General features: G+C 70.8%; 57 protein-coding genes and 1 pseudogene (2 of these 58 only partly in view). 28 read left to right on the forward strand and 30 right to left on the reverse strand.

Features of this window, described 5'->3' with window-relative positions:
* The 3 genes in view from LWP59_RS27930 to LWP59_RS27940 are tightly spaced (each overlapping or abutting the next) and all read right to left on the reverse strand, a layout consistent with a single transcriptional unit that may run on beyond the window.
* Positions 1–1,597 carry the 5' portion of a xanthine dehydrogenase family protein molybdopterin-binding subunit gene (locus LWP59_RS27930; RefSeq protein ID WP_144642975.1) on the reverse strand. Its footprint begins 719 nt before the window's first position, so only the first 1,597 of its 2,316 coding nucleotides appear in the window; its start codon is at positions 1,595–1,597; its stop codon lies off the left edge, out of view.
* Complete coding sequence (locus tag LWP59_RS27935) at positions 1,560–2,438, reverse strand: FAD binding domain-containing protein (protein WP_144642974.1); 879 nt, start codon at positions 2,436–2,438, stop codon at positions 1,560–1,562. Before LWP59_RS27935 ends, LWP59_RS27930 begins: the two co-directional genes overlap by 38 nt.
* Complete coding sequence (locus LWP59_RS27940; RefSeq protein ID WP_144642973.1) at positions 2,438–3,043, reverse strand: CoxG family protein; 606 nt, start codon at positions 3,041–3,043, stop codon at positions 2,438–2,440. The genes LWP59_RS27935 and LWP59_RS27940 overlap by 1 nt, the downstream gene beginning before the upstream one ends.
* 137 nt (positions 3,044–3,180) lie before the next feature.
* On the opposite strand from LWP59_RS27940, the gene LWP59_RS27945 reads away from it, so the two are divergent.
* From LWP59_RS27945 to LWP59_RS27955, 3 genes are all read left to right on the forward strand, one after another.
* Entirely contained in the window at positions 3,181–3,954 is a 774-nt protein-coding gene (locus LWP59_RS27945; protein ID WP_144642972.1) for an IclR family transcriptional regulator, read from the forward strand.
* Between the two features lie 158 nt (positions 3,955–4,112).
* A complete protein-coding gene (locus LWP59_RS27950; protein ID WP_229857619.1) occupies positions 4,113–5,438 on the forward strand; it encodes an MFS transporter in 1,326 nt (441 codons plus the stop codon).
* 32 nt (positions 5,439–5,470) lie between these two features.
* A complete protein-coding gene (locus tag LWP59_RS27955) occupies positions 5,471–6,775 on the forward strand; it encodes an MFS transporter (RefSeq protein WP_144642970.1) in 1,305 nt (434 codons plus the stop codon).
* A 228-nt stretch (positions 6,776–7,003) separates the two neighbouring features.
* On the opposite strand, the gene LWP59_RS27960 is transcribed toward LWP59_RS27955, so the two are convergent.
* The 7 genes from LWP59_RS27960 to paaZ form a co-directional block, all read right to left on the reverse strand.
* Positions 7,004–8,011 carry a hypothetical protein gene (locus tag LWP59_RS27960; protein WP_144642969.1) on the reverse strand — a complete coding sequence of 336 codons (1,008 nt, stop codon included), beginning with the start codon at positions 8,009–8,011 and terminating at the stop codon, positions 7,004–7,006.
* A gap of 67 nt (positions 8,012–8,078) precedes the next feature.
* On the reverse strand, positions 8,079–9,149 hold the full coding sequence (gene paaE, locus LWP59_RS27965) for a 1,2-phenylacetyl-CoA epoxidase subunit PaaE (protein WP_229857618.1): 1,071 nt from the start codon (positions 9,147–9,149) through the stop codon (positions 8,079–8,081).
* A complete protein-coding gene (gene paaD / locus LWP59_RS27970; protein WP_144642968.1) occupies positions 9,150–9,632 on the reverse strand; it encodes a 1,2-phenylacetyl-CoA epoxidase subunit PaaD in 483 nt (160 codons plus the stop codon).
* On the reverse strand, positions 9,626–10,495 hold the full coding sequence (gene paaC / locus LWP59_RS27975) for a 1,2-phenylacetyl-CoA epoxidase subunit PaaC (RefSeq protein WP_144642967.1): 870 nt from the start codon (positions 10,493–10,495) through the stop codon (positions 9,626–9,628). The genes paaD and paaC overlap by 7 nt, the downstream gene beginning before the upstream one ends.
* A gap of 7 nt (positions 10,496–10,502) precedes the next feature.
* Entirely contained in the window at positions 10,503–10,784 is a 282-nt protein-coding gene (gene paaB, locus LWP59_RS27980; RefSeq protein ID WP_144642966.1) for a 1,2-phenylacetyl-CoA epoxidase subunit PaaB, read from the reverse strand.
* Complete coding sequence (gene paaA, locus LWP59_RS27985) at positions 10,781–11,731, reverse strand: 1,2-phenylacetyl-CoA epoxidase subunit PaaA (RefSeq protein ID WP_144642965.1); 951 nt, start codon at positions 11,729–11,731, stop codon at positions 10,781–10,783. The genes paaB and paaA overlap by 4 nt, the downstream gene beginning before the upstream one ends.
* A complete protein-coding gene (gene paaZ, locus LWP59_RS27990) occupies positions 11,728–13,755 on the reverse strand; it encodes a phenylacetic acid degradation bifunctional protein PaaZ (RefSeq protein ID WP_144642964.1) in 2,028 nt (675 codons plus the stop codon). Before paaZ ends, paaA begins: the two co-directional genes overlap by 4 nt.
* Before the next feature lie 246 nt (positions 13,756–14,001).
* Here paaZ and paaI point away from each other — a divergent pair, with 246 nt between their 5' ends.
* The 3 genes from paaI to LWP59_RS28005 are packed head-to-tail and all read left to right on the forward strand — an operon-like array spanning position 14,002 to position 16,363.
* The gene (gene paaI / locus LWP59_RS27995; protein WP_144642993.1) at positions 14,002–14,370 is read left to right on the forward strand and encodes a hydroxyphenylacetyl-CoA thioesterase PaaI; all 369 of its coding nucleotides are present in this window, start codon (positions 14,002–14,004) and stop codon (positions 14,368–14,370) included.
* Positions 14,371–14,378: 8 nt separating this feature from the next.
* The gene (gene paaK / locus LWP59_RS28000; RefSeq protein ID WP_144642963.1) at positions 14,379–15,725 is read left to right on the forward strand and encodes a phenylacetate--CoA ligase PaaK; all 1,347 of its coding nucleotides are present in this window, start codon (positions 14,379–14,381) and stop codon (positions 15,723–15,725) included.
* Between the two features lie 23 nt (positions 15,726–15,748).
* Positions 15,749–16,363 carry a TetR/AcrR family transcriptional regulator gene (locus tag LWP59_RS28005; protein WP_144642962.1) on the forward strand — a complete coding sequence of 205 codons (615 nt, stop codon included), beginning with the start codon at positions 15,749–15,751 and terminating at the stop codon, positions 16,361–16,363.
* A gap of 61 nt (positions 16,364–16,424) precedes the next feature.
* Here LWP59_RS28005 and LWP59_RS28010 read toward each other — a convergent pair whose 3' ends face one another.
* From LWP59_RS28010 to LWP59_RS28025, 4 genes are all read right to left on the reverse strand, one after another.
* The gene (locus LWP59_RS28010) at positions 16,425–16,610 is read right to left on the reverse strand and encodes a CsbD family protein (protein ID WP_144642961.1); all 186 of its coding nucleotides are present in this window, start codon (positions 16,608–16,610) and stop codon (positions 16,425–16,427) included.
* Between the two features lie 74 nt (positions 16,611–16,684).
* A complete protein-coding gene (locus tag LWP59_RS28015) occupies positions 16,685–17,380 on the reverse strand; it encodes a DUF4190 domain-containing protein (protein ID WP_144642960.1) in 696 nt (231 codons plus the stop codon).
* 81 nt (positions 17,381–17,461) lie between these two features.
* On the reverse strand, positions 17,462–19,279 hold the full coding sequence (locus LWP59_RS28020; RefSeq protein WP_144642992.1) for an ABC transporter ATP-binding protein: 1,818 nt from the start codon (positions 19,277–19,279) through the stop codon (positions 17,462–17,464).
* Positions 19,280–19,323: 44 nt separating this feature from the next.
* A complete protein-coding gene (locus LWP59_RS28025) occupies positions 19,324–21,057 on the reverse strand; it encodes an ABC transporter ATP-binding protein (RefSeq protein WP_144642959.1) in 1,734 nt (577 codons plus the stop codon).
* Between the two features lie 85 nt (positions 21,058–21,142).
* Here LWP59_RS28025 and LWP59_RS28030 point away from each other — a divergent pair, with 85 nt between their 5' ends.
* Together LWP59_RS28030 and LWP59_RS28035 are read left to right on the forward strand one after the other, a co-directional pair.
* Positions 21,143–21,736, forward strand: coding sequence for a TetR/AcrR family transcriptional regulator (locus LWP59_RS28030; protein ID WP_144642958.1), 594 nt, complete (start codon positions 21,143–21,145; stop codon positions 21,734–21,736).
* 184 nt (positions 21,737–21,920) lie between these two features.
* On the forward strand, positions 21,921–22,481 hold the full coding sequence (locus tag LWP59_RS28035; protein ID WP_144642957.1) for a dihydrofolate reductase family protein: 561 nt from the start codon (positions 21,921–21,923) through the stop codon (positions 22,479–22,481).
* Here LWP59_RS28035 and LWP59_RS28040 read toward each other — a convergent pair.
* A complete protein-coding gene (locus LWP59_RS28040) occupies positions 22,463–25,837 on the reverse strand; it encodes a TM0106 family RecB-like putative nuclease (RefSeq protein WP_144642956.1) in 3,375 nt (1,124 codons plus the stop codon). The genes LWP59_RS28035 and LWP59_RS28040 overlap by 19 nt on opposite strands.
* A 266-nt stretch (positions 25,838–26,103) precedes the next feature.
* On the opposite strand from LWP59_RS28040, the gene LWP59_RS28045 reads away from it, so the two are divergent.
* Positions 26,104–26,490 carry a DUF427 domain-containing protein gene (locus LWP59_RS28045; protein ID WP_144642955.1) on the forward strand — a complete coding sequence of 129 codons (387 nt, stop codon included), beginning with the start codon at positions 26,104–26,106 and terminating at the stop codon, positions 26,488–26,490.
* A 394-nt stretch (positions 26,491–26,884) separates the two neighbouring features.
* Here the strand turns inward: LWP59_RS28045 and LWP59_RS28050 are convergent, their stop codons facing one another.
* From LWP59_RS28050 to LWP59_RS28065, 4 genes are all read right to left on the reverse strand, one after another.
* Complete coding sequence (locus LWP59_RS28050; protein WP_191334822.1) at positions 26,885–27,265, reverse strand: VOC family protein; 381 nt, start codon at positions 27,263–27,265, stop codon at positions 26,885–26,887.
* A gap of 151 nt (positions 27,266–27,416) precedes the next feature.
* On the reverse strand, positions 27,417–28,499 hold the full coding sequence (locus tag LWP59_RS28055; RefSeq protein ID WP_191334821.1) for an NAD(P)-dependent oxidoreductase: 1,083 nt from the start codon (positions 28,497–28,499) through the stop codon (positions 27,417–27,419).
* Positions 28,500–28,549: 50 nt separating this feature from the next.
* On the reverse strand, positions 28,550–29,395 hold the full coding sequence (locus LWP59_RS28060) for a formate/nitrite transporter family protein (RefSeq protein WP_144638391.1): 846 nt from the start codon (positions 29,393–29,395) through the stop codon (positions 28,550–28,552).
* Positions 29,396–29,554: 159 nt separating this feature from the next.
* The gene (locus LWP59_RS28065) at positions 29,555–30,148 is read right to left on the reverse strand and encodes an NUDIX hydrolase (RefSeq protein ID WP_229857617.1); all 594 of its coding nucleotides are present in this window, start codon (positions 30,146–30,148) and stop codon (positions 29,555–29,557) included.
* Between the two features lie 65 nt (positions 30,149–30,213).
* Here LWP59_RS28065 and LWP59_RS28070 point away from each other — a divergent pair, with 65 nt between their 5' ends.
* Entirely contained in the window at positions 30,214–30,966 is a 753-nt protein-coding gene (locus LWP59_RS28070) for a MerR family transcriptional regulator (RefSeq protein WP_144638387.1), read from the forward strand.
* Between the two features lie 119 nt (positions 30,967–31,085).
* Positions 31,086–31,670 carry a hypothetical protein gene (locus LWP59_RS28075; RefSeq protein WP_229857647.1) on the forward strand — a complete coding sequence of 195 codons (585 nt, stop codon included), beginning with the start codon at positions 31,086–31,088 and terminating at the stop codon, positions 31,668–31,670.
* 53 nt (positions 31,671–31,723) lie between these two features.
* On the opposite strand, the pseudogene LWP59_RS28080 reads toward LWP59_RS28075, so the two are convergent.
* Together LWP59_RS28080 and LWP59_RS28085 are read right to left on the reverse strand one after the other, a co-directional pair.
* A pseudogene (locus tag LWP59_RS28080) lies at positions 31,724–32,203 on the reverse strand (alpha/beta hydrolase); the annotation flags it as partial.
* A 36-nt stretch (positions 32,204–32,239) separates the two neighbouring features.
* Positions 32,240–33,925 carry a sulfatase-like hydrolase/transferase gene (locus LWP59_RS28085; protein WP_373299533.1) on the reverse strand — a complete coding sequence of 562 codons (1,686 nt, stop codon included), beginning with the start codon at positions 33,923–33,925 and terminating at the stop codon, positions 32,240–32,242.
* Positions 33,926–34,207: 282 nt separating this feature from the next.
* On the opposite strand from LWP59_RS28085, the gene LWP59_RS28090 reads away from it, so the two are divergent.
* Positions 34,208–34,417, forward strand: coding sequence for a hypothetical protein (locus tag LWP59_RS28090; protein WP_144638385.1), 210 nt, complete (start codon positions 34,208–34,210; stop codon positions 34,415–34,417).
* 145 nt (positions 34,418–34,562) lie between these two features.
* Here the strand turns inward: LWP59_RS28090 and LWP59_RS28095 are convergent, their stop codons facing one another.
* A complete protein-coding gene (locus LWP59_RS28095) occupies positions 34,563–34,877 on the reverse strand; it encodes an alpha/beta hydrolase (protein ID WP_229857616.1) in 315 nt (104 codons plus the stop codon).
* Positions 34,878–34,891: 14 nt separating this feature from the next.
* Here LWP59_RS28095 and LWP59_RS28100 point away from each other — a divergent pair, with 14 nt between their 5' ends.
* Both LWP59_RS28100 and LWP59_RS28105 read left to right on the forward strand, forming a co-directional pair.
* Entirely contained in the window at positions 34,892–35,494 is a 603-nt protein-coding gene (locus LWP59_RS28100; RefSeq protein ID WP_144638383.1) for a trypsin-like serine protease, read from the forward strand.
* A 14-nt stretch (positions 35,495–35,508) separates the two neighbouring features.
* Complete coding sequence (locus LWP59_RS28105) at positions 35,509–35,736, forward strand: PLD nuclease N-terminal domain-containing protein (RefSeq protein ID WP_229857615.1); 228 nt, start codon at positions 35,509–35,511, stop codon at positions 35,734–35,736.
* 53 nt (positions 35,737–35,789) lie between these two features.
* Here the strand turns inward: LWP59_RS28105 and LWP59_RS28110 are convergent, their stop codons facing one another.
* Positions 35,790–35,945, reverse strand: a complete 156-nt coding sequence (locus LWP59_RS28110; RefSeq protein ID WP_186383233.1) for a DUF6131 family protein — start codon at positions 35,943–35,945, stop codon at positions 35,790–35,792.
* Between the two features lie 645 nt (positions 35,946–36,590).
* Here LWP59_RS28110 and LWP59_RS28115 point away from each other — a divergent pair.
* The 3 genes from LWP59_RS28115 to LWP59_RS28125 all read left to right on the forward strand — a co-directional run bounded on the left by LWP59_RS28115 (position 36,591) and on the right by LWP59_RS28125 (position 38,371).
* The gene (locus LWP59_RS28115) at positions 36,591–36,734 is read left to right on the forward strand and encodes a glycosyltransferase family 4 protein (protein WP_144638381.1); all 144 of its coding nucleotides are present in this window, start codon (positions 36,591–36,593) and stop codon (positions 36,732–36,734) included.
* A gap of 38 nt (positions 36,735–36,772) precedes the next feature.
* Positions 36,773–37,147, forward strand: a complete 375-nt coding sequence (locus tag LWP59_RS28120; RefSeq protein WP_144638378.1) for a hypothetical protein — start codon at positions 36,773–36,775, stop codon at positions 37,145–37,147.
* Positions 37,148–37,345: 198 nt separating this feature from the next.
* The gene (locus LWP59_RS28125; RefSeq protein ID WP_144638377.1) at positions 37,346–38,371 is read left to right on the forward strand and encodes a 3-isopropylmalate dehydrogenase; all 1,026 of its coding nucleotides are present in this window, start codon (positions 37,346–37,348) and stop codon (positions 38,369–38,371) included.
* A gap of 891 nt (positions 38,372–39,262) precedes the next feature.
* Here the strand turns inward: LWP59_RS28125 and LWP59_RS28130 are convergent.
* Positions 39,263–40,336: an NADH:flavin oxidoreductase/NADH oxidase gene (locus LWP59_RS28130; protein ID WP_308431722.1), complete on the reverse strand. Its 1,074-nt coding sequence runs from the start codon at positions 40,334–40,336 to the stop codon at positions 39,263–39,265.
* Positions 40,337–40,540: 204 nt separating this feature from the next.
* Here LWP59_RS28130 and ilvA point away from each other — a divergent pair, with 204 nt between their 5' ends.
* Positions 40,541–41,785 carry a threonine ammonia-lyase IlvA gene (ilvA, locus tag LWP59_RS28135; RefSeq protein WP_144638373.1) on the forward strand — a complete coding sequence of 415 codons (1,245 nt, stop codon included), beginning with the start codon at positions 40,541–40,543 and terminating at the stop codon, positions 41,783–41,785.
* Here ilvA and LWP59_RS28140 read toward each other — a convergent pair whose 3' ends face one another.
* Entirely contained in the window at positions 41,786–42,235 is a 450-nt protein-coding gene (locus LWP59_RS28140; protein ID WP_144638370.1) for a group II truncated hemoglobin, read from the reverse strand.
* 62 nt (positions 42,236–42,297) lie between these two features.
* Positions 42,298–43,644, reverse strand: a complete 1,347-nt coding sequence (locus LWP59_RS28145; RefSeq protein ID WP_229857613.1) for an MFS transporter — start codon at positions 43,642–43,644, stop codon at positions 42,298–42,300.
* Positions 43,645–43,939: 295 nt separating this feature from the next.
* On the opposite strand from LWP59_RS28145, the gene LWP59_RS28150 reads away from it, so the two are divergent.
* A complete protein-coding gene (locus tag LWP59_RS28150) occupies positions 43,940–44,980 on the forward strand; it encodes a DUF2235 domain-containing protein (RefSeq protein WP_144638367.1) in 1,041 nt (346 codons plus the stop codon).
* A gap of 6 nt (positions 44,981–44,986) precedes the next feature.
* Here LWP59_RS28150 and LWP59_RS28155 read toward each other — a convergent pair whose 3' ends face one another.
* Positions 44,987–46,009, reverse strand: a complete 1,023-nt coding sequence (locus LWP59_RS28155) for an NADPH:quinone reductase (protein WP_144638365.1) — start codon at positions 46,007–46,009, stop codon at positions 44,987–44,989.
* 64 nt (positions 46,010–46,073) lie between these two features.
* On the opposite strand from LWP59_RS28155, the gene LWP59_RS28160 reads away from it, so the two are divergent.
* Both LWP59_RS28160 and LWP59_RS28165 read left to right on the forward strand, forming a co-directional pair.
* The gene (locus LWP59_RS28160; RefSeq protein WP_144638363.1) at positions 46,074–46,598 is read left to right on the forward strand and encodes a MarR family transcriptional regulator; all 525 of its coding nucleotides are present in this window, start codon (positions 46,074–46,076) and stop codon (positions 46,596–46,598) included.
* A 2-nt stretch (positions 46,599–46,600) separates the two neighbouring features.
* Positions 46,601–47,245, forward strand: a complete 645-nt coding sequence (locus LWP59_RS28165) for an EamA family transporter (RefSeq protein WP_144638361.1) — start codon at positions 46,601–46,603, stop codon at positions 47,243–47,245.
* A gap of 431 nt (positions 47,246–47,676) precedes the next feature.
* Here the strand turns inward: LWP59_RS28165 and LWP59_RS28170 are convergent, their stop codons facing one another.
* Complete coding sequence (locus LWP59_RS28170; RefSeq protein ID WP_144638359.1) at positions 47,677–48,429, reverse strand: IclR family transcriptional regulator; 753 nt, start codon at positions 48,427–48,429, stop codon at positions 47,677–47,679.
* Positions 48,430–48,564: 135 nt separating this feature from the next.
* Here LWP59_RS28170 and LWP59_RS28175 point away from each other — a divergent pair, with 135 nt between their 5' ends.
* The 6 genes from LWP59_RS28175 to LWP59_RS28200 all read left to right on the forward strand — a co-directional run bounded on the left by LWP59_RS28175 (position 48,565) and on the right by LWP59_RS28200 (position 53,780).
* A complete protein-coding gene (locus LWP59_RS28175) occupies positions 48,565–49,281 on the forward strand; it encodes a CoA transferase subunit A (protein ID WP_144638357.1) in 717 nt (238 codons plus the stop codon).
* Between the two features lies 1 nt (position 49,282).
* The gene (locus tag LWP59_RS28180; protein WP_144638355.1) at positions 49,283–49,924 is read left to right on the forward strand and encodes a CoA transferase subunit B; all 642 of its coding nucleotides are present in this window, start codon (positions 49,283–49,285) and stop codon (positions 49,922–49,924) included.
* Between the two features lie 57 nt (positions 49,925–49,981).
* On the forward strand, positions 49,982–50,374 hold the full coding sequence (locus tag LWP59_RS28185) for a TIGR03618 family F420-dependent PPOX class oxidoreductase (RefSeq protein ID WP_144638352.1): 393 nt from the start codon (positions 49,982–49,984) through the stop codon (positions 50,372–50,374).
* Positions 50,375–50,782: 408 nt separating this feature from the next.
* The gene (locus LWP59_RS28190) at positions 50,783–52,339 is read left to right on the forward strand and encodes a PP2C family protein-serine/threonine phosphatase (RefSeq protein WP_229857612.1); all 1,557 of its coding nucleotides are present in this window, start codon (positions 50,783–50,785) and stop codon (positions 52,337–52,339) included.
* Entirely contained in the window at positions 52,336–53,421 is a 1,086-nt protein-coding gene (locus LWP59_RS28195; protein WP_144638348.1) for a cobalamin B12-binding domain-containing protein, read from the forward strand. Before LWP59_RS28190 ends, LWP59_RS28195 begins: the two co-directional genes overlap by 4 nt.
* Positions 53,418–53,780 carry an STAS domain-containing protein gene (locus LWP59_RS28200; RefSeq protein WP_144638346.1) on the forward strand — a complete coding sequence of 121 codons (363 nt, stop codon included), beginning with the start codon at positions 53,418–53,420 and terminating at the stop codon, positions 53,778–53,780. The genes LWP59_RS28195 and LWP59_RS28200 overlap by 4 nt, the downstream gene beginning before the upstream one ends.
* On the opposite strand, the gene LWP59_RS40790 is transcribed toward LWP59_RS28200, so the two are convergent.
* Positions 53,777–53,950 (reverse strand): hypothetical protein, encoded by a 174-nt coding sequence (locus LWP59_RS40790; RefSeq protein WP_308431721.1) that lies wholly within the window; start codon positions 53,948–53,950, stop codon positions 53,777–53,779. The two genes, LWP59_RS28200 and LWP59_RS40790, sit on opposite strands and share 4 nt — an antisense overlap.
* 17 nt (positions 53,951–53,967) lie before the next feature.
* On the reverse strand, positions 53,968–54,225 hold the full coding sequence (locus tag LWP59_RS40795; RefSeq protein WP_308431720.1) for a MarR family transcriptional regulator: 258 nt from the start codon (positions 54,223–54,225) through the stop codon (positions 53,968–53,970).
* 186 nt (positions 54,226–54,411) lie between these two features.
* Between LWP59_RS40795 and LWP59_RS40800 the strand changes: the two genes are divergently transcribed.
* Positions 54,412–55,268 carry the 5' portion of a zinc-binding dehydrogenase gene (locus LWP59_RS40800; RefSeq protein ID WP_308431719.1) on the forward strand. Its footprint extends 130 nt past the window's final position, so the window shows 857 of its 987 coding nt (coding positions 1–857); it begins with the start codon at positions 54,412–54,414; the stop codon falls past the right edge of the window.

Below are 55,268 nucleotides of genomic sequence, written 5' to 3' on the forward strand. Positions count from 1 at the left end.
GGTAGGTCGACCGGCTGCCCGCGGTGATCGTGTCGTACGGAGTGACGTCGGTGTCGGCGTCCACCACCCGCACCTGGCCCTCGCCGAGGCAGAGCACCTCGGCCGCGATCTGGGCCATGATCGTGTCGCTGCCCTGGCCCATGTCGACCGTGCTGATCAGCAGCGTCGCCGAGCCGTCCTGGTTGAGCTGGAGCGACGCATTCGAGATCGTCGGGGTGAGCACGGCCTTGATGCCGACCGCGACGCCGCGCCCGCGCAGCAGCCGTCCCTCCTGCCGCTCGAACGGCGAGTCCCAGTCGATCGCCTCGGTGACCGCATCGAGGCTGCCGAGGAAGTCGGCGCTGTGCATGGGGGTGCCGACCGGAGCGACATCGCCTTCCAGCAAGAGGTTCCGCCGCCGGAACTCGGCCGGGTCCGCGCCCACTTTGCGCGCGAGCTCGTCCACCAGCGACTCGTGCGCCCAGGTCACCTGCGGCACACCGAAGCCGCGGAACGGGCCCGCGGACGGCTTGTTCGTGTAGATGCACCGCGAGCGGACCCACGCGTTGTCCACTTTGTACGGACCGGTGGCGACCATGCCCGACTTCGCGGTGATCCGCGGGCCGACGTCGGCGTAGGCGCCGGTGTCGTAGCGGACGTCCGCGGTGGCCGAGACGATCCGGCCGTTCTCGTCGGCGCTCATGCTGCCGGTCACCGCGGCGCCGTGCCGCGTGGTGAGCAGGAAGGCCTCTTCACGGGTGGCGGCGACGCGCACCGCCGTGCCCTGGGTCCACGCCAGCGCGGCCGCGAGCGGCTCGAGCCGGTCGTACATCTTCGCGCCGAAGCTGCCGCCCAGCGGGGCGGTCCGCACCCGCACCCGGTTCAGCGGCAGGTCGAGCAGGTCGGCCACGCTCTGCCGGACGTAGGACGGGGTCTGCGTGGTGGCCAGCAGCTCGAGCCGGTCGCTCTCGACCCACGCCGCCGCGTACGGCAGCTCGATCGGGACGTGGTGGGTCGGCGGCGCCCAGAACTCGGCCTCGACCTTGGTCGTCCCCTCTTCGCTCACGTCCCCGCGGCGGAGGTTGAACTCGTAGTTGACGTTGGTGTCGCGCTTGCCCCGCAGGTGCTTGAGGTCGCCGAACACGATCGACGGGCGCAGTTCGTCGTGCACGTAGGACGTTCCGGTGACCGCCGCGTCGACGTCGTGCACGGGGTCGAGCTCGTCGTAGGAGACCTCGATCTCCTCGGCCGCCTTCCGCGCCGTCGCGAGGTCGTGCGCGAGGACCGCGGCGACGGGCTCGCCGACGTAGCGGACCTTGTCCACCGCGAGGCACGGCTGGTCGGAGAACGCGGGGCCGGTGAAGATGCGGTCGCCCAGCTTGCCGTACAGGTCCGCGCCGGTCACGACGGCGACGACGCCGTCCATCGCGAGCGCGCGCTCGGTGTCGATCGCCGTGATGCGGGCGTGCGGGCGGGTGCTGCGGTGCACGGCGACGTCGAGGCACGGCCGGACCGGCTGGTCGGCCGCGTATCGCAGCTCACCGCGGACCTTCGCGCGCCCGTCGGTCCGGGCCCAGCGCTCACCGACGGCGACGCCAGAACGGGGTTCGCCCGCCATCGTGCCCCTCCTTCCAGGAAAACCGGACGGCTTCTTCGACGGCCACCAGGCCGAGCCGCTTCTTGTACTCGGAGCCGCCGCGCACGTCGGGGATCGGGTCGATCAGCGGCGTCGCGGCCTCCTTCGCCGCGCTCACCACGTCCTCGACCGGGCTGTCGGCGGCCACCTCGAACTGCGTGAACAGCGGGATGTGCGACAGCGCGCCCAGCCCGAGCCGGACCTGACGCCGGTTGCGGGAGCCGTCGACGATCAGCGCCGCGGCGGACGCGGCCGGCCAGTCGTTGGCGGAAAGGCTGCTGTACTTGGCGAAATGCGCCCCCGCGGACTCCGGCTGGCGCGGGATCTCGATCGCGGTGATGACCTCACCGGGCTCGACCGCGGTCTTCTGGAAGTCCACGAAGAACTCCCGGACCGGCACGGAACGCTTCCCGCGCGAGGAGGTCAGCTCCACCGTCGCGGCCAGCACCAGCAGCGCCGTCGGCGGGTCGAGCCGGTAGTCGCCGTGGGCGATGTTGCCGCCGACGCTCGCGGTGTTGCGCACCCGCGGGTTGGCGACGTGCCCGTAGACCTCGGCCGCGAGCGGCGCGACCTCGCGCACGAGCGGGCTGGTCTCCATCTGCCGCAGCGTGACCAGCGGGCCGACCCGCAGGCCGGCGGAGGTGCGCTCGATCTCGCCGAGCCCCGGGATCCGGCCGATGTCGACCAGGTCCGAGGCGAACAGCACGCCCTGCTTGACGAGGATCTGCACGGCGGTGCCGCCGCCGTAGACCATCGCGTCCTCCCCGGACGCGAGGATCGTGCACGCCTCGTCGAGCGTGTCGGGGTAGTGGTAGGCGGGCATCAGCTCTTCCCCCCGCCGAACAGCTTGGCGAACAGGCGCCGCCACCAGGACTGCTTCGCGGGCACGCCGGGAGCCGCGGCGGGCTTCTCCTTCTTCGCCGCACCGCCGTCGCGCTTGTCCAGCACGGACTGCAGACCGGGGTTGCCCGGCCCGGGCGGACCGCTGCTGCAGATCTCGCTGAAGGCCGCGACGAACTCGCGCTCGACCTCCTGGGAGCGCCGCCGCACGATCGACTCGCCGAGGCGGCCGATCTTGCCCCAGATCGCGACGTCGAGGCTGTAGTCCACTTTGGACGAGCCGGCGCCGTCGGGCTGGACCGCGAGCACGGCGTCGATCTTGATCGAGCTGCCGAGCTTGTGGTCCTCCCCCTTGAGCAGCGCCCGCACCTCGGACGGCTCGGTCAGCTGTGTGATCTCCGCGGAGAACCCGGCGCTGAACCGGACGTGTGCGATCTCGTTGACCAGCCTCCCGCGGTAGTGCGTGTCGTCGGACTTCGTCAGCTCCGCACACCCCGGAATACTGACCCGCATCGTGTCGGTGTCGAGAAAATGCGCGAACACCCGATCTTGGCCCGCCGGAACGACGAACGAGGAACCCAGCTTCATATGACCACCATAGAGGACTTCGTGTCTGCTATAGAGGACGTTAACATGGTTTCGTTTCCGCGCAAATAGGCTTGGCGGCAACTCGCACGGAATGTGGTCGGCTACCGTGCGCAGAAACGCGATGGCGAGAGGTGAGCATGGCGAGCGACGTACCAGCGGTGAGCAACGCGGTGCGACTACTGGAGCGGATCGCCCGCGACTGGCCCGAACCGGTCGCGTCCGGGGTGCTGATCGACGAGCTCGAGCTCAACCGCAGTACCTGTTACAACATCCTCGGCACGCTGCAGCGCGCCGGCTGGACCGCGAGCCGCGGCGACCGCGGCGGCTGGTCACTGGGCCCCCGGCTGCTGGCGATGGCGCGGGTCTCCGAGGACTGGATGTCCGAGATCGTGCAGCAGGAGCTGGACGCGCTGAGCCAGCGCATCGGCTTCATCGCCTTCGCGGTGCAACGGCACGGCCAGATGGCGTACTCGGTGCTGGCGAAGGGGGATCGCGGCAAGGGCGTGCGGATCACCGTCGGCATCGGCGACACCTTCCCCTTCTCCGCGCCGGCGATCATGCGGGCGTTCCACGCCTGGTCGGACCCGGCGGAGGTGGACCGCCTGGTCACCCGTTACGGCGTGGAGAAGTTCACCGAGGAGACGGTGACCAGCGTCGGCGACCTGCACGACGTCCTGAAGGCGACGCGGGAGCGCGGCTACAGCAAGAGCATCCGCGAGTACGACCCCGGCCAGTCGGGGGTCGCCGCGCCGGTGTTCGACGCGCAGGGCCGGGTCTCGATGGTCGTCTGCTCGCTCGCGTTCGCCTCGGAACTGAACGAGTCCAATGTAGAACACTACGGTGACCTGATCCGCGAATGCGGCATGCGCATCACCGAACGCACCGGAGGTGCGGCGAAATTCGTGGAATAGTTCCGTAATTGCGGAACTGAGCTGATCACGGGCGCACGATCCTTTCTTGACCACGCCCACCGGCTCGCTTAATGTGCCGCATGCAGGACTGGATGTCTTGCATACGAGACACTTACACTTCCGATCCGGCCCATGGCGGCCCGGAAGGGAGAACATCCGTGAACGAGGTCGCCGTAGCCAGGACTTCCTGGACCAAGACCCTGGACCGGACCCAGTGGCGTTCCCTGCTGGCCGCGAACCTGGGCTGGCTGTTCGACGGGTTCGAGACCTACGCACTCATCCTCACCGCAGGCGTCGTGCTGCGGCAGCTGGACCCGTCCGCCCCCGCGGGACAGGTCTCGTTCCTCACCGGCGCGACCATCGCGGTCACCCTGCTCGGCTGGGGCTTCGGCGGCATCCTCGGCGGCGTGTTCGCCGACTACTTCGGCCGCCGCCGTGCCCTGCTCACCTCGATGGTCCTCTACGCGGCGTTCACCGGCCTCACCGCCGTGTCCTGGTCGTGGACCTCGTTCCTGGTGCTGCGGTTCATCACCGGGTTCGCGCTCGGGTCGGAATGGGGCACCGGGACGTCGCTGGTCGCCGAGACCTGGCCGGACCACGCGCGGGCGAAGGCCGCCGGCTTCATGCAGTGCGGGCTGGGCCTGGGCTTCTTCATCGCCTCGGCCTGCTGGTACTTCATCGCCCCGCTGGGCCCTGGCTCGTGGCGCTACATGTTCCTCATCGGCGTGCTGCCCGCGCTGTTCGCGTTGTGGCTGCGGCGGAAGGTGCCGGAGTCGGAGCAGTGGACCGGCGCGAACCGGCAGCGGAAGCAGCTGCGTGCCCGCGCCGAGTCCGAGCTGACGGCGCACGAGAAGTCCTACACGCGGCTCACCCTGCGCCAGATCATGGTCGACCCCAAGCTGCGCAAGCTGACCATCCTCGGGTCGCTCATGTCACTGGTCACCACGCTCGGCTGGTGGGGCATCTCGACCTGGGTGCCCTCCTACGTCGCGTCGCGGGCCGCGGCGTCGGGGCACTCGGCGGTGTCGTGGGCGAGCTGGGCCGGGATGATCTACAACGCCGGTGCGATCGCCGGCTACGTCGGGTTCGGCTTCCTCGCGGACAAGATCGGCCGCAAACCCGCGGTGCTGCTCTACTTCGGACTGTCGCTCGTGCTCACGCCGGTGCTGTTCCTGTGGACCCACAGCCTCGGCCTGATCGTCGTCGTGCTCGTGATCAACGGGTTCTTCACGCTCGGCCAGTACACCTGGATGCCGGTGTGGCTGCCCGAGTTCTACCCGACGCACCTGCGCGCGACCGGGGCGGCGTTCGTGTTCAACGCCGCGCGGTTCGTCGCGTTCCTCGGCCCGCTCACCTCCGGGGCCATCATCTCCCGGTTCGGCGGCTACGGCGTCGCGGCGACCGCGGTCGGGCTGATCTACATCCTCGGCCTCGTGGTCGCCCCGTTCTGCCCGGAGACCCGCGGGCAGCAACTGCCCGAGTAAGCCCTTCCTCCCGCCCCGTGAAAGGGACCCGAATGTCGACCGTCCGAATCACCGCCCCCGTGGGTGGTGGCGTGCGCCCGGCCACCGCGCGCATCCTGATCTTCGCCTTCCTCGGCACCCTCTTCGACGGCGCGGAGCTCAACCTCGTCGGCTACCCGCTGGCGTACCTGTCCGACAGCCTGCACGTCAGCACCATCCAGCTCGTCCAGGTGTCGACGCTGCAGGGCTTCGCGTCGATCGCGGGCGGGATCCTGTGCGGCTGGCTCGGCGACCTCTACGGCCGCCGCTGGACCTACACCGGCTCGGTCGTCATGTTCGGACTGGCCGCGCTGCTCGGCGGCCTCGCGCCGAACTACCTGCTCTTCCTGCTGACCCGGCTGCTCGCCGGGGTCGGCATGGGCGGGCTGTTCGGGCTGTCGTACTCGATGTTCGCCGAGGCGTGGAAGACGCGGAAGCGCGGCCTGATGGGTGGCTCGATCCAGTCGATGTACATGGTCGGCCAGATCGTCACCGAGGGCATCATCTACTTCTGCATCGTCGGGTTCGGCACCGGCGCGGGGTGGCGCGCGGGCTACATCCTGATCGGCATCGTGACGCTGCTCATCGGGGTGGCCTCGGCGGTGCTGCTGCCCGAGTCCGAGCAGTGGCGGACCTACCAGAAGGAGCTCAAGGAAGGCCGGGTGCCGGAGAACATGCGGCGCACCAAGGTCCCCATCCTCGACCTGTTCCGCGGCGGGTACGCGGGCGGCACGATCCTGTTCATGGCGATCGCCACCGCGCTGTTCCTCACCACGAACTCGATGATCTCCTACCTCTCGACGTTCCTGATCAAGGTGGAGAAGGTGCCGCTGGGCACGGCCAGCCTGATCGTGCTGCTGAACCTGATCGTCACCGCGGTCACCTACCCGCTCGCCGGGATGCTCTCGGACGCGATCAGGCGGAAGTGGGCGATGTTCGTCGCCGGCGCGTTCGGCATCATCGGGTTCGCCTGGTTCCTCGTCCTGGTGCTCACGCACAGCGCGAAGATCGGACCGAACTTCTGGGTCTCGCCGACGTTCTGGGCGCTGATGATGTGCGCCGCCGCGGCCAGCGGGTTCGGGGTGCTCGGCATCTGGATGGCCGAGTTCTTCCCGACGCGCGTACGTTCCAGCGGCTCGAACCTCGCCTACTACGCCGGGCGCGGGTTCGGCGCCGGGCTGTTCCCGCTCGTCGCGCTGTCGATCGCGGGCACGGTGCCGCTCGCGCTCGCGTTCGGCATCGTGGGCCCGGTGGCCGCCGCGGTCCTCGCCCTGGCCGCGCCCGACCGCACGGGCCGCAAGATCGAGGCGATCGAGTAGCGCACCCCTTGACGCGCGGTCGGCACGGAAGGTCCACATGTTCGTGCCGACCGCGAAACCATTTCCGGCCTCACCCGAAGCCCGTTGTGGCTGAGCCTCCAGCAGGTCCACGTGATGGCCTCGCCGGTCAGGTCGACGAACCACGGCGGGCGGCAACTCCGTCTGCCGGACGATTTCCCTGCCGTGGTCACTGTCTCCTTGGCGATTCCTGCTCGAGGAGCCGGCCTGTCAGCGGGTTCTCGACATCTTCGCCGCCACAAGCCGGGGGTCACCGGCGACACCGATCGCCACCCGCCCCGCTGTGCCCGCGACCCATACGGTCGCGCCGGCGCGGACATTGGCCACGAGGTCCAGCGGGGCCTTCCGCGCTTCGATGCGCCAGGTCCCGCCGGGCAGTTCGAGTTCGCCGGTCAGCGGGCCGCGCAGCAGCCTGCCCGGTGACCACGAGAGCAGCCGGAATGTGGAGCAGGTCTGCCTGGGCGCATTGGCAAGCTTCCTCGACGCCCGAAGCATCGCGAACCGCACCACGGCGAAGAGCAGGACCAGGCCCACGAAGACCAGCACGTCACCGGTGACCATCGCGACGAGGGAGTTCCGCCGCCAACCCGGCACGAGCGCCGCCGCACCCACAGCCAGGCACAACAGCGCCACGGCCAGTACCACCGGCGCCGTGCCGCCCCCTGACCGACGCGATACAACGGGCTCTGCCAGCGGTTCCCTCCGCGTCCGAGCCCGGTGTCCACCGGTGGCGCCGGCGACGCGGATCAGCACACGGCCGCGCTCATCCGGACCGCACAGCCATACCCGTCCCTGCTCGCCGATGCTCGCCGCGCCGTTGCGCAACCGCAGGTCGAACTGCACCGTCCGGCCGTCGAGTGAGACTGAAACGACGCCTTCCCTGCCGGCACGGAACACCTCCGCCGGAACCTCGCGCCACGGCAGCCGCGAACACAGCCGCCACACCACCCGCCGGCCGGCGGCGGCCCGGAGCATCTGCCGGACGAAGCCGGCCAGCGCGAGACCCACCAGTACGCCGACTGCGAGCACATGGCGGTCGTGCAGCGCCCCGGCCACGACCACGAGAAGGCAGAACGCCACCGCGAGCAGAACGCCGTAACCGAGGCGCCGGGTGAGCAACGCGCTGCCCGCGTTCCAGCGGAGCCTGCTGTACTCGTCGTCGAAGGCGACACCTGTCGTCGACGGCACGAGAAGCCTGCTTGCGGCAACCGGTTCCATGGCGGACCTCCCTGCGATCCGGTCCATTACAACCGAAGCCGCGAGCGCCCCGGGAGCAGCCCCGGCGTCAGGAGTCGAAGTCGACGGTGAGGGTGTCCGAGCAGGGCAGGGACTGGCACGTCAGCACGAAGCCCGCCGCGACCTCGGACTCCTCGAGCGCGAAGTTGCGCCGCATGTCGGCCTTGCCGCTGGTCACCCTGGCCCGGCAGGTGCCGCACACCCCGCCCTTGCACGCGAACGGCAGGTCCGGCCGCGCCCGCTGCGCGCCGTCCAGAATCGCCAGGTCGCGTGGGAGCGCGGTGGTGGTGGACCGGCCGTCGAGGACGATCGTGACCTCGCTGGTGAGCCCTTCGACCTGCGCGTCCTCGTGACGGACCGGGGCGGGCGGCACGTCCTCGACGTAGAACAGCTCCTGGTGCACCCGCTCCGGCGCCACCCCGGCCCGCAGCAGCAGCGCCTGCGCGTCGGTGACCATGCCGAACGGGCCGCACAGCCACCAGTGCCCGACCGCCCGCACGTCCGGGACCAGCGCCAGCAACGCTTCGAGCTTGCCCGCGTCCAGCCGCCCGGTGAACAGCTCCGTCTCGCGCGGCTCGCGCGAGAGCACGTGGACCAGTTCCAGCCGCGCCGGATACCGGTCCTTCAGATCCGCCAGCTCGTCGGCGAACATCACCGAATCGGTGCGCCGGTTGCCGTACATCACCGTGACCGAAGCTGCCGGGTCCCGCAGGACCGTCGCCGCGATCGAGAGCACCGGGGTGATGCCCGAACCCGCCGCGATCAGCACGTGGTGCGCGGGCGCGGCGAGGTCGGGGGTGAACCGGCCGGCCGGGGCGGCGACCTCGACCTCGTCGCCGGGCCGGACCTCGTGCACCAGCCAGGACGAGAACAGGCCGCCCGGCACCTCGCGCACGCCGATACGCGGCGCGCCACCCTCGGGCGCGCAGATCGAGTACGACCGCCGCTCGTCCCGCCCCTCGATCGTCCGGCGCAGCGTGAGCGACTGCCCGGCGCGGAACGCGTAGGTGTCCGCGAGCTCCGGCGGGACCTCGAACGTCACGGCCGCCGCGTCGTCGCACAACCGCTCGACCGCCGCCACCGTGAGCGGGTGGAACGGCGCACGCAAACTGGTGGTCACTCAGATCTCCTTGACGTGCTCGAACGGTTCGTGGCAGGCACGGCAGCGGCGCAGCGCCCTGCAGGCGGTCGGCCCGAACTCCGACAGCAGCTCGGTCTCGGCCGAACCGCAGTGCGGGCACCGCACCTGTCGCACCGGCGGCGTCAGGGTCAACCGGACGGGACCACGCGGCGCCACACCGGGCGGCGCGATCCCGGCTTCCGCGAGCTTGCGGCGACCGTCCTCGGTGATCCAGTCGGTGGACCACGCGGGCCGGAGCACCGTGCGCACCTCGACCTCGTCGTAGCCGGCGTGCTCCAGGGCGTGCACCAGGTCGTCGCGCATCGTGTCCATCGCCGGGCAGCCGGTGTAGGTGGGCGTGATCGACACGACCACCCGTCCATCCACTTCGGACACCTCGCGCAGTACGCCGAGATCGGCGAGGGTGAGCATCGGCAGCTCGGGATCGGTCACCGTCTCGGCGACGGCCAGCGCGCTCACCACTTCGCTCCCGGCAAGGCCCGCGCCACGCTCTGCAGCTCGGCGAGCAGGTAGCCCATCGCCTCGGTGTGCACGCCGTCCCGGCCCGTCCGGCCCGCCACGCCCGCGCGCGGCGCCACCTCGGGTCGCGTCAGTGTCGCCGCGGAGAGCACCTGCGCCAGTACATCGTCGAAAACCTCGCGCACCGACGATGGGTCGACGCCCACCTGCCGCTCGATCTCGTGCGGGGTGAACAGCTCCTCGACGTACGGCCACACCGCGTCGAGCCCGGCCCGCATCCGCTCGTGGGAGTACTCGGTGCCGTCGCCGAGCCGGACCGTCCACTGGGCCGCGTAGTCGCGGTGGTAGGCCAGTTCCTTGACGCCCTTGGCCGCGATCGCCGCGAGCACCGGGTCGGCGCTGCCGGTGAGCCGCTCGAACAACGCCAGCCGCCAGGTCGCGAACACCAGCAGCGCGGCGATCAGCTGCCCGAAGTCGCCCCGCTCCAGCTCGGCCAGCCGGACGTTGCGGAACTCGTTCTCCTGCCGCAGGAACGCCAGGTCGTCCTCCGAGCGGTCGCCGCCCTCGGCCTTCCCCGCCCTGGCGAGCAGCAGCCGGGCCTGGCCCAGCAGGTCCAGGCCGATGTTCGCGATCGCGACCTCGTCCTCCAGCTCGGGCGCGTTGGTGCACCACTCCTGCAGCCGGTGGGAGAAGACCAGTGCGTCGTCGCCCAGCATGAGGCAGTACGCGGCGAGCGCCGCACCGTCCATTCCGGACGGCACCGAGGTGTCCACACCGGACAGTGGATCGGTGAACCCGGTGCCGAAGGCCCATCGGGAGTCGTCGTGGGCGTCGGCCAGTGCCTCGTAGGCGTTGTCGGAGAACATCAGCCGCTCACATGTGGGGAACGTTGTCGGGGATGTCGTAGAACGTCGGGTGCCGGTACACCTTGTCCGCCGACGGTGCGAAGAACGGGTCCTTCTCGTCGGGGCTGGACGCGGTGACGTCGGTGGCCTTGACGACCCAGATGCTCACGCCCTCGTTGCGCCGGGTGTAGAGGTCCCGGGCGTTGTGCAGGGCCATCCGGTCGTCCGCGGCGCGCAGCGAACCGACGTGCACGTGGTTGAGCCCGCGCTTGCCCCGCACGAAAACCTCGTACAACGGCCAGTCGGTCATACCTTCCCCTCCTGCTTAGCGGCGTGCACGGCGGCGGCTTCCCGCACCCACGCGCCGTCCTCGTGTGCCCGGCGGCGGTGCTCGACGCGCTCGGCGTTGCACGGCCCATTGCCGGACACGACCTGCTTGAACTCGGCCCAGTCGATCTCGCCGAAGTCGTAGTGCCCGCGCTCGGCGTTCCACTCCAGCGCCGGGTCCGGGAACGTGACGCCCAAGGCCTCCGCCTGCGGCACCGACATGTCGACGAAGCGCTGGCGCAGCTCGTCGTTGGTGTGCCGCTTGATCTTCCACGCCATGGACTGCTCGGTGTTGGGCGAGTCGGCGTCGGGCGGGCCGAACATCATCAGCGACGGCCACCACCACCGGTTCACCGCGTCCTGCACCATGTCCCGCTGCGCCCGGGTGCCCCTCATCATCGTCATCAGCAGCTCGAAGCCCTGCCGCTGGTGGAAGGACTCCTCCTTGCAGATGCGGATCATCGCCCGCGCGTACGGCCCGTAGGAGCTGCGGCACAGCGGCACCTGGTTGCAGATCGCCGCCCCGTCGACCAGCCAGCCGATCACGCCCACGTCGGCGAAGGTCAGCGTCGGGTAGTTGAAGATCGACGAGTACTTCTGCCGTCCCGTGACGAGCCGCTCGGTCAGGTCCGTCCGGTCCGCGCCCAGGGTCTCGGTCGCCGAGTACAGGTACAGCCCGTGCCCGGCCTCGTCCTGCACCTTCGCCAGCAGGATCGCCTTGCGCCGCAAGGAGGGCGCGCGGGTGATCCAGTTGCCCTCCGGCTGCATCCCGATGATCTCCGAATGCGCGTGCTGCGCCATCATCCGGATCATCGTCCTGCGGTAGGCCTCGGGCACCCAGTCCCGCGGTTCGATCCGCTGGTCCTTCTCCAGGGTGTGCTCGAAGTACTTCTCCAGGTCCTCTTCGGAGAGCTCGGCCAATATCGTCATTCGCCCTCCTTGGCCACCAGGGTGAGCACGTCGTACTTCGCCACCGACTCGCCTGCGGCGTTGGTGACGTCGGCGTCCCAGCGGACCTCGCCGTAGTCGGCCGAGTCACGCGGGGTGATCTGCTTCGCGGTGAGGGTGACGGTCAGCTCGTCGCCGGGCTTGACGGGCGTCAGGAAGCGCAGGTTTTCCAGGCCGTAGTTGGCCAGCACCGGCCCCGGCTCGGGCGAGACGAACAGCCCGGCCGCGAACGAGAGCACCAGGTAGCCGTGCGCGACGATCCCGCCGAACAGCGGGTTCGCCGCGGCAGCCGCGGGATCGGTGTGCGCGTAGAACGTGTCGCCGGTGAACTCGGCGAAGTGGTCCACGTCCTGCTTGGTGACCGTGCGCGGGCCTGCGACGACCGAGTCGCCGATCTTGAGCTCCGCCAGGGACTTCCGGAACGGGTGCACGCCTTCGGTCCGCGGCGCGCCGGGCACCCAGCGCCCGGTCACGGCGCTGAGGACAGCGGGCGAGCCCTGCACCGCGGTGCGCTGCATGTGGTGCAGCACCCCGCGGATGCCGCCCATCTCCTCGCCGCCACCCGCGCGGCCGGGACCGCCGTGGACCAGCTGCGGCATGGGCGAGCCGTGCCCGGTGGACTCCTTCGCGTCGTCGGCGTCGAGCACCAGCAGCCGCCCGTGCCACGGCGCCAGGCCGAGCACGACCTCCCGCGCGAACTCCGGGTCACCGGTCACGATCGAACCGGCGAGGCTGCCGTCGCCCCGCGCCGCGTACTCGATCACCTGGGCCGTCGAGGTGTAGGGCAGCAACGTGGACACCGGTCCGAACGCCTCGACCTCGTGCGGCTCGGCGCGCTCCGGGTCGCCCTTGAGCAGCACCGGCGAGATGAACGCGCCGCGCTCGGCGTCGGCGCCGGTGACCTCGACCTTCTCCGGGTCGCCGAACACCACGCTGCCCGCCGCCAGCAGCGCCTTCAGCGACCGGCGGACCTCCTCGCGCTGCTCCAGGCTCGCGAGCGCGCCCATCCGCACGCCTTCGGCCGACGGGTCGCCGATGGTGACCTTCGCCAGCCGCGCGCTCGCCGCCTGTGCGACGTCGTCCAGCAGCTCGGCGGGGACGAACGCGCGGCGGATCGCGGTGCACTTCTGGCCCGCCTTGACGGTCATCTCGGCGACCAGCTGCTTGACGAACAGGTCGAACTCGGCGGTGCCCGGGGTGGCGTCGGGGCCGAGGATCGAGCAGTTGAGCGAGTCGGCCTCGGCATTGAACCGGACCGCGTGCCGCACGATCGCCGGATGCGCGCGCAGCTTCTGCGCCGTGGAGGCCGAACCCGTGAACGACACCAGGTCCTGCCCCGTCACGTGGTCGAGCAGGTCGCCCGCGCTGCCGCAGACGAACTGCAGCGCGCCCTCGGGCAGGATCCCCGACTCGACGATCAGCTCCACCAGGCGCGCGGTGAGGTAGGCCGTCTGGCTCGCCGGCTTGACCAGGCTCGGCACCCCGGCCAGGAACGCCGGCGCGAACTTCTCCAGCGGGCCCCACACCGGGAAGTTGAACGCGTTGATCTGCACCGCCACGCCACGCAGCGGGGTCGCGATGTGCTGGCCGAGGAAGGTGCCGCCCTTGCCCAGCGGCTCGACGTCGCCCTCGACGTAGACCGTGTCGTTGGGCAGCTCGCGCTTGCCCTTGCTCGCGTAGCTGAACAGCACGCCGATGCCGCCGTCGACGTCGAACTTCGAGTCGCCGAGCGTCGCGCCGGTCCTCGCCGAGAGCGCGTACAGCTCGTCGCGGTGTTCACGCAGGTAGGAAGCCAGCGCCTTGAGCAGGGCCGCGCGCTGGTGGAACGTCAGCTCGCGCAGCGCGGGGCCGCCGACGCGGCGGCCGTACGCCAGCGCGGCACCCATGTCGACGCCTGCCGACGAGATCCGTGCGACCTCCTGCCCGGTCACCGCGTCGTGCAGCGGGACCCCCTCGTCCGACGCGGTGTGCCAGTCGCCGCCGACGTAGCTGCGCAGGAGCGCCATCGATCCTCCCTCATTTACCAACCGAACGTTCAGGAATTCATGGTAGCGTCTTGACAACGGGGCCGCCAAGGCCCAGTTTGTTAACCGTCCATTCGGTCAGGCTGTGTCGTCGTTACCGATCCGCCCGGCAGTCACGGCGATCCGCCTGCCGCAGGTCGGCTTCCGGTTGAGCACAGCGGGCCTGCTTTCGGTCGGATCAGTAGGCAAGGCGGTGAGCACGTGACCCGGTCGGCGGCCGCACAGGCGATGTTCGACGACGACGTCGCCTCGAAGTCCCTGGGCATCGAGCTGGTCGAGGCCGCGGACGGGCGAGCGGTCGCCCGCATGCGCGTCACCGCGGAGATGGTCAACGGGCACGGCGTCGCACACGGCGGCTTCCTGTTCCTGCTGGCGGACACGGCCTTCGCGTGCGCGTGCAACAGCCACGGGCCGGTCACCGTCGCCTCGGGCGCGGAGATCTCGTTCGTCACCAGCGGCCGGCTCGGCGACGAGCTGGTCGCGACCGCGCAGGAGCGCACCCGCTACGGCCGCAACGGCATCTACGACGTGACCGTCCACCGTGGCACCGAGGTCGTCGCCGAGTTCCGCGGTCGCAGCCGCACCATCGCCCGCTGAGGAGAACCATGACCACGACGCACAGTGAAGTGCCGCACGCGAAACGCCTGGGCAGCGCGCCCGCCGCGGACGACCTTTCCCCGGCGGAGCGGATGAGCGTGGACGAGCTGCGGGCCGTGCAGCTCGAACGTCTGCAGTGGACACTCCGGCACGCGTACGAGAACGTGCCCTGCTACCGCAGGAAGTTCGACGAGGCCGGAGTGCATCCGGACGACTGCCGGTCGCTCGAGGACCTGGCGAAGTTCCCGTACACCACCAAGGCCGACCTGCGCGAGAACTACCCGTTCGGCATGTTCGCCGTGCCGCAGCAGGAGGTCCGCCGCATCCACGCCTCCAGCGGCACCACCGGCAAGCCCACTGTCGCCGGCTACACCGCGGACGACATCGACACCTGGGCCACGGTGATGGCACGGTCGATCTTCGCGGCCGGTGGCCGGCCGGGGCACAAGGTGCACGTGGCCTACGGCTACGGCCTGTTCACCGGCGGGCTCGGCGCGCACTACGGCGTGGAGAAGCTCGGCGCCACCGTGATCCCCGCGTCCGGCGGGATGACGGCGCGGCAGGTGCAGATCATCACCGACTTCCGGCCCGAGATCATCATGGTCACCCCGTCGTACATGCTCACGCTGCTCGACGAGTTCGAGCGCCAGGGCATCGACCCGCGCACGAGCTCGCTGCGCGTCGGCATCTTCGGCGCCGAGCCGTGGACCGAACGGATGCGCGCCGAGATCGAGGAGCGGATGGACCTCGACGCGGTCGACATCTACGGGCTGTCCGAGGTGATGGGGCCCGGCGTCGCGCAGGAGTGCGCCGAGACCAAGGACGGGCTGCACGTCTGGGAGGACCACTTCTACCCCGAGGTGATCGACCCGGTCGACGAGAACGTGCTGGCCGAGGGCGAGACCGGCGAGCTGCTGTTCACGTCGCTGACCAAGCAGGCGATGCCGGTCATCCGCTACCGCACGCGGGACCTCACCGCGCTGCGCCCCGGCACCGCACGCCCGTCGTACCGGCGGATGGACAAGGTCACCGGGCGCAGCGACGACATGATCATCCTGCGCGGGGTCAACGTGTTCCCGACGCAGATCGAGGAGATCGTGCTCGGCACGCCCGGGCTGGCCCCGCACTTCCAGCTCCGGCTGACCCGCAAGGACCGGATGGACCACCTGACCGTGCTGGCCGAAGCACGCGCGGACACCCCGGCCGAGCGCCGGGTGCCCGCGGCGCTGGAGATCGCGGCGCGGGTCAAGGACGGGGTCGGCGTGAGCGTCGGTGTCGAGGTGCTCGACCCCGACACGCTGGAGCGTTCGGTCGGCAAGATGCGGCGCGTGATCGACCAGCGGCCGCGCGACTGACCGGCGGTGGGGATACTCAGGGTATGACGACCGCACCACCCGCCCGGGCCGCCAAGCGCGGCAGGCCGGGCTACGACCTCGAGTCGCTGCTGGCCGTCGCGGTGAAGCTGTTCAACGAGCGCGGGTACGACGGCACGAGCATGGAGGACCTCTCGCGGAAGCTGGGAATCACGAAGTCCGCGATCTACCACCACGTGCCGAGCAAGCAGGAGCTGCTGCGGCTGTCGGTCAACCGGGCGCTCGACGGGCTGTTCGCGATCGTGGCCGAGCTGGAGACGGTCGAGGGGCGTGCGGTCGAGCGGCTGGCGCACCTGGTGCGCGGGAGCGTCACGGTGCTCGTCGAGCAGCTGCCGTTCGTGACGCTGCTGCTGCGGGTGCGCGGCAACACGAAGGTCGAGCGGGACGCCCTCGCCCGGCGGCGGGAGTTCGACCACATCGTCACGTCGCTGGTGACGCAGGCCGTCGAGGAAGGCGACCTGCGCACGGACATCGACCCGGCCACGGCGGCGCGCCTGCTGTTCGGCATGGTCAACTCGCTGGTCGAGTGGTACCGCCCCCGCGGCGGCATCGGCGCGGACGCGCTGGCGGATTCGGTGGCGACGATGGCCTTCGACGGCTTGCGGGTGCGCAGAAGCTGACACCACGCAAAGCCTCCGTGCCACCAAGGGTGGTGACACGGAGGCGGTCAGCGGCTTACAGCTACTTGTCGAACACGTTCTTCGCGGCATCCTTGAGCTTTTCGCCGGCCTGCTTGACGTTGCCCTTGCCCTGCTCGGCCTTGCCCTCCGCCTGCCACTGCTCGTTGTCCGTCGCGTCGCCGAGGCCCTCCTTGGCCTTGCCCTTCATCTCCTCGGCCTTGTTGCTCAACTTGTCGTCGGCACTCATGGTGGCTCCCTTCATCCGAGCTGCCCAAGGCATACCCACTGAGCCGCCGCCGACACCCGGGCGGGGGAATTTGTTCAGCCGCGGGGCACGCCCATCTCGCGGGCGGGCCTGGTCAGCTTTCCCTTCGGGCTGTAAAAGACACAGGCGCCGGTCGAGTCGAGGTAGTACGACTGCTGGTCCGGCACCACGACGGTCTTCTCGAGGCCCGGATAGTCCAGGCCCGGGTCCAGCTTCCCGTCGAACCACTGCGCACACGACGCCTCCGCGGCCTCCTGGACCCACGCCGCGCCCGGATAGCCGCCGGCCCGCGGCAACGCGACCATCGCGTAGATCTCGGCGTCGTGCGGGCTCGTGCACGGCAACCGGGTCACCCGCGCGAGCGGGATGTACGGGTTCACGTCGAAGCAGGTCCCGTTCTCCTCGCCGAACAGGTAGCCCTCCCCCGACGTCTCCGGCGCGTGCACTGTCGCCGGCGGCGCCGTGGTCAGCGCCCGCACCGGCCGCGGGTCGGCGGTCAGCACCGAGGTCAGCACCACCGCTCCCACCGCCAGCCAGGCGCCGGACAACGCGAGCGCCCCCCAGGCCAGCCCCTCGCCACCGCGGTCGGACCGCGCGATCCGCCGCAGGGCGACCAGCGCGAGCGCGACCGCGAGCGGGACCAGGGCGACGACCGCTGCCACCAGGGCGGCGACGGCGAGCCGGTCGCGTTCCGGTTCGGGCTCGTCGGCCCCGAGCCGCGCCCACCGATCGTCCTGTTCTTCGATCGTCACGCAGCGAAGATACGCCGACACGCATCGCGAGAAATGTCCGGACAGCCGCCCCGCTCCCGTGGGCGCGGGGCGACTGTCCGGTCAGACGGCCGCCGCGAACTGCGCCGAGTACAGCCGGTGGTACGCGCCCCGCGCCTCGAGCAGTTCCTCGTGGGTGCCCTGTTCGACGATCTGGCCCGACTCCATCACCAGGATCAGGTCGGCGTCCCGGATCGTCGAGAGCCGGTGCGCGATCACGAAGCTCGTCCGGGACGAGCGCAGCGCCGCCATCGCGTGCTGCACCAGCGCCTCGGTCCGGGTGTCGACCGAGCTCGTCGCCTCGTCGAGGATCAGCAGCGAAGGGCTCGCGAGGAACGCCCGCGCGATCGTCAGCAGCTGCTTCTCCCCCGCGCTGACGTTCGTGCCCTCCTCGTCGATCACCGTGTCGTAGCCCTCGGGCAGGGTGCGCACGAACCGGTCGACGAACGTCGCCTTCGCGGCGGCGATGATCTCCTCCTCCGTCGCGTCCGGCTTGCCATAGGCGATGTTGTCCCGGATCGTCCCGCCGAACAGCCAGGTGTCCTGCAGCACCATCCCGGTCTGCGAGCGCAGGTCCTCGCGCCGCAGCTTCGTGATGTCGACCCCGTCGAGCGTGATGCGCCCCGCGTCCAGCTCGTAGAACCGCATGATCAGGTTGACCAGCGTGGTCTTGCCGGCGCCGGTCGGCCCGACGATCGCCACCGTCTGCCCGGGCTCTGCGACCAGCGACAGGTGCTCGATGAGCGGCTGCTCGGGCCGGTAGGCGAAGCTGACGTCGGAGAACTCGACCCGGCCCCGCCGCTGCGCGGGCAGCGACGCGTCGTGCGCGTCGGGCTCCTGCTCCTCGGCGTCCAGCAGCTCGAACACCCGTTCCGCCGACGCGACACCGGACTGCATCAGGTTCGCCATCGACGCGACCTGCGTCAGCGGCTGGGTGAACTGCCGCGAGTACTGGATGAACGCCTGCACCTCACCGAGCGTCATCGCGCCGGAGGTGATCCGCAGCCCGCCGACCACCGCGACCACGACGTAGCTGAGGTTCGACAGGAACATCATCGCCGGCATGATCAGCCCGGACACGAACTGCGCCTCGCGGGCCGCGCCGAACAGCTCGTCGTTGCGGCGCCGGAACTCCTCTTCCGACTCCCGCTGCCGGCCGAAGACCTTCACCAGCTGGTGCCCGGTGAACGACTCCTCGATGTGCGCGTTGAGCGCGCCGGTGTGCTTCCACTGCGCGATGAACATCTTCTGCGAGCGCTTGCCGATCACGCTCGTGACGAACACCGACACCGGGATCACCGCGAGCGCGATCAGGGCGAGCAGCGGCGAGATCGTCAGCATCATCACGATCACGCCGAGCACGGTCAGCACCGAGGTCAGCAGCTGGCTCAGCGTCTGCTGCAGGGTCGTCGAGATGTTGTCGATGTCGTTGGTGACGCGGGAAAGCAGCTCACCGCGGGGCCTGCCGTCGAAGTAGCGCAAGGGAAGCCGGTGCAGCTTCGCCTCGACCTCCTCACGCAGCCCGTACACGACGCGTTGCACCACGCCGTTGAGCAACCGCCCCTGCGCGAAGGCGAACACCGACGCCGCGACGTACAGCCCGAGCACCCAGGACAGCTTGCTGCCCAGCGCGGCGAAGTCGATGCCGGCGCCGGGCACGCCCCGCACGTGCTCGAGCACGCCGGTGAAGATGACGTCCGTGGCCTCACCCAGCAGCTTCGGGCCGGCGACGGTCAACGCGACGCTGGTGACGCCGAGCAGGACGACGGCGCCGAAGGTGAACCGCTCGGGCCGCAGCCGCGCGGCGAGCCGTTTGGCCGACGGGCCGAAGCTCTTCGGCTTGCTGACCGGCATGCCCATCCCGGGCATGCCACGGCCCATCGGACCTTGCGGCCGGGGGGCCGCCGGTCTGTTCTCGGTGGTGGTCACGCCGCCGCCTCCGTCGTGAGCTGGGACTGGACGATCTCGACGTAGGTCGGGCAGGTGTCCAGCAGTTCGTGGTGGTTACCGGCGCCGACGATCGCGCCGTTGTCGAGCACGAGGATCTGGTCGGCGCCGAGGATGGTGGAGATTCGCTGGGCGACGACGATCAGCGCCGCCTGCTGGGTGTGCGGCCGCAGCGCCGTGCGCAACGCCGCGTCGGTGGCCAGGTCGAGCGCGGAGAACGAGTCGTCGAACAGGAAGACCTCCGGGCGCCGCACGAGCGCCCGCGCGATCGAGAGCCGCTGCCGCTGGCCGCCGGAGACGTTGGTGCCGCCCTGCGCGATCGGTGCCGCCAGCCCGCCGGGCATCTCCTCGACGAAGTCCCTGGCCTGGGCGACCTCCAGCGCCTGCCACAGCTCCTCGTCGGTGGCATCCGGGTTGCCGTAGCGCAGGTTGCTCGCGACGGTTCCGGTGAACAGGTACGGCCGCTGCGGGACCAGGCCGACCCGGCTCCACAGCACGTCCGGCTCCAGCTCCCGCACGTCGACGCCGTCGACCAGGACCGTGCCGGCGGTGACGTCGATCAGCCGCGGGATCAGCGACAGCAGCGTCGTCTTGCCCGCGCCGGTGCTGCCGACGATCGCGGTGGTGGTGCCGGGCTCCGCGCGGAAGGAGATGTCCCGCAGCACGGGCTCCGCCGCGCCGGGGTAGCGGAACTCGACGCCGCGGAACTCGACCTCGGCCCGCGCCCGCAGCTCGCGCACCGGTGCGGCCGCCGGCCGCACCGACGACTCGGTGTCGAGCACCTCGTTGATCCGCTCCGCGCACACGGCGGCCCGCGGGATCATCATCGAGATGAACGTCGCCATCATCACCGACATGAGGATCTGCAGCAGGTAGTTCAGGAACGCGGTCAGCGCGCCGATCTGCATCTCGCCGGTGTCGACCCGGTGCGCGCCGAACCACAGCACCGCGATGCTGGAGGCGTTGAGGATCAGCATGACGGTCGGGAAGATCAGCGCCTGCAGCCTGCCGACCCGCAGCGCCGTGTCGGTCAGCGTCGCGTTGGCGTCGGCGAACCGGTTCGTCTCCGCCTTCTCGCGGACGAACGCGCGGACCACCCGGATGCCGGTGAGCTGCTCGCGCAGGACGCGGTTGACCTGGTCGATCCGCTCCTGCATCCGGCGGAACTGCGGCACCATCCGGATCACGATCGAGCCGATCGCGATCAGCAGCACGGGCACGCACACCAGCAGCAGCCAGGACAGCCCGAGGTCCTCGTTGAGCGCGAGCACGATGCCGGCGAAGCACATGATCGGCGCGGTGACGAGCATCGTGCAGACCATCACCACCAGCAGCTGCACCTGCTGCACGTCGTTCGTGGTGCGGGTGATCAGCGAGGGCGGGCCGAAGTGGGCGACCTCGCGGGCGGAGAACTCGCCGACCCGGTGGAAGATCCCGGCCCGCACGTCACGGCCGAAGCCCATGGCGGCCCGCGCGCTGAAGAAGACCGCGCCGACCGAGCAGATGATCTGCAGCAGGGTGACCACGAGCATCCACGCGCCGGTGGAGACGATGTAGCCGGTGTCGCCCCGCACGACGCCGAAGTCGATGATGTCGGCGTTCAGGCTCGGCAGGTAGAGCGACGCGACCGTGCCGATCATCTGCAGCACGAGCACGATCGCGAGCTCTTGTCTGTAGGGGCGCAGGTAGCTGCGCAACAGGCGGATGAGCAAGGGGTCCCCCAAAAGAAACCAGCCGTATCTAACATGGACACCGTAGCCTCTGCAGATAAGAAACGCAACGTATCTAAGGAGCCGGGTGTCCGAGACCAGGTCGCGCCGCCGTGGTGAACAGCTCGAGACGGCGATCCTCGACGCCGCCTGGGCAGAGCTGAACGAAGTGGGTTACCGCGGGTTGACCATGGAGAGGGTCGCAAGCCGGGCCGGAACGAGCAAGCCGGTTATTTACCGCCGGTGGGCCAACCGTGCCGAACTGGTGCTCGCCGCGTGGGGGCGCCAGGTGCCCGAGCGGTCGCGGCCCGTGGACACCGGCGGCCTCCGGTCGGACCTGCTCGAACTGTTCTCCCGGCTCGCTCGCCGGACGGAGGGCATCATGAACGGCATGATCGCGGGCGTGATGGCCGAGGCGTTCCGGGATCCAGAGGTGACGGCCCTGCTGCAGCAGCGGATCAACTCGGCGCCGCTGGCCGAGGGCCTGCGCAGGATCGTCGCGCGCGCGGCCGAACGTGGCGAGCTGCCACCGTTGGACCTGCCGCGGCGGGCGGTCCGGCTGCCGCTCGACCTCATCCGCAACGAGGCCATGATCTGCGGCAGCCGGCTGCCGGAGGACGCCGTCACCGAGCTCGTCGACGACGTGTACCTGCCACTGCTGCACGGGCTCGGCTCACGCTGAGTGGTACCGGTGCACGACGGAATCCCTTACCGCCGACCGGTCGCCGCGTCCTCGGCCGGCAGGCACGCCCGGCGGGGCAGACGGTGGTGGACCGCGCGAGAAGCCTCATCACGCATCAGGCGCTTCAGCGGTCGCACGACCGCATAGTGTGTGCGGACAGCGGTGCTCGAGGTGGAGGTTCGACGTGGCGAAACTGATCTACTCCGCTATCGCTTCCCTGGACGGGTACGTCGAGGACAAGCGCGGCGACTTCGGGTGGGCGGCGCCCGACGAGGAGGTGCACGCGTTCGTCAACGACCTCGAGCGGCCGGTCGGCACCTACCTCTACGGCCGCCGGATGTACGAGACGATGGTGTACTGGGAGACCGTCGCGATCAACGGCGACGAACCCGCACCGATCCGGGACTTCACGAAGATCTGGCGGGCGGCCGAGAAGATCGTGTACTCGCGGACGCTCCAGACGGTCACGAGCGCGCGAACGCGGATCGAGCGCGAGTTCGATCCCACCGCGGTCGAACAGCTCAAGGAGTCCTCGGCCCGCGACATCTCGGTCGGCGGCGCGGAGCTCGCGGGCAAGGCCCTCGCGGCGGGCCTGGTCGACGAATGCCACCTGTTCCTCGGCCCGATCGTCGTCGGCGGCGGAAAGCCGGTACTCCCCGTGGACGTCCACCTCCGGCTCGAGCTGCTGGACGAGCACCGCTTCCGAAGCGGTGTCGTGCACCTCCGCTACGCGGTACGCGGCTGACCAGCGCTCGCGCCCCACGGGGTGGCGGCGTTCATCAGGCCGATCATGCCGGACACCAGGCGCATCTGTGCCACGCTCCGGATGTCGGCCTCGACCAGGCGGGGCGAACACACGAGCACCGCCAGCGCCTGCGCCCGCGAGAGCGCCACGTTGAGCCGGCTGCGCGAGAGCAGGAAGTCGAGTCCACGCGGCAGGTCGACGGCCGAGGACGAGGTCATGGTCGCGATCACCACCGGCGCCTCCTGCCCCTGGAACCGGTCCACGGTGCCCACCCGGACACCGGCGAAGCCGGCGCGCTCGAGGGCGCGGGTCACCACGCGAGCCTGCATGTTGTACGGGGCGACGACGAGGATGTCCTTGTCCGCCAGTGGCCGCCGTTCGTCACCGTCCGTCCACAAGCGACCATGCACGGTGGACACGAGTTCGACCACGGCGTCGGCCTCCTCGGCCGAGCGCGTCGTGTTGCCACGGTGGTCGACCTCCAGCAGGTGCAACCCGGGCCGCACACCCTCGATCCCGCGCCCCGCCGTGGACGGGTGGGCATGCAGCAGCCCCGAGTAGGACAGCCGCGACACGGGCGCGCACACCTCGGGATGCATCCGGCGCGTCTGGTCGAGGAAGTACCCGAGCTGCGGCGGGATGACGTCGGCGTCGCCGAGCAGGTGTCCCAGCGCCGACGCCTCCGCCCCGGCCGGGTGCGTGCCCTGCACGACCTGCGGCAGCTGCTGCGGATCCCCGAGCAGCACGAGGTTCTTCGCCGCCAGCGACACCGCGAGCGCATCGGCGAGCGCGAACTGGCCGGCCTCGTCGACGATCAGCACGTCGAACGGCTCGGCCCGGATCGCGGCGTTGGCGAAGGTCCACGCGGTGCCGCCGACGAGGTGCCCGTCGTCGTGCTCGGCGCGCCAGCGCACCAGCGCGTCGTTCGTCTTCGGCTGGTCCCACGGCTGCTGCGGGTCCGGCGCCTTGCGCGGCCGCTTGGCGCAGGGCAGCCCGGGCGCCGTGGCCTTCGCCGCCGAGAGCACGTTCTCGACCGCCTTGTGGCTCGTCGAGGTCACCGCCACGGTCTTGCCCGCCCGCACGAGATGCGCGATGAGCTTGCCCGCGAGATAGGTCTTCCCGGCGCCGGGCGGCCCCTGCACGGCCAGGGTCGACCCGTCGAGCGCGTCGACGGCCCCGATCACCGTGCGCACCAGGTCCTCGCCCGGTTCCGGCAGCGCGCGTCCGCCGCGCAGCCGCGGTGGGGTGCGGCGTAGCAGGTCGACGCCCGGATGCGCGGGTAGCTCCGGCAACCGGTCGGCGACGAGCTGTGCGAGCTCGGCCACGGCCTCGTCCTTCGGCGAGGGCCGCACCGGACTGCCCGGCAGGACGGCGGCCGGGCGTTCGCCCGTCGTCTCGTCAGGTTTGCAGCTCTCCTCGAGCGTCAGCTCCTCCGCCGACGCCGTGCGCACCATCGCGTCCCGCGCGACACCGCCGTAACGCAGGCGGACCTGGTCACCGGGTACGAACGGGTGCGGGCGCTCCGGATCGCAGACGATCACCAGGCTGCGCTTGGCGTTGCGGGCACGGCCCGACGGCGGCACCCACTCCCCCGCCTCGACCGAAACGGGCACCGCGCACGTGGTGTCCACCTCGAGATCGCCCAGTGGCGCGGCGAGCTGGCGGAAGAACTCCCACCACGCGGGGTTGGTCTCCCGCCGGTGGTAGCCGACGGACGCCGCGAGCAGCGTCGCGGCCTCGTCGTCGTGACTCTGCAGCGCGTCCACCAGCCGCGCGAGCTGTGCGGCACGCTCGGCCCGGCGCTCGGCCGCGACCTCGTCGGCGGTGTCGCGCAGCAGTGCGTCCACTTCGGACTCTTCGGTCGGCGGAAGCGGTTCGATGCCGGCCTTTTCGCGGACCTCGTGCAGGAACTCGAACAGCCGCAAGGTCGACACGCAGTCGTACTCGTTGTAGTCGCTGATGCCGCGCAGAACCTCGTCCGCCCGCTCGGCCTCACCGAGGTGGCTCAGCGTCAGGTATTCCTCGTAGGCCTCGATGCTCGACGCCGCGGTCTTCACGTCGCCGTCGCGAGCGGCGGGCATGTACAGCGGTTCGAGGTACTTGATCGAATACGACCGCTGCGAAACACGCAAAGCCTTGCGCACCACGGCATACAGGTCGACGAGCGCGCCACGGCGCAACAGCTCGTCCACCTCCTCCTCGCGGGTGCCGTGCAGCGCCGCGAGCCGTTTGAGCGCCGTGACCTCGTAGGGCGCGTAGTGGTAGATGTGCGCCTCGGGGTCTTCGGCGAGCCGGGCGGAGGCGAAGTCGACGAACTGCTCGAAGGCCCGCTTCTCCTCCGGGCGCGAGTGCGCCCAGAACGGCGTGAACCGTTGCCCCGCCTCGGCGGTGACGGCACCGAAGAGGTACTCCAGTCCCTGACCGCCCAGCGCATACGGGTCGCCTTCCATGTCGAAGAAGACATCACCGGGCCGGGCGGGCGGCAACGCGGCGAGCGCGTCCGGTTCGATGATCTCGTAGCTGATCTCGCCGGTGGCGTCCTGGCGGACCTGGATCGCGGCCTGGGCGCGCAGGGCGGTGAAGGTGCGGGCGGACATGTCGCGCGGCTGGTCCCCGGCTTCGGCGGCGGCAAGTGCGTCGATCGTCGGCAGCCCGGCCTCGACGAGCTTGCGGCGCTGGTCGCCGCGCATGCCGGCGACCAGGGCGAGGTCGCGGTCGGCTTCCCGGCCCGCCGCGCAGTGCTGGGCGTACCCACAGCCCGCGCACGCCGGGCGTTCGTCGGCCCACAATCGGGCCGGCAGCTGCGGCGTGCGGGCGGACAGCTTGGCGCGCAAGCGATGCAGCAGCGGGAGGAAGTCGTCGGCCCGCAGGGTGGTGGTGCTGCCGTCGCCGAGCAGCAGGTGCATGTGCGGGCCGGCCGGCCAGCCGCCCCGGCGCAAGGCGTCGGCGTACGCGGCGAGCTGCAGCACCGCTGCGGGACGGGCGTGGCGGGCGAGCTTGGTGTCGTACACCTCGTAGCGGCCTTCGCGGTCGCGCACCAGGAAGTCGGCGCGCCCGGTGAACTCGCCGTCGTCGAACACGGCCTGGTAGACGACCGGCGCGGCCGCCCGCAACGCTTCGGCCGTCGCGGCCGCAGCCTTCGCCCGGTCCCGGAAGTCGATCTCCACCAGCCCGGGCCGTTCGCCGCGGAAGGTCGCGAGCGTGGCCTGTTCGTGCGCCTGCCCGTGTTTGACCGCCAACTGGTCGGCGCCCGCACCGGGTTCGGGAGCGCCCGGCAGCCCGGCGGCGCGTGCCTGGTTGAGGATGCTGCGGTGCTCACATTCGAGCAGGTCGGCGAGGTCCGAGGGCGTGTGCATCGCCGGGGAGTCTGACACGCGTTCGGGTGGTGGCGGGCTCAAGACACGCTGGTGGGGCGGAAGAGGTCCCGGGAATTGTCCTTCCGGCTGATGGGGCCTCGTACGAACGACCGATGTCTGCACGGTTGGTGGCGGGAAGACTCTGGCTGGTAGGTATCGGCTCGGCGGGGAGGAGCTTTTCGTGCGGCACATCTTCATCCGGACGGCGTGACGCTCGCGGGCGTATCACAATCGGAGGGGCAGCAACGCCGACGGAAGGCAGCCCCATGGCAAACAGGATCAGGACACCAGGCCCGTTGCACCCGATCACGCTGGAACCCACCCCGGGGCGGGTTGTGGTGCGGGTGGGCGGCAGGGTCGTCGCCGACAGCACGTCGGCGATGACCCTGCGCGAGGCCGCGTACTCGCCCGTGCAGTACATCCCACTCGCGGACGTCGACCAGAGTGTGCTTCGGCCGAGTAGCCACCAGACGTACTGCCCGTACAAGGGCGAGGCGAGTTATTACAGCCTCGCGGTGAAGCACCCGGACAGCGGTGAGGTGGAGGAGATCGCCGACGCGGTGTGGACGTACACCGACCCGTACGACGCCGTCGACCGGATCGCGTCCCACGTGGCCTTCTACCCGGACCGGGTGGAGGTCACGGTGGAGTGACGTCGCGGCGTCGCGTTGCGGGGCGCGGAGCGGGGCGCGGCTGGGAGCGCGGCGCGTGCGGGGCGGCGGCGCGGCGTGCGCGGAGCGGCGCTGCGGAGCGCGGCATGCGGGGCGGCGGCGCGGAGCACGCGGGGCGGCGGCGCGGCGTGCGCGGAGCGGCGCTGCGGAGCGGAGCGGCGGGCGCGAGGAGCGCGCGGGGCGCGGTGCGGCGGGGCGGGGCGCGTGCGGGGCGGCGCGGCGTGCGCGGAGCACGGCGGCGCGGCGCGGAGCACGGCGCGTGCGGGAGTGGGTAACCCGTAGCGGCATGCGCGGGGCGCTGCGGCGTGCGCGGGGGTGGTCGCGCGCTGCGGCGGTGGCCGCCGCGAACCCGCCTCGCGGGCCGACCTCCGCAGTGCTAACCGCCGTGGTGGACCGCCTCCACGTTGTGGCCGTCGGGGTCGCGGAGGAAGACCGCGTAGTAGCCCGGGTGGTACTCGGGCCACTCGCGCGGCGCGTGCAGCACCTCGGCGCCCGCGTCGACGGCCGCCTGGTGGACGGCGTCGATCGCGTCACGACCCGGAGCCTGGAAAGCGACGTGCAGCTCCCGGGTCTCCGCGCCCGCCGCCGGGCTGAGCCAGAATCCCGGACCACTTTCGCCGGCCGCGAGGCCGACCACAAAACTGTCGCCGGCCGGGAAGCGCAGCGCTTCACGCATCCCGATCGGAGCGAAGACACGCAGGTAGTGGGCGAGCGACGCTTCGACATCCGCCGCCTGAACACCGAGATGATCCAACATTCCCGCAGGCTAACCGCGCCCACCGACAATCCCGGCCCCGCAGCCACCGCGATCCTCGCCTCGCCCGACCCCGCAGGCTGCCCAGCCCAGCAGCGCAACCGCGCGATCCGAGCCTCGCCCGGCCCGCCACCCGCCTCAACCCGTCCGCGCACTACCGGCCCACGTCCCGCCGCTCCCGGGCCTCGCCCCATCCGCTCGTTCGACTGCGCAATACCCGCCACCCGTCCGGCCCACAAGCTGCCCAGCCCGCGACCCACGCCCTGCCACCCCCGGGCCTCGCCCAGCCCGCCACCCACCTCATCCCACCGCGCCGCACGCCAGCCCAAGCCCAAGCCCAACCCCAAGCCCAACCCACTCCCGCGACACGCTCCGTCCGGGCTTCGACCGCGCGCACCACTGCGGCCATGTCCTCCTGATCGTGGCCCAGTGCAAGGGTTTCCCCGTACAACGCGTGGCAGCTGTCGAGCAGCGGCGACGCCACGCCGGACCTGCGCGCGGCTTCGGCGATGAGCCGGTTGTTCTCCAGCACGTTCGCGATCGACGCCTGCACCGCGAAGTCGCCCGCGACCAGCTTCTGCACCTTCACCCGCGAGACGGCGCTCGCCATCGGGCCCGCGTCCAGCACCGAACGGAAGCGCTCCAGATCGAGGCCGTTCCGCTCCGCGAAGTGGACCGCCTCCGCGAGACCGGTGACCATCGTGATGAGGTAGAGGTTCACGGCCAGCTTCATCACCAGCGCATCCGGCACCGGCCCGCACACGACCGTCTCCGCGCACATCGCCGCCACCAGCGGGCGCACCAGCTCCACCGCCGCCGCCTCCCCGGCGAGCATCCCGACCAGCGACCCCGCCTCGGCCGGCTTGCGCGAGCCCGAGACGGGAGCCTCCACATAACCGCCGCCCGCCGCGCGGACGTCGGCCTCCAGCCCTCGCGAGTACTCCGGCGAGGTCGTGCCCATGTGCACCACCGTGTGCCCGGCGATCAGCCGCGCGAACTCCGGCGTGCCGCGGCCGAGCACGGAGTCCATCGCGGCCTCGTCGGCGAGCATGACCATGACCACGGAGGCGAGGTCGAACACCTCGGCCGGGCTCGCGGCCACCTCTGCACCCGCCGCCCGCAGCGGCGCCGCCTTCGCCGGCGTGCGGTTCCACACGACGAGCGCCGTCCCGGCACGAACGAGGTTGAGCGCCATCGGCGTGCCCATCACGCCGAGACCGAGGAATCCGACCTTCACCTGTACCTCCCGCTGCCGAAACCCGCGAGCGGAAGTCTATATGACAACTGTCATAAAGCGCTCGAGGCCAATTCGCCCTCGGCAGCGGCCTGGTCGGCGCCGCGCGCCGGCCGCCCCAGGAAGGCGTAGGCCGCACCGACGAGCAGCCCGCCGCCGACGAGGTTGCCCAGCCCGACGAACAGCAGGTTCCTGCCGAACGCGCCGAGCGTCGCGCCGGGAACGCCTTCCATCCAGCCGAGCGAGAACGTGGTCATGTTGGCCACGACGTGCTCGAAACCGGAGGCGACGAACGCGAGCAGGCACCAGAAGATGAGCGCGAGCTTGGCGCCGTCGGACTTCGTGCGCGCCGCCATCCAGACCGCGAGGCACACCAGGAAGTTGCACAGCACGCCGCGGAAGAACAGGGCGCCCGCGGACTCCGCGGTCTTGGTCTTGATCAGGCTCGCCAGCAGCGCGGCGCCCGGCGCGGCGTGTCCCGGCGTGGCGCCGATCGACAGCACCCCGCCCGCGTGCACCAGCCACGCGAACACCACCGAGCCGATGAGGTTGCCGACGAACGAGCCGACGATGATGCCCACCGCGATCCCGGCGCCGCGCCTTCGCAGGATCGCGCCCTGCACCATCGTCATCATGTTGCCCGTCGATAGCTCGGCGCCGGCGAACACGACCGCGGTCAGCGCGACACCGAACACCAGGCCCTGTACGAGTTTCGTCCACGGTGAGCCGGCCGCGTTCAACGGTCCGGTGGTTTCGAGCAGCAGCACGACGGCCACGCCGATGAAGGCGCCCGCGAGCATCGAGCTCACGAGGTACCGGCCGGGACGGCGGAAGTCGTCGATCTTGCCCTCGGCCACCTCGGCCTGCAGGTCGAGCGCTTCGGACATGGGAATCGGCACGAGAGATCCTTTCGCTGGCTTGGACTACGCCATTCGAACCAGCGTTTCGGTCCATCGCATTGACCTGAGGTCAGCAGTGGGTGTCCGAACTCGCACCAGCTACTCGAAAGCCGGTGAGTTGCCTCATCTGAGACGGTTGGTCATTTTCCGGACATTCCGTCAGCGCCAGGCGAAGACCGGCTGCTCCAGCTGGTCGACCCGGGTGTGCCTGCGGTGCAGGGCGACCTCGCGGAACTGGAACAGCACGGCCGCGGTCGGCGCGTGCACGAGGTGCCCGACCAGCGGCAGCTGGATCACCGGCCGGTCGGACTCGGGAATCCGCAGGTAACGCGGCTCCACGTCCAGCTCGGCGAAGGAGATGCGGTGCAGGCGCGCGACCTCGGCCGGGTTCGGCACGGGCTCCTGCGCGTCGGTGCGCACCACGACGGGCGTGATCACGTACCCCGAGCGGGTGGCGTAGTCGTCGAGCAGGCCCGCGCACTGGTCCCGGCCGGCGGCGATGCCCAGCTCTTCGTGCAGCTCCCGCAAGGCAGCGGCCACCGCGTCCTCGCCGTCGTCGAACCGCCCGCCCGGCAGCGCGAACTGCCCGGGATGCGCCCGCAGCCGTGAGGTACGGCGGGTAAGCCAGACGGCGGGGCCCTGCTCGTCCTCGAACATGGTGATCGCCACGGCCGCGGCACGCCGCCCGTCGAGCGGGACGGGTACGCGGGGGAACTGCCGCACTGCGGCTTCGGCGTCGTCGAGTGCGGTCACCTGATCGACTCTAGCCGGGAATTCGCGCTTGAACCTGACGTGACGGGAGGTCATAGCGTGGCGGTGTGAGCGGGAGCGAACGGCGCTGGACGATCGGCGAGCTGGCCCGGGCCAGCGGTGTGACGGTGCGAACGCTGCACCACTACGACGACATCGGCCTGCTCACGGCGAGTGAGCGTACCGCCGCCGGCCACCGGCGGTACCTCCCGCGGGACCTGCGGCGGCTCTACCGGGTCCGGGCGCTGCGCACGCTCGGCCTGTCGCTGGAGGAGATCGCGGACCTGCTCGCGGAGTCCCCGGACGACCTGGTCACCCTGCGCGGGCTGCTGGAGACCCAGCTGCGCGCACTCGGGGACCAGGCCGCCCGTATTCACCACCTCACCCGGCACATCACTGGACTGCTCAGCAGACTCGACGACTCGTCGGAGCCCGGGCCCGAGCGGTTCCTGGAAACCCTGGAGCTGATGTCGATGTTCGAGACCTACTTCACCGAGGAACGACGCGAGCAGCTGGCGCGACAGCGGGCCGAGCTCGGCCCGGACCGGATCGAGGAGGCCAAGTCCCGTTGGGCGAAGCTCGTCGAGGAGCTGCTGCCACACGTCGAAGCGCGGACTCCGGCCGACGACCCGGCCGTCCGCGAGCTCGTACGCCAGTGGGATGCGCTCGCCGCCCCGTTCCACGCCGACGAAGGGACCAAGGCGGCGGCACAACGGACGTGGCAGAACAATTCCGCCGCGATCGCGGACACCCTGCCGTGGCCCGCCGACCGGATGACCGCGCTCGTCGCCTACGTGGCACGGGTTCGCGAGCAGGGCTGAGGGGCGTCCTCAGCCCACGAACTCCATCGCCGGATACGCCGGGGACGGCCCGTCCAGCAGACGGCCCGTCCCGCCCGCGCAGCCACCGGTCGAAGAACGCCGACAGGTACGCCTCCTCGGTGCGGACGGCGACGGCGGGGTCGATGGTGCCGATGTCCTGGGCCCGCACCTCCGGTGCCAGGTTCAGCTGCGGCACCAGGGCTTCCGCGTCGGTGAACGAGGCGTGCTCGGAACCACGCAGCTTCAGCTGGCGGGCCCAGCCCGGCGTGTTCGCGAGGAAGGCGTCCCAGCCGGGACCGTTGTCGGTGGTGCCGTCCTTGCCCAGCAACAGCAACGGCCGGTTGAGCCCACTCTCGGCCACAGGCATCAGGCTGCCGTCGAGCCGGCTGAGGGTGCCGTCGAGATCGGCGCCCGCGGTGATCCTCGGGTCGGCCGCCATGGCCGCGGCGGCGGTCGTCCCGCCTGCCGAATGTCCGAACATGCCGACGCCGGCCAGGTTCAGCGTGCCGGCGAGGCCCGGCGGAACCTCTGTGCCGTCCGCGTCGGGGTCGCCGCCCGCGTCCAGCAACGCGAGCTGGTCCAGCACGAAACTCGTGTCCGCGACGCGCACGGCGACAGCCTTCCTGGTAAAGGCATTGGGGTCGCCCGGCGGGACCATCGTGGCGAGCGAGCCGTCGGGGAACTGGACCTCCGGCGACTCGTAGGTGTTGTCCACCGTGACCACCACGTAGCCGCGGCCGGCCAGGTCCTCGACCAGGGTCGTGTCCCAGGTGCGTGGTTCGCCGAGCCCCGGCGAGTAGATCACTACCGGCTTGCGACCACCGGCCGCCGCGGGGCGCTGTGTCGCGTGCGTGTCGACGGCGGTCCAGTCGACCTGCCCAGCCGGCACGCCGAGGCCGAGGTACTGGTTGGCGGTCACCGCGTCGAAATGCGCGGCGGCCTCCGGCAGCATGTACGGCGCGGGCGGGTGCCCGCCCGTCCGCGTCGCCGGGTAGAACACGCAGGTCATCAGCTCGCGGTAGGGCTTGTCCGGCCGCCAGGGATCGGGCCGGGAACGGTCGATCAGGTGCAGGGCCACCACGCCGACCGGATGCGGACCGCCGGGCCGGGGCAGCGCGACCGCGCTCGTGGCCGCTCCGGCCGGTGGTGCGGCTGCCACGGTGAGCGCGAGCGCCGCACACAGCGCGATGATCCGGCGGCCGTGCCGGGAGTGTGTGATTCCCATACACCCCACCATGACGAACCGAGACCGCCGCGACCATCCGGAAATCCCCTAAGGAATGTCCGAAAAGGCCGTCAGGAACCGGTCCCGGAACGCGCTCATCGGCCAGACGGGAGCCTGCGGGTTCGGCCGCAGCCCCTCCTGCCAGCCCCAGCCCGAAATCCGGTCCAGCACCGCCGGGTCCCGCGCGACGATCGTGATCGGCACGTCGCGACTAGCGCCTTCGCTGCCGGTCACCGCCGTGTTCGGCTGGTGGTCGCCGAGGAACACCAGCACCGTGTTGTCGTTGCCGTAATGCTGCACGTAGGAGATCAGCGTGTTCAGCGAGTACTGGATGGAATCCCCGTACGCGGCCCGGACCTTCGCCGGATCGGACCACACGTCGGTCAGCTGCTTGCCCTGCGCGGGCATCGGATCGTAGACCGATCCGTCGCCGACCTGGTCCCAGCCGACCATGCGCGGCAACGGCGCCCACGGCCAGTGACTCGACACCAGGTCGATCTCGGCCATCACCGGCGGATGCCCCGGCTTCGCGAGCTCGGCCTGCTGGAACGCCTTCATCGTGTACTGGTCGGGCATCGTGGCGTAGGAGAAGTTCGGCCCGCGGTAGCCGACGTTCCGGTCGTCGTACACCTGCTGGTAGCCGTAGAACTTGCCCTCCGGCCAGTCTCGCGTGTTGGCCGGGTCGTCGGCGGCCGTCCGCCAGCCCGCGTTGCCGAAGGCCTTCGCCAACGTCAACCGGTCGCCGCTGACGAGGTCGTTGTAGCGCTGCTGGTTGTTGACCCAGGTGCCCGACTCCAACGTCGAGTGCGCGAACCAGCTGCCGCCACCCGTGGTCGAGGAGGTGAGGAACGCGCTGCGCGAGTCGAAACCGGCCGCGCGCAAGGCTTGCGTGCCCGAGTCGAGCACGGCGTCCACTCCGGGCGCGATGTCCGAATCCTGCACCGCGACCCGCCCGTAGCTCTCGACGAAGGTCAGCAGCACGTCCTTGCCACGCAACGCCGTCAGCAACTGCTGCGGAGGAATACCGCTGAACGCGTCGGTGGACACCTCCTGCGCGAAGGCCTGCCGGTCCCTCAGATCCGCGGTCACCTGACGCATTTCGTGATACGCCAGGGACGCCGCGGTGCGCGCGGCGATCGGCTGCCCCTGCCCGGCCTGCAGGCCGAACACCGCGCAGACGATCCACACCAGACCGAGCACCGCGATGGTGCGGGCCGTCGTGGTGCGCCGCCCGGCGACCACGCGGGTCAGCCGCACCGCCGCGAACGCCATCCCGGCCACGAGCGCGAGAATGAGCAGGCACACGCCGATCACGGCGGCGATCGCACCGGCCTTGCCCGCCGTGTCCTCGACCAGGCCCACGGCCGACGGGAGGAAGCTCCAGTCGAAGACCAGGTTGAACGGCCGGTCGAAGGCCACGAAGAAGCCGATGTCGGCCAGCTTCACGATCAGGACGACGCCGAGCCCCGCGCCGAGGACGGCCGCGACGATCCTCCTCGGCCGCGCCGGCAGGAGGAGCGCCAGCCCGGCAACGACCAGGGCCTCCACCGGGATCCGCAGGAAGGCCCACACCGTGAACCCGCTCAGCTGGTCGGGCACGAGCAGGGCGAACAGCACCAGCAGGCAGGCCAGGACGGTCAGTACCCGCGCCGCGATCCGTCTGCCGCGCGGCTTCTCGTTCGCGGGCTCGTCCGCCGCGACGGGCTCGTCGGGCGGGCGGATACGCGTCAGCAACGACACCGGGAGGTCCTTCCGAACGGGAAGTGGTCACCTCCTACACGAAAGCGGGCGCGCAGCGGTTCACCGCGCCCCGGAGCGCGCTTGTGAAAGCGCTTTCACCTGCTGTTCGAACTTACGAACGATAATGGCGAAGAAACCATCGGCCAAAAGTGCGATTTCCCTTCTGCGCCTTTTTCGCCCTGCGACGGGGAATGACCGGTTCTAACGTCCGGTTCATGAGCGAAAAACCTCCCTCACCGCGAACCGGGTGCCGGCCACGATTGGATCTGCTGGTCGGTGAGCTTGCCACCGGTGTCGGCCCTCAAGGCCGGGCGCAACTGGGCACGGATCGTCCCGGCGATCCTGACCGTGCTGCAGGTGATCTCGCTCGTCGCCGGCCGCGGCGGCAGCCTCATCAGCTACCTGAGCGCCACGGCCGCCGTGCTCGCCCTCGTGCCGGCCTTCCTGCCCGCTTCCAACGGCTACATCGCCGCGCACCGGCGCTGACCGGCGGTGGCCGCGCGGAGACCCCGCGCGGCCACGTCCGGTCAGGAGTTGGTGCGGGAGATGGTCTCCTGCAGCCGTTGCCGCAGGTCGCTCAGGAGCCGCGAGACCGGACCCGCCGTCTGCGTGCTGGCGCGGGCCGGGCCGGTCACCGGATACACGTTGTCCTCGCCGGGCAGCGGAAGCTGGGGCAGACCTCGTTACCGGGCCTGGAGTTGTTCAGCAGGAACACGTTGACCATCCCGTCCACACAGGGATTGCCGGTCAGCGCGTACTGGCCGTGGAACGCCGCATTGTCGACCGACACCAGCGAGGCGCCGGGCGCGTTCCGCACAGCCGCGCTGGCCTGGTCGTAGCCGGTCTGCGGGTCGAACTCCCCTTGCACCACCAGGACGTCGTCCGCGACCTGATGGGGCAGCTGCGGCAGGGCATGTTGCGGCTGCTCGTGCCAGTAGCCGCACACCTCCGAAAGCCCGTATGGGTGACGTGCTGCAGCGAGGCAACTTCGCGGTTCTGGCGGGCGACAAGTGCTCACCCCGCCTGGGCGGAGTGGTGGACCAGACGTCCATGTTGTGCGCGGAAGGCACCACACCCGGTACGACCGTGTGCCCCGGCGACTCCGGCGGCCCGCTCATGGCCGATCTACCGGGACGGCCTGTACAGGTGGGCATCACGAGTTTCGCCGGGGAGGTCGAGGGCCTGACGTGCGGTCAACCGTCGCCGGCGGGGTTCACCGATGTCGGCCGGGTGCGCGAGTGGGCTCTGTCGCCCGGGCTCGCACTGGCACCTGTTCCGGAGGGAGTGCCGGTCATCAAGGGCGAGGCAAAGGCCGACGGGACGCTGTTGTGCGAGCAACCGGACTGGCGCGGACGGCCCACCGCGGTGACGACTGAGTGGTACCGGCAGAACACCGACAGCACCGGGTTCGTGTTCTTCACGCCGATTCCGGGAGCCACCACGGACAGGATGACCGTTCCGGCGGATGTCGCGGGGACGAGCGTCGACTGCCTTGTCACCGCTTACTCCGGGGGCGGGAAGGTCACCGTCCTGGCGGACGCGATACCCATTCCGGCCCAGTGAACCAAGGAGGGTCAGTGACTCATTCGATGCCGCAGATCGTGGTAGCCATCCTGCTCGTCGCAGTGGTTGCGGCGTTCGTGCTTCTCGTGGTGGGGGCGGTGGTGAGCGTCTTGCGGTCACGCCTGACGCCAGGGATGAAGCTGGTGTGGGTGGTCTTCGTCTTCATCGCGCCGTTCATCGGCAGCCTGCTGTGGTTTCTCATCGGCCGGAAGCAGACGGTCGCCGCGCAACGAGATACGTGAACACGGCGGTGCCGGCTCCCCGAAGTGGGGAGCCGGCACCAGCACAGTCCGATTTAGAACCAGTGCGCTCGGCCACCGACCTTGCGACCCGTGCCGCCGAGAATCGCCAGCACCGCTCCCACCACCAGAAGCACGATTCCGATGGTCCAAAGGATGGAAATGCCGGTCAACAGACCGACGATGAGAAGGATGACGCCTAGCACGATCATGGGACACTCTTTCTGCAGGGAGGCGCCGCCCTTGCTTTCCGGCTCCGGCCGGCGCCCGTCCTATTATCGATGGGGACCGCACAGCTATACCCGCGTTGATGTTGCGCCAAACCTCGAAAATCCCGCACTGGCAACGATTGCTCGGTGGGACGAACCGGTTGCTCCAGGTAGCCTAACGCGATCACCGGAACGTCCCCACCCACGCGGGCGAACAGACCGATCGACGGCGGACACTGGGCCGAGCGCTCGGATTTGCCGCCGAAAATCACGTCGAGCTACATCGTCCGTTCGTTTTGGGCCGGCCGACTTGAGTTCATCGAGTCATGAGGCGAACACGAGCGGTTGCGTGAACGCCGTTCAGCACGGCCGACGATTTCCACCTTTCCGATCGGGAAAACGGCTACCCGACAGTATTCCGCTTTCGTTACCACTCCCCAACCAGTCCGTCGGCATGTCGACAAGCAGTCACCTCGACGGCAGTCAGTCCATCCTGGACCCGGCCAAACGATCACGACCTCGAAAATCCAGCAACCCTGATCCATTGTGGATAATCAAGATCAAGAAGGACGGCACGCGAAAACGGGCTGACGCGGCTACCCACGCGGCCGTCACCTGGCAAGCCAACTCCGGCCTACTATGACGTACATGGACGAGTTCGATTCGGGCGGTGATCCGGTCTGCTGGCTGTCGCGGGTATGCCCGGAGTGCGGGCTGCTCGCCGAGCAGGAGCAGGCCAAGACCTGTGCACGCTGCGGCGCCCCACTGCCGAAAGCGGACGACGAGCGGTGACAGCCCTCCTCTCCGCCGCGGCCTTCACGTGGTTCGGGATGGTGCTGGCGATCTCCTTCGTCGAGGCGCCGCTGAAGTTCCGGGCCCCGGGCGTCACAATCCCGATCGGCCTCGGAATCGGACGGATCGTCTTTCGCGCGCTCAACGGACTCGAACTGCTGCTCGCGATCGTCGTGGTCGTGGCCGTGCTGGGCAACAGCCCGTCAACGCTGGTGCTGGTCAGCGCGCTCGTGCCGGTCGGCGTGTTGGTGGTGCAGCTCGCCGCCGTGCGCCCCGCGCTGAACCGGCGGTCGGACCGGGTTCTCGCTGGGGAGGACGCGCCGCGCTCTCGTGCGCACCTGGGATACGTGGCGCTCGAAGTGGTCAAGGTCGCCGCGCTGCTTTGGCTTGGAGTGGGCGCGTCGATCGCCTGAGCCGGGCGAGAGCCCGACCGAGGTGTCGATCCGGACGTGCGACGCGCTTGCGTTGTCCGCGAACAAATCCGACGAGTCCGAGGACCCCCGGATCGTTGTGATCCACTCGAAACAGGTGACAGACGGCGACCACGGCGTCGCGACCGGATACTGGGACCCTGGTTTCGCATCCTGGGAAGCGGAATTTAGGGTGGCGACATGAAACTCGGCGTGATTCCTGGTGACGGCATCGGTATCGACGTGACGGCGGAAGCCCTGCGCGTGCTCGACGCGGTCGTGCCCGGTGTGGAGAAGATCGAATACGACCTCGGTGCGGCGCGCTATCGCCGCACCGGCGAGATTCTGCCCGACTCGGTCCTGCACGAGGTCCGCGGCCACGACGCGATCCTGCTGGGCGCCATCGGGGATCCGTCGGTGCCGCCGGGCGTCCTCGAGCGTGATCTGCTGCTGCGGCTGCGCTTCGAGCTCGACCACTACGTCAACCTGCGCCCGGCGAAGCTGTACCCGGGTGTGGCCACCCCGCTGACCGGGCGGCCCGAGATCGACTTCATCGTGTACCGCGAAGGCACCGAAGGGCCCTACACCGGCAACGGCGGCACGCTGCGCCGCGGCACGCCGAACGAGGTCGCCACCGAGGTGAGCGTCAACACCGCCTTCGGCGTGGAACGCGTGGTGCGAGCCGCTTTCGAGCGCGCGCAGTCACGTCCGCGCAAGCGGCTCACGCTGGTGCACAAGACGAACGTGCTCAAGCACGCCGGTGGGCTCTGGCAGCGCATCGTGGACGCCGTGTCGTCGGAATTCCCCGAGGTCACCGTCGACTACAACCACGTCGACGCGGTGATGATCCACCTGGTGACGCAGCCCGAACGCTACGACGTGATCGTCACGGACAACCTGTTCGGCGACATCGTCACCGACCTCGCGGGCGCGATCTGCGGTGGCATCGGCCTCGCCGCGAGCGCCAACATCAACCCCGACCGCACCGCCCCGTCGATGTTCGAGCCGGTGCACGGCTCTGCGCCCGACATCGCCGGCCAGGACAAAGCGGACCCCACCGCGGCCGTGCTGTCCGTGGCGCTGATGCTGGAGCACCTCGGGGACGCCGAGGCCGCCGCGAAGATCGAAACCGTGGTGCGCGAGGACCTTGCCCGGCGCGAGCCGGAGAAGCCCGGCGGCACCAGGGAAATCGGCGAACGGCTCGCGGAGGCCGCCGCCACCCGCTGAGCGGTGCGCCCGCAGACGCCGGGCGTACTGGAGGACGCGCAGCGCTGGTAAGGCGCGTGCCAGGCGATGCGCGCACCGGAGGACGCGCCGCGGGTAGGGCGCGTGGCGGGTGACGCGCGAGCCGGACGACACGCGCCACGGGTAAGGCGCGTATCGGATGGCGCGCGCCGGAGGAGACGCATCGCGGGTACGGCGGGCGCCGGGCTATGGCGCACCGGACGACACGCACCACGGGTAAGGCGCGTGCCGGGTCACGCGCGCGCCGGACGACACGCATCGTGGAAACCGCGAGTGCCGGCCCAACGGTGCATCCACCGGACGACACACATCGCGGAAGCGCGCGTGCCGGAAGGGCCTGCGAACGGCAGGTCGGCAGAGGCCACGCGTGCCGGGAACCGGGGTTCAGGAAAGCCGCGCCCCGAAAGGGGCGCGTACTGGAACCGCGGGCGCCGAAGGGGCCGGAACGCGGATCACGGAATGTCGCCTCCTGGGAACCGCGAGTCACGGAAAGCCACGCCTCCTGGGAACCGCGAGTCACGGAAAGCCACGCCTCGCGGGAACCGCGAGTCACGGAAAGCCACGCCTCGCGGGAACCGCGAGTCACGGAAAGCCACGCCTCGCGGGAACCGCGAGTCACGGAAAGCCACGCCTCGCGGGAACCGCGAGTCACGGAAAGCCACGCCTCCTGGGAACCGCGAGTCACGGAAGGCCACGCATCCTGGGAACCCGCGAGTCACGGAAACCGGACGTGCACGCAAGCCGGGTGCATCCGACTCCGAACGCCCGACCCCAAGCGGCCCGACCCCGAGCGGCCCGAGACCGCACGAACCCGCCGCACGGCCAGCTGCACGGCCAGCTGCGGGGCCGTCCGCGCCTGGCCGTGCACCCGAGTCAGTGCCAGGACTTCGCGCGGGCGTACTGGTCCGGCCAGCGGACGTCGTCGCCGAGGGTGTGGGCCGCGCGCAGTGGCCAGTGCGGGTCACGCAGCAGCGCCCTGGCCAGGAATACCCCGTCGGCGGCACCAGAGGCCACAATCTCGTCCGCCTGCTCCGGCTCGGTGATCATGCCGACCGCACCGGTCGGCATGCCGGCCTCGGTGCGGATCCGCTCGGCGAACGGCACCTGGTATCCGGGACCGACCGGAATGTCCGGCTTGGGGTGGTTACCGCCGGTGGAGGCGTCGATGAGGTCGATCCCGCGCTCAGCCAGCAGCTTCGCCACGCGGACCGAGTCGTCGATCGTCCAGCCGCCCTCCACCCAGTCCGTAGCGGACAGCCGCGCGAACACCGGCACGGTCTCCCCGACCTCGGCGCGGACCGCGTCGGCGATCTCCAGCAGGAGCCGGGTGCGGCCCTCGAAGTCGCCGCCGTACCGATCGGTGCGGTTGTTCGACAGCGGCGAATAGAACTGGTGTGCCAGATAACCGTGGGCGAAGTGCAGCTCCAGCACGTCGAACCCGGCGGTCAGCGAGCGCCGGGCGGCCGCGGCGAACTGGCCGGGGATCTCGGCGACCTCCTCGGTGGTCAGCTCGCGGGGCGTCACGTAGTTCCCGAAGGCCACGGCGGACGGCCCGACGGGCGTCCAGCCGCCCTCCTCGGCCGGGACCGTCGCGTTGCCCTCCCACGGACGGCGGCTCGAGCCCTTCCGCCCCGCGTGGGCGAGCTGGATGCCGGTCACCGCGCCCTGGGCGTGCAGGAATCCGGTGATCCGCCGCCACGCGGCGACCTGCTCGTCGTTCCAGATGCCGGTGTCCTGCGGGGTGATCCGGCCGACCGCGGTGACCGCGGTGGCCTCGGTCATCACCAGGCCCGCGCCGCCGGTGGCGAACTGCCCGAGATGCATCAGGTGCCAGTCCCCGGGCAGACCGTCGGCCGCGGAGTACTGGCACATGGGTGAGACCCAGATGCGATTGGGCAGGGTCAGGTTCCGGACACGATAAGGCTCGAACAGTCGACTCACGGTCACCACAACCACGTTCCGGGGTTTTCTCTTCCCGGCAGTGACGCGGTTTACATCGGCAGCCGGCCGGACCAGGGCCGGCGATGCGGACCAGGTGGTGCTGACGTATCCGGTCGCCTCGATACGGCCGTGAAGACGGGGCACCGGCTCGCCGACGCGGGCGGTCATTACGCTGGATCGAACAAGCGGAGGCGTCGGTGAGGAGCAGGAATGGGTGTCGAGGCCGCTGCGGTGGATGCGGCGTACGAGCGGCTGAGCGGAGTCGTGGCCCGGACGCCACTGCAGCCGCACCAGCGGGCCACCACGCGCACCGGCGCCGACGTGTGGCTCAAGCGTGAAGACCTCCAGGTCGTGCGCTCCTACAAGCTCCGCGGCGCCTACAACCTGCTCGCCCAGCTCGACCGCGAGCAGCGCGACCGCACGGTCGTCTGCGCCAGCGCCGGCAACCACGCGCAGGGCGTCGCCTTCGCCTGCCGGGCGCTCGACCTGCGGGCGAAGATCTTCATCCCCCGCACCACGCCGCGGCAGAAGCGCGCCCGCATCGCGCTGCTCGGCGGCGACCGGGTCGAGGTCATCGTCGGCGGGGACACCTACGACGCCGCGTTCGCCGCGGCCCGCGAGCAGGCCGAGCGCTCCGGCGCCCTGATGGTGCCCGCCTTCGACCACCCCGACGTCATCGCCGGGCAGGGCACCGTCGCGCGCGAGATCGTCGAGCAGCTCGGCAGCGCGCCGGACGTCGTCGTGGTGCCCGTCGGCGGCGGCGGCCTCGTCGCGGGCGTCACCACCTGGTTCGCCAAGCACCATCCGGCCACCAGGATCATCGGCGTCGAACCCGCGGGCGCCGCGAGCATGGCGGCCGCCGTCGCGGCCGGCGGGCCGGTCGAGCTGGCGGAGGTGGACGGCTTCGTCGACGGCGCGGCCGTGCGCCGGGTCGGCCTGCACACCTACGGCGTGCTCGAGGAGCATCCGATCGAGCTGCGGCAGGTCGACTCCGGCGTGCTGTGCGAGGAGATGCTCGAACTGTTCGATGTGGACGGTGTGATCGCCGAGCCCGCGGGCGCGCTCGCGCCGGCCGCACTGCGGGCGGAGGGCGTGGTGCGCCAAGGCGAAACCGTGGTCTCGCTGGTCTCGGGCGGCAACCACGACGTCAGCCGCTACGCCGAGGTGATCGAGCGGGCGCTGGTCTCGCGCGGGGTGAAGCACTACTTCCTGGTCGAGTTCCCGCAGGAGCCGGGCGCGCTGCGCCGCTTCCTCGACCAGATCCTCGGCCCGGACGACGACATCACGCTGTTCGAGTACGTCAAGCGGACCAACCGCGAGTTCGGCCCCGCCCTCGTGGGCGTCGAGCTCGGCACGCCGGACGACCTGGCGCCGCTGCTCGCCCGCCTCGACGCCTCGCCGGTCAACGCCCAGAAGCTCTCCCCGGACGACCCGGTGTTCCGCTTCCTGGTCTGATCAGGCCAGCAGACCGTCCCACGACCAACGCGGGATGGCCGCGCCCCGCGGCACCGTCTCGCGAACCGGATGCGCCAGCACCTGCTGCACAGCCCACTCCATGTAGGCCCGCAGCGCGGCCCGGAACTCGGGATCCGCGGGCAGCTTCGCGTCGTCCGCCGCCCGCACGAAGCAGTCGACGAAGCGGCGGCCGAGGTCGCTCATGTCGCCGTTGCCCGCATGGAGCACCAGGACGCCGGTCTCGTCGCCGCACGACTCGGAATAACGCGGCGGCCCGCCCAGCACCTCCGCCCAGTACGCGGCGAGCCGCTCGACGTGCTGGGGGTGCTGGCCCGGATGCGAGAACGGGTGGTTCAGCTCCGGGTCGGCGAGGCAGCGCGCGTGGTGCGCCCTGGCCAGCGCGAGGAACGCGGGCTCTCCCCCGGCGAAGTCGAACAGCGATGGGCGCATGCGGGAAGCCTCGCACATCCCCGCGGCCTACTCAACGACGTCACGCGATCCAGGGCACTCCGTCACGCACGGGCGCCGACCTCTCGGTGTACGTCCACAGTGGACGTACACCCGAGCGCCGCGGTGGGCACCCGGAACGTCTCCCGGCCGGTCGCCACCGCGATCACCGTGACCAGGCACAGGCCGGCGGTGAAGATCGACACGCCGAGCCACGCCCCCTTGCCGGAACCGGCGACGGCCGCGGCGATCGTGGGCAGGAAGCCGCTGATCGCGAAGCCGATCTGGGTGCCGATCGCGGTGCCCGACAGCCGCACGCGCGCGGTGAACATCTCGCCGTAGAAGGCAGGCCACACGGCGTTGGTCGCGGTGTAGACGACGCCGAACAGCACGATGCCGACCACGAAGATCCAGGGATAGCTGCCCGCCGCGATCGCGCCGAGGTACGGGAAGATCAGCACCGCACAGCCCAGCGAACCCGCGATGAACAGCGGCTTGCGGCCGACCCGGTCGGCGAGCTTGGCCCACAGCGGGATCGAGACGATGGCCGCGACGTTGGCGAGCACGCCCACCCACAGCATCGGCGTCCTCGCCAGGCCGACGGTGTTGACCGCGTAGCTGAGCGCGTACACCGTGAAGATGGTGCTCACCGACGCGATCAGCGCCGCCATCACGACCCGCAGCACATCGGCCCAGTGATCGCGGAACAACACGACCAGCGGCAACCGCGCCACCTTGCCGGACTCGACGACCTCCTGCTCGAAGACCGGGGTCTCCTCGAGGGTGCGGCGGATGAGGTAGCCGACCAGCACCATGACGGCACTGCACCAGAACGGGATGCGCCAGCCCCAGGACAGCAGGTCGGCCGGTGGCAGGGCCGCGACCGGCAGGAACACCGCGGTGGCGATGATCTGGCCCGCCTGCGTGCCGCTGAGGGTGAAGCTCGTGTAGTAGGCGCGGCGGTGCTCCGGGGCGTGTTCGAGGCTCATCGAGTTGGCGCTCGCCTGTTCCCCGCCCGCGGACAGGCCCTGCAGCAGGCGCAGTGCGACCAGCAGCACGGGCGCGGTGACGCCGACCGAGTGGTAGCTCGGCAGGCAGCCCACGCCGACCGTGCACAGGCCCATGAGCAGCAACGTCAGCACCAGCACGCGTTTGCGGCCGAACCGGTCGCCGAGGTGGCCGAGCAGGATCGCGCCGAGCGGCCGCGACACGTAGCCGACGCCGAAGGTGGACAGGGCCAGCAGCGTGCCGGCGGCCGGGGACGAGGCCGGGAAGAAGATCTTCCCGAAGACCAGGGCCGCGGCCGTGCCGTAGATGAAGAAGTCGTAGTACTCGAGCGCGCTGCCGATCCAGGCCGCGAGCGCGGCCTTCCGCGGTTTGCCGACCACCGGGCTTTCCGGGCGAGGGGCCACGTCCGTCTCCTTGGGATGCGCCGTTGCGAGCTTGCTAATTAACCATGCGGTTACGTACCAGATGGTTAATTAGCATGGTGGGGGCGGCCCGGCGTCTTGTCAAGCTGTCCCCGCCAGGGCAGAGCAACCCCGGCCGAGCCGGCTGGATGTGATCCACAGTGGAGTGCTCCCGCCTGGCCCGTTGAGCGTGCGAACGGTGCGTCGGGCGGATGTTGCGGCACTAATGAATTCGTCATCGAAGGGGACGAATCAGGCGTAAGATGACGAATTCGGCCGATCGGTATTGGGGGCGGGAATGCGAAAAAGAATCATCGTATGTTGCGACGGTACGTGGAACACACCCGACCAGGAACGGAACGGGGAACCGGCGCCCACCAACGTGGTCCGGGTGGCGCAGGCGATCGCGGACGCGGACGGGGAAGGCCGCGAGCAGCGCGTGTTCTACCATCCCGGCCTGGGCACGAAGAAATGGGAGCACGTTCGCGGTGGGGCGTTCGGCTTCGGATTGTCCCGCGACGTCCGCGACACCTACTCGTTCGTCATGCGAAGCTACGAGCCGGGCGACGAACTGTTCTTCTTCGGTTTCAGCCGGGGCGCCTACACCGCTCGTAGCACCATCGGGCTGATTCACAATTCCGGGCTTCTGCGCCGCGAGTACGCGGACAAGCTCGGTGACGCCTATTCGCTCTACCGCAGCCGCTCGGACCGGACGAAACCGCACGCGACCGAGGCGAAACTGTTCCGCCGCTCGTACTCGTACGAGCCGCCGATCCGCTTCGTCGGGGTGTGGGACACCGTGGGCGCGTGCGGCATCCCGGTCACCGGGCTGCGGCTCGCCACTCTGGTCAACAAGCGCTGGCTGTTCCACGACGCCGAGTTGAGCCCGCAGGTCCAGGCCGCGTACCAGGCGCTCGCGATCGACGAGCGACGGCGCCCGTTCGAGCCGGCGATCTGGAAGCCGCTGCCCGCCGCGACGGGCCAGGTCGTCGAGCAGGTGTGGTTCACCGGCGTGCACTCCGACGTCGGCGGCGGCTACACCGACCACGGGCTGTCCGACCTCCCGCTCGGGTGGATGGTGAACCGGGCGCGGTCGTGCGGCCTGGTGTTCGGGCCGGGCTCGTTCCCCGAGCCCGCCGAACCGGGCGAGCCGCACGACTCGCTCACCTTCCTGTACCGGCTGCTGCGCCCGGCGGCCCGCTCGATCGGCACGACCGATCCGGGACACGAGTACGCGGCCTCCAGCGCGGTCGAGAAGGTGAAGGTCCCCGGCCCGTACCACGCCGACAACCTCGCCACCTATCTGAGCGGGCCGCACCAGGAGATGCCGGTCCCGTGACGCGGGTCAGCCGACGTCGATCAGCACCTTGCCCACAACGCCCGACTCGACCGCCGCGTGGGCGTCGGCGGTGCGTTCCAGCGGGAAACGGTGCAGCGGCATGCCCGCCTCCTCGCCGACCCGCAGGGCACCGGCGGCGACGGCGGCGTTCACGTCCTCGATCGCCTGCGCCTTCGCCGCCTTCGGAACCGTGTAGAGCAACAAGAACTGGTAGCGGGCGTTGACCGTCATGTGCGAGCGGATGGTCACGGTCATCTCCTCCCCGCCGTTGTTGGCGTACACCGCGACGGTGCCGTTGGACGCGAGAACGGCCTCGTTCAGCTTCGCGTTCACCGCGGGCGCGACCTCCACGACCACGTCGACGCCGTCGGGGAAGATCTTCCGGATCGCCTCGGCGGCGTTCTCCGCGCGGTAGTTGACGATGTGCTGCGCGCCCGCCGCCTGCGCGAGCGCGGCCTTCTCGTCGCTGCTGACCGTGGTCACCACCTCGGCCCCCGCCCAGCGGGCCAGCTCGATCGCGGCATGGCCGACGGCGCCCGCGCCACCGGCCACCAGCACGGCCCGACCGTCGAGCGCGCCAGGGGCGAGCCGCGCCGGGCCGCCTTCGGCGACGGTGAGCGCCCGGTGCGCGGTGAGGGCCGGCACCCCCAGGGTCGCGCCGAGGTCGAAGGAGGCCTCGCCGGGCAGCGGCACCACGTGGTCGGCGGGCAGCGCGACGTACTCCTGCGCCGTCCCGTCCGGCCGCTGCCACGCCGACTCCCAGAGCCAGACCCGCTGCCCGGGTTCGAGGCCGGTCACGCCGGGGCCGACCGCGTCGACGATCCCGGCGCCGTCCTGGTTGGGCACGATCTCGGGAAACGGCATCTTCCCGCCGGTCGTGGCGCCTTGCCGGGACTTCCAGTCCGTCGGGTTGACCCCGGACACCTTCACCTGGACCCGGACCTCACCGGGGCCGGGCTCCGGCACCGGACGCTCGGTCAGCCGGAGCACTTCCGGTCCACCGGTCTGCGAGTAAACGATCGCCTTCATACCCGTATCCAACCGTCGCGACGGCGATGTTGCCACCTCGCAGACCAGGTGTTATGCATGAGTCATGCATGCAGACCGGACCGCGAACCTCCTCGGGGCCGCGGCGCTCGCCGTCACCGACCTGGTGCTCGCCAGGGCACAGCAGCGGGCCGGGGTGAGCGCGAGCGGCGCGGCGGCACTGGTGGTCGTGTCCGCCGCACCCGGGCTGAGCGTCACCGAACTGGGCAGGCGCGTCGGGCTGTCCCAGTCCGCGGCGGCCCGCATGGTCGACTCGCTCGAGACGTCCGGGCTGCTGCGCCGGCAGCCCGGACAGGGCCGGGAGGTGGCCGTGCACCTGACAACCGGCGGCCGCGCGACGGCCCGGAAGCTCCTCGACACCCGCGGCTCGGGCCTGGCCGGGGTGCTCGAGAACTTGGACGCGGACGAGCAACAGGCTCTCGCCGGGCTGCTGGACAAAATGCTGAGAGGGCTCTACGACCGCGTCGGGAACGCGGAGCTGTTGTGCCGCCTGTGTGATCGCGATAGTTGCACGACCGGCGCGGTGTGCCCGGTCGGCCAGGCGGAGCGGGACCGGACGGCCGGGTCCTGACCATGGGCACCCTGCTCGCCCTCGCCTCCGCGGTCAGCTACGGCATTTCCGACTTCGCAGGCGGACTGCTGTCGCGGCGCGTGTCCTTCGCGGCGATCGCGCTCGCCGGGCAGCTGGGCGGGCTCGTGCTCGCGGTGGCGATCGCCGGGTTCGTACCCGCGAACGTCGCCGTGGCCGATCTGGGGTGGGGTGCGCTGTCCGGGGTCGGCACCGGGGTGGGCATGCTCTTTCTCTGCCGTGGCTTGGGAAACGGCTCGATGAGCGTCGTGGTGCCGACGAGCGCCGTCGACGGGGTCGCGCTGCCCGTGCTGATCGGCGTCGCGTTCCTGGGCGAACGGCCGTCGGTCGCGGCCTGGTTCGGCGTCGTGCTCGCGCTTCCCGCGTTGTGGCTCGTCAGCCGGAGCGAAGGCGGGACGGACGGCGTCGGCGACGGCCTGATCGCGAGCGCCGGGATCGCGCTGCAGTACGTGGCGCTCGCGCAGGCCGGGCCGGGCAGCGGGATCTGGCCGGTGGTCACCGGGCGCGTCGCCGCGATTGTCACGATCCTGCCACTGGTGCTGTCCCACCGCCCGCGGCTGCCCATTCGAATTGCCCTCCCCGCGGCCGCGACGGGTGCGGCGGCCGTACTACTGCTCCCCGTGCGGTAACCAGAGATCCCATTCTCGCTCGCCACTCCGTCAACAATTCTCCGTTTCGAGAAATCGTCCGCAGACGGGAAGGAACAGGCCGCGGGGTCGCCCAAGGGGTGCAGGAAAGCGCTTCCACGCCTGGGCAGCAGGACGCCCTGCCGCGGCAGGAACCGCGCCACGCCATGCCGTTCCGTCGTATCAGAAGCCGGAGCTGCCGGTCGCGCCGCCGTACGGCGGGCTACGCCTGGAAATCGAGGGTACCCAGCGAAATCTGGGCACCGACGTGGACGCCCTCGCCGATGACGGGCTTCGTGCAGGAGGCCGCCGGACCGGTGACCGAGCAGCTCGGCTCGGCCGGCGGGCGAGGCCGCTTCCACGGCCACCGACGAGACGAAGTCGAGCGCCCAGGACCTGCGCGGCACCGCACAGGACACCAAGGGCACCGTGGCTCACCCCGTCACCCGGTTCGTCAGCGCATGCGCCTCCTTCAGCAGGAGCGCGCCCAGCTCCGGCCGCCGGTCGGCGCGGAAGCGCGACTCGACGCCCGTGAGCGTCAGCGCCCAGTCCGGCTCGCCGGAGCGGCCGAAGACCGCCGCTGCCATCCCCCAGCTGCCTTCCACCACAAGCCCCGGGTTCACCGCGTAGCCGAGCTCGCGGGTCCGGGCGATCCGCTCACGCACCGCGCCGGCCGAATGGGCCGCGCCCCACCGCGCGGTGAGGTCCACGCGGCCGAGGTACTCGTCCACCTCCCGGTCGGGGAGCATCGCCAGCACGACCAGACCCGCCGAGACGACGCCCAGCGGGAACCGGGCGCCCTCGTACAGCACGAACGAGCGGATCGGGAAGTCGCCGTCCTCCCGCAGCAGGCACACGGTCTCCGCACCCCGGCGCGCGGAGAAGAAAGCGCTTTCACCGGTGGCGGCCGCGAGCCGGTGGACGGCGGTCCTGGCTTGCTGGGTCACGTCGTACCGCCGTGCCGCGACCTCGCCCAGCAGGTACAGCTCCGGCCCGAGGTACCAGCGGCCGCTGCGGCGGTCGCGATCGACGTAACCCTCCTCCGCGAGCCCGACGAGCAGCCGGTGCACGGTCGGCCGGGCGAGCTCGGTGGCACGCGCGAGGTCCGAGGTCGACGCGCCGTCCTCGTTGACCGTGGACAGCGCCCGCAGCACGGCGCTGACGCGCCCGATCAGGTACCCGGTCATGCGCCGATCCTACGTTCACTGGATGAACGCATCGCTGCGGATCGTTCACCTGCCGAAAGATGCTTTGACGCTGGCCAGCCGATGCGTTCCACTTCCGAGGTGTCCAGTGAACGAACGCCAGGGAGAGGGGACGCAGTGCGCAAGCTGTACGCCGGTGCCACCGATGCGCTGTCCGGGGTACTCGCGGACGGGATCACGATCGCCGTCGGCGGGTTCGGGTTGAGCGGCAACCCGAACGACCTGATCGAGGCCGTGCGCGACTCGGGGGTGCGCGAGCTGACGATCGTGGCGAACAACATGGGGGTCGACGGCAAGGGACTCGGCCTGCTGCTGGAGAACCGCCAGGTCCGCAAGGTCATCGCCTCCTACGTGGGCGAGAACAGGCTGTTCGCGCAGCAGTACCTCGACGGCGAGCTGGAGGTGGAGTTCGCGCCGCAGGGCACGCTCGCGGAGCGGATGCGCGCCGGCGGTGCCGGGATCCCGGCCTTCTACACCGCGACCGGCGTCGGCACCCCCGTCGCCGACGGCAAACCCCACGCCGAGTTCGACGGCCGGACCTACCTGCGGGAGCGCGGGATCGTCGCCGACCTCGCCCTGGTGCACGCGCACACCGCCGACCGCGCGGGCAACCTCGGCTACCGCCGCACCGCGCGCAACTTCAACCCGCTCGTCGCGACCTGCGGCCGGGTGAGCGTGGTGGAGACCGAGGTGCTGCTCGACGGGTACGTCGACCCCGACCTGGTCGGCACGCCGGGCGTGTTCGTCGACCGGCTCGTCGTGGCGCGCGAGCGGGTCAAGGAGATCGAGAAGCGCACGGTGCGGCCGCGGGCGCTCGCCGGATCGGAGGCGTGAGATGGGCTGGACGCGGGACGAGATGGCGGCGCGCGCGGCAGGCGAACTGTCCGACGGCGACTACGTCAACCTCGGCATCGGCATCCCGACGCTGGTGGCGAACCACATCCCCGAAGGCGTCGGGGTGACGTTGCAGAGCGAGAACGGGATCCTCGGGATGGGCCCGTTCCCGTTCGAGGGCGCGGAGGACGCCGACCTCATCAACGCGGGCAAGCAGACCGTGACGGTGGTCCCCGGCGCGAGCTTCTTCGACTCGGCCACCTCGTTCGCGATGATCCGCGGCGGGCACATAGATCTCGCGGTCCTGGGCGCGCTGCAGGTCGCGGCGAACGGCGATCTGGCGAACTGGACCGTCCCCGGTGCGCTCGTCAAGGGCATGGGCGGTGCGATGGACCTGGTCGCGGGCACCAAGCGGATCGTGGTGCTCACCGACCACGTCGCGAAGGACGGGCGGCCGAAGATCGTCGAGAAGTGCACGCTGCCGCTGACGGGCGCACGCGTGGTGGACCGGGTCATCACCGACCTCGCCGTCCTCGACGTGACCCCGGACGGCCTGGTGCTGGTCGAAACCGCGCCCGGGGTGGCCGTCGAGGAGGTCCGGGCGAAGACGGGGGCGGCGGTCCGCGTGCCGGTGGCGCATTGATCGCGGAGGATGGGAAGGAGAACCGAATCCAATTCGGATGAAGGAGACATCTTCCCCGTGGATCTTCCCGACGACCTGCTCGCCCTGCTGCGGGCACCGAGCCTGTGCTTCATCGCGACCTCGATGCCGGACGGCTCGCCGCAGCTGACCCAGACCTGGGTGGACACCGACGGCAAGCACGTCCTGGTCAACACCGTCCGGGGCTTCCGCAAGGTCAAGAACCTCGAGCGCGACCCGCGGGTGGCGCTGAACGTCGCCGACCGCGGGAACCCGTTCCGCTACTACGGGATCCGCGGCCGCGTCGTGGACGTCACCGAGCACGGCGCGGCCGAGCACATCGACCAGCTCTCGCAGCGCTACCTCGGCCGGCCGTACCCGTGGTTCGGTGGGCGGGACCAGATCCGGCTGCTGATGACGATCGAAGCGGACTCGGTCTCCGGCATGGGATAGCCCCCACCTGCGGAAAGGTCACGTTCAGTAACACAAAGTGAGACTGGGTGATCTTTGAAACTTTTCGATCACCCTAATGTGTAGGTAGCCCGCAATGGCTCTACTAGTAGTGTCATCGCTGCCCGGGACGGGTGACCTTCCAATCTTCCTGCCCGGGCCCGGGCCCTGCCGTCTCCCCTGCCGGCGGGGCCCGGTCTCATGGTCGGGGCGATATCCATCGAGAACCGGCCCTCACCTGCCAGGCCCGCCGGACGGCTTGCGACCCCTCGGGGCGCTGGTGGATGCTTGAAGCTGATCGAGTCTCCAGCGAAGAGAGGTGAGCGGGCGCTCAGCGTGCCCCCTGGTTTGACTGATTCCGAGCGCCTTGCTCGTCCATCCCCGGTGCCGACCGACCCGGGGTGGGACGGAGTGCCCTGTCCGGCCGTCCAGGTGGAACCCGGCGGTGTGGTGCGCGCGGTCAACCAGTCCGCGCAGCGGCTCTTCCCCGCCGTCCGTACCGGTGCGGAACTGGGTGAGTGCGCGCCGTCCTGGCTGGCCGAAGCGAACCGCGACCCCGGCGCGCACGCCGGCGGCTGGGTGGACGAGCGCAGCTTCGAGGCGCACGCCGTCCGCCACGACGACGACTCGACCACCTGGTGGCTGGTCGAGGACACCGGTACGCAGCGGGCCCGCGAGGCGCTGCGGCTCGAACGCGCCCGCGCCGAGTTCCTCACCGAGGCGTGCACGGCACTGCTCGGGTCGCTCAACCTCGAGCGGTGCATGGAGGTCGCCGCGGAGCGGGCCGCCGCCCACCTCGCCGACGCCGCGCTGGTGATCGCGCCCGGTACCCGGCGCCGGTACCCCGTCGTGCGCTGCTCGCGCGGGGAGCGCCCGGTGCACGCCCAGCTGGAGATCGACCCCGACGAGATACCCGGTCTCGGCGAGGCACTGCAGGGCTTCCCGCCCGTGCCGTCCCGCTGGATCGACCCGGCCACCGCCCCGGACTGGCTCTTGCCCGAGGGGTTCGGCGAGGTCGGCGGCATCGTGGTGACGCCGCTTCCGGGGCACGGCATGCCGGCGGGCGCGCTGATCCTGCTCCGCCGCGTCCGGCAGCCCGCGTTCAGCGACGACGAGGAGATCTTCGCCCGCCTGTTCGCCTCCCGCTCGGGCGCGGCGATGTCGGCGGCACGCGTGTTCGCCCAGCAGGCCTCGATCACCGAGACGCTCATGCGCGACCTGCTGCCCCCGGTCCTGCACCAGGTGGCGGGCGTGGAGTTCGCGGGCGCCTACCGGCCCTCGCAGGACAGCGAGCACGTCGGCGGCGACTTCTACGACGTGCACCCCGGCGTGGACGGCGAGTCGCTCGCGGTGCTCGGCGACGTGTGCGGCAAGGGACTCGAAGCCGCCGTGCTGACCGGCAAGATCCGCAACACGCTGCAGGCACTGCTGCCGATGGCCGACGACCACAAGCGGATGCTCGAACTGCTCAACGGCTCGCTGGTCAACTCGCACGACACCCGGTTCGTCACGCTCGTGCTGGCGTCGGCGGCGCGGCACGGCGGCGGGGTCCGGCTGCGGCTGACCTCCGCCGGTCACCTGCCACCGCTGATCGTGCGGGCCAACGGGCACGTCGAGGAGGCCGAGACGGCCGGGACCCTGGTCGGCGTGCTGCCGCAGATCCAGGCGAGCACCGCGGAGGTCACCCTCGCCCCCGGCGAGACGTGCCTGCTCTACACCGACGGCATCACCGAAGCCCGCGGCGGCCCGCTCGGGGACGGGATGTACGGCGAGGAGCGGCTGCGCCGCGCGCTGGCCGAGTGCTGCGGCATGCCGGCCGAGGCGGTCGTCGAGCGCGTGCAGATGCTCGCCTCGCAATGGGTCGGCCGCAACTCCCACGACGACATGGCCGTGCTCGCGATCACCGCGCCGCGCGGGCAGCACCTGACCGCGGTGGGCGGTCACGGACGAGGCAGGTACACCGCATGAGCCCGGCTGCCCGCCTGAGTCCGGCCGGGGTCCGGGTGCACGCCGAACGACTGTGGGACGCGGTCACCACCGGCAACGAGTACACCGCGAGCGGGATCGTGCTGACCGCACTCGACGAAGGCCTCCCGGCCGAGAGCGTCCTGCTGGACGTGATCGGCGTGGTGCAACGGAAAATCGGCGAGGAGTGGGCGGCGAACCGGCTGAGCGTGGCGCAGGAACACGTCGCGACGGCGATCAACGACCGCGCCGTCGCGACGCTCGTGCACACCGTGCGGCCGCCCGAGCCGCGCCGGGGCCGGGTCACCGTGGCCTGCGTGGCCGGGGAATGGCACGCGCTGCCCGCACGGCTGCTCGCGGAAGTGTTGCGGCTGCGGGGTTTCCGCGTGGACTACCTGGGCGCGCAGGTGCCGTCGCCGCACCTGATCACGCATCTGCACCGCACCGGGCCGGACGCGGTCGCGCTGTCCAGCTCGATCCCGACCCGGCTGCCCACCGCGCACGCGACGATCACGGCCTGCCAGGCGGCGGGTGTCCCGGTGATCGCGGGCGGCGCCGCGTTCGGGCCCGGCGGCCGGTACGCGAAACTGCTGGGCGCCGACGCGTGGGGCCCGGACGCGCGCGCGGCGGCGGACCGGCTCGAGGATTCGCTGCCCCGCCCGCAGGCGGGTCACCAGCCGATCGACGACCTGCCGCACCTGGCCGACCAGGAGTACACGATGATCGTGCGGACGGCGCCGCAGCTGGTCGAGGCGGTGTACGCCGGGCTGGAGGAGCGTGTCCCGGCGATGCGGGACTACACCGAGCAGCAGCGGCAGTACACCGCGGAGGATCTCGCGCACATCGTCGAGTTCCTCGCGACGTCGCTCTACATCGGCGACGACGAGCTGTTCACCGATTTCCTCGGCTGGACGGCGCAGATCCTCACCGCGCGCGGCGTACCCGCCCGCTCGCTGCGACCCGCGCTCGAACTGCTCGGCGGCGAGCTGCGCGACTTCCCGCGGGCCGCGCGCCTGCTGGAACTCGCCGGCGACCACCTCGGCGGCGTCCTCGGCCCTGTCCCCGACACCGGAAAAACCGCATGAGCACACCTCGTCCGCTGAACTGCACCTGGGCGATGACGGACCCGGCCACGGGCCGCATCACGATCGACGGCGACCTCGACTACGACAACGCGGACCAGCTGTTGTACGAGGTGACGGAGCGGCTGAGCGCCGGTCCGGGGCTGAAGAAGCTGCACCTGGACTGCGCTGCCCTCACCTTCTGCGACTCCTACGGGCTCTCCACGCTGCTGTCGGTGCACCGCCGCCTCGGCGAGGCCGGTGCGGTGCTGCACCTGGAGAACCTGCCGGCCGGCCTGACACGGCTGCTGCGGCTGACGAACACCCTGGCGTACTTCACCGGCCCGGCGGCAGTGGCCCAGGAGCGCTCGGACCCCTCCTAACGGGATCCGCGCTTGGGCCGGGGGCGCGCCGACCGGGGCGGCGCCTGCCGTAGCCGGTCCCGCACCGGGCCGAGCACCCGTTGCAGCGTGGCCAGATCCGCGGCCGGCATCCCGTCGAACACCAGGCGCTTGACGAGCTCCACATGTCCGGGCATCACCCGGTGCAGCAACTCACGCCCCTCGGCGGTCAGCCGGACGACCGTGCTGCGCTCGTCGTCTTCGCGGGGGCGCGCGCGATGAGACCGCGGTGTTCGAGCTGCCCGGCCTGATAGGTGAAACCGCTGCGGCTGTAGACGATCCGGTCGGCGATGTCGGTCATCCGCCGGCCCTCGCCCGGGGTGTCCCCGAGGACGACCAGGATCTGGAACTGGATCGGGCTGAGGTCGCCGTCGTCGCGCAGCTCCTGGGCCACGGCCTGCTGCAACAGGCTGCCGACCTCCGTCATCGTGAAGTACGCGGCGAGCTGATCCGCGCCGAGGCCTGAAGGCAGTGCGTTTCCACGAGTTCGGGGGCGTCGAGGTCCTGCGGTACGAGGAGGGCGAGCAGCCCGTCGCCGGCCGCGGCCAGGTGGTGGTCCGGGTGGCCGCGACGGCGTTCAACCCGCTGGGACGCCGCGGTCCGCGCGGGACTGATGGCGCAGGCGTTCCCGATAGAGCTCCCCTACACCCCCGGCCTGGAGGTGGCCGGCACGGTCGCCGCGCCGGGCGCCGGGGTCGAGCACCTGGCCGTCGGCGCGGCCGCGCTACCGGTGTCCGGATTGACCGCGCAGCAGGCCCTGTTCGAGCAGGGTGGCCTCGAGTCCGGGCAGCGGGTGCTGGTGAACGGCGCCGGGGGCGGAGTGGGCGGGATGGGCGTGCAGCTGGCGAAGCGGGCCGGTGCGACGGCGATCGCGACGGCGGGCCCACGCAGCGCCGAGGCCGTCAGGGCCCACGGCGCGGACGAGATCATCGACTACACGGCCACCCCGGTGAGCGAGCTGCCGACCGAACCGGTCGACCTGGTGCTGAACCTGGTCGCGGGCGCACCCGACGCGGTCAATGCGCTGACGGCGCTGATGGCCGACGGAGGTGTCGGGGTGAGCGCGCCTCCGATGCCGCCGGCCGACGACCCCGCACGCGGCGTGCGATGGATCCAGTTCGGCGTCCGCAGCGACGCGGCTCAACTGGCAGAGCCGGCCGCTCTGGTGGAGAAGGGTGAGCTGACGTTGGACATCGCGGCCCGGTACCCGCTGGCGGACCTCGCGCCGTGCACGCCGACGAGCAGGCCGACGAGCAGGCCGGCAAGCTGCGGGGCAAGGCCTGGTGGTGGTGCACTGACACCAGGCAGTGCGCGCCCGTGCGCGGGTCAGGGGCGGCCGCGCGAAGGGGTCTGCCCGGGGACGCCGTGGCGCAACGGAGTGCCGCCCTCCGCGGCGGTCTCTTCCCGCACCGGCGAGCCGCCGGGCGTGCTGGTCACCTCCGGCAGCACGTCGTTGTCACCCGGCGACGG

The organism is Amycolatopsis acidiphila, assembly GCF_021391495.1.
In the GTDB taxonomy this organism is placed as follows: Bacteria; Actinomycetota; Actinomycetes; order Mycobacteriales; family Pseudonocardiaceae; genus Amycolatopsis_E; species Amycolatopsis_E acidiphila.

Excerpts from the sequence above, each read along its gene's own strand:
- LWP59_RS28040 (WP_144642956.1), bottom strand. The coding sequence starts at position 25,837 with ATGCACACGCCCTCGGACCTCGCCGACCTGCTCGAATGTGAGCACCGC.
- LWP59_RS28155 (WP_144638365.1), bottom strand. The coding sequence starts at position 46,009 with ATGAAGGCGATCGTTTACTCGCAGACCGGTGGACCGGAAGTGCTCCGG.
- LWP59_RS28165 (WP_144638361.1), top strand. The coding sequence starts at position 46,601 with ATGGGCACCCTGCTCGCCCTCGCCTCCGCGGTCAGCTACGGCATTTCC.
- LWP59_RS28195 (WP_144638348.1), top strand. The coding sequence starts at position 52,336 with ATGAGCCCGGCTGCCCGCCTGAGTCCGGCCGGGGTCCGGGTGCACGCC.
- LWP59_RS28200 (WP_144638346.1), top strand. The coding sequence starts at position 53,418 with ATGAGCACACCTCGTCCGCTGAACTGCACCTGGGCGATGACGGACCCG.
- LWP59_RS28005 (WP_144642962.1), top strand. The coding sequence starts at position 15,749 with ATGACGACCGCACCACCCGCCCGGGCCGCCAAGCGCGGCAGGCCGGGC.
- LWP59_RS28100 (WP_144638383.1), top strand. The coding sequence starts at position 34,892 with ATGGGTGACGTGCTGCAGCGAGGCAACTTCGCGGTTCTGGCGGGCGAC.
- LWP59_RS27940 (WP_144642973.1), bottom strand. The coding sequence starts at position 3,043 with ATGAAGCTGGGTTCCTCGTTCGTCGTTCCGGCGGGCCAAGATCGGGTG.
- LWP59_RS28160 (WP_144638363.1), top strand. The coding sequence starts at position 46,074 with ATGCATGCAGACCGGACCGCGAACCTCCTCGGGGCCGCGGCGCTCGCC.
- LWP59_RS28180 (WP_144638355.1), top strand. The coding sequence starts at position 49,283 with ATGGGCTGGACGCGGGACGAGATGGCGGCGCGCGCGGCAGGCGAACTG.
- LWP59_RS28115 (WP_144638381.1), top strand. The coding sequence starts at position 36,591 with ATGGACGAGTTCGATTCGGGCGGTGATCCGGTCTGCTGGCTGTCGCGG.
- paaI (WP_144642993.1), top strand. The coding sequence starts at position 14,002 with ATGTTCGACGACGACGTCGCCTCGAAGTCCCTGGGCATCGAGCTGGTC.
- paaA (WP_144642965.1), bottom strand. The coding sequence starts at position 11,731 with ATGACGATATTGGCCGAGCTCTCCGAAGAGGACCTGGAGAAGTACTTC.
- paaB (WP_144642966.1), bottom strand. The coding sequence starts at position 10,784 with ATGACCGACTGGCCGTTGTACGAGGTTTTCGTGCGGGGCAAGCGCGGG.
- LWP59_RS27960 (WP_144642969.1), bottom strand. The coding sequence starts at position 8,011 with ATGGAACCGGTTGCCGCAAGCAGGCTTCTCGTGCCGTCGACGACAGGT.
- LWP59_RS28050 (WP_191334822.1), bottom strand. The coding sequence starts at position 27,265 with ATGTTGGATCATCTCGGTGTTCAGGCGGCGGATGTCGAAGCGTCGCTC.
- LWP59_RS28010 (WP_144642961.1), bottom strand. The coding sequence starts at position 16,610 with ATGAGTGCCGACGACAAGTTGAGCAACAAGGCCGAGGAGATGAAGGGC.
- LWP59_RS27935 (WP_144642974.1), bottom strand. The coding sequence starts at position 2,438 with ATGCCCGCCTACCACTACCCCGACACGCTCGACGAGGCGTGCACGATC.
- LWP59_RS27945 (WP_144642972.1), top strand. The coding sequence starts at position 3,181 with ATGGCGAGCGACGTACCAGCGGTGAGCAACGCGGTGCGACTACTGGAG.
- LWP59_RS28150 (WP_144638367.1), top strand. The coding sequence starts at position 43,940 with ATGCGAAAAAGAATCATCGTATGTTGCGACGGTACGTGGAACACACCC.
- LWP59_RS28120 (WP_144638378.1), top strand. The coding sequence starts at position 36,773 with ATGGTGCTGGCGATCTCCTTCGTCGAGGCGCCGCTGAAGTTCCGGGCC.
- LWP59_RS28125 (WP_144638377.1), top strand. The coding sequence starts at position 37,346 with ATGAAACTCGGCGTGATTCCTGGTGACGGCATCGGTATCGACGTGACG.
- LWP59_RS28020 (WP_144642992.1), bottom strand. The coding sequence starts at position 19,279 with ATGGGCCGTGGCATGCCCGGGATGGGCATGCCGGTCAGCAAGCCGAAG.
- paaK (WP_144642963.1), top strand. The coding sequence starts at position 14,379 with ATGACCACGACGCACAGTGAAGTGCCGCACGCGAAACGCCTGGGCAGC.
- LWP59_RS28140 (WP_144638370.1), bottom strand. The coding sequence starts at position 42,235 with ATGCGCCCATCGCTGTTCGACTTCGCCGGGGGAGAGCCCGCGTTCCTC.
- LWP59_RS28170 (WP_144638359.1), bottom strand. The coding sequence starts at position 48,429 with ATGACCGGGTACCTGATCGGGCGCGTCAGCGCCGTGCTGCGGGCGCTG.
- LWP59_RS27955 (WP_144642970.1), top strand. The coding sequence starts at position 5,471 with ATGTCGACCGTCCGAATCACCGCCCCCGTGGGTGGTGGCGTGCGCCCG.
- LWP59_RS28110 (WP_186383233.1), bottom strand. The coding sequence starts at position 35,945 with ATGATCGTGCTAGGCGTCATCCTTCTCATCGTCGGTCTGTTGACCGGC.
- ilvA (WP_144638373.1), top strand. The coding sequence starts at position 40,541 with ATGGGTGTCGAGGCCGCTGCGGTGGATGCGGCGTACGAGCGGCTGAGC.
- paaZ (WP_144642964.1), bottom strand. The coding sequence starts at position 13,755 with ATGGCGCTCCTGCGCAGCTACGTCGGCGGCGACTGGCACACCGCGTCG.
- paaC (WP_144642967.1), bottom strand. The coding sequence starts at position 10,495 with ATGTTCTCCGACAACGCCTACGAGGCACTGGCCGACGCCCACGACGAC.
- LWP59_RS28045 (WP_144642955.1), top strand. The coding sequence starts at position 26,104 with ATGGCAAACAGGATCAGGACACCAGGCCCGTTGCACCCGATCACGCTG.
- LWP59_RS40795 (WP_308431720.1), bottom strand. The coding sequence starts at position 54,225 with ATGACGGAGGTCGGCAGCCTGTTGCAGCAGGCCGTGGCCCAGGAGCTG.